This is a genomic window from Pseudomonas sp. 6D_7.1_Bac1 (assembly GCF_025465945.1).
Classification (GTDB): Bacteria; Pseudomonadota; Gammaproteobacteria; order Pseudomonadales; family Pseudomonadaceae; genus Aquipseudomonas.
This window is the reverse complement of the sequence record NZ_JANLNW010000052.1, coordinates 114,071-171,741: the sequence shown is the minus strand read 5'-3', so window position 1 is coordinate 171,741 and position 57,671 is coordinate 114,071. Positions and strand designations below refer to the sequence as shown.

Sequence of the window (57,671 nt, the reverse complement as noted above, 5' to 3'; positions counted from 1 at the left end):
AAAATGTCCCAATCCCGCCGCGGATCGCCGATATGTATTTCAATCAGCCGGTCCAGCGGCAACGAGCCCAAGTAGTCGTTCAGGTCGTAACCCAGGGTTCTGGCAGTCGTGATCGCGCTATCGAGGTCCAGCAGAAAGCCCGCGCCGCTTCGCTCCACCACACGGGAGATGAACTCGCCTTCGGATTGCTCGTGTGCGTCGTGCAACGAAAACAACCGCGGTGCGTTTTCCAGCACCAGCAGCGTTGCCGTGAGTTCACGCAGTTCAATGGCATTGGCCACCACGGTGTCAGCCACCTCTTGGGCCAGTGTCGGCAGAATGAAATGCTGAGTGTCGCCACCGTGGAACCGCGACCAGGAAATATGCTCGGCCAGCCAGGGCGAGCGGGTTTTTTCGCACAAACGCCGAGTCATGTGCAAAAACTCGCGGTCCATCGCGATACCCACGCTGCCCAGGGACAAACTGGAAGAATGCAGCAAGCTGGGTACTCGGGCAGCGAGTTCAAGTAGACGCGGCTCCAGAATGCAGTGCGTCGGCTGAAACTCGACGTAATCGAAGTACGGCAAACCCTCAGCGAGAATTCTTTCGAGGGTCTGGTCGACTCCATCCCCAGACGGGTCATCTATAGGACAGTGCCGTGGCAAATGGTATTCCAGCCCTACTCCTGCCTCTGGAAATTGCGAAGCATCAAACATCGTCATGTTCGCCTCCCTGGCATCAAGCGGTCAGGCCCAGCAAGCGTTCGGACCCAGCCGCGGTCCCCGATATCGCCAACAACCCGGCGTGTTGACTTTCCAGGGCCCTGACCTCTTTGGCCAGGTTTTCCATAAGCTGGCGTCCTTGAGGGGTGAAATCAGCGCTGGCTTCGAAATCCGGCAACGCCTTGATCAAGCCTTGCAGAATGAACACCAGACGGTTTTGTGCCCGTTGCAGTTCATGGGACGAGCGCGAGCGAATCCTCCCCAGGTATTTGACCAACGCGACGTACACGAAAAACGCATGGAAATAGCCATAGAAATCACGCTTCTGCCCCGACCACGGCAAGGTGAACAACGCCTCGCGCGAGGCCTCTTCCTTGACGACCGGGCACACTTCGACAATGTTATAGAGCAACTGATGAGTGGCCTCATGCACCAGCGACTCTTCCAGATCGAGTATCGAATCATCCCGGTTCGATATGAGGATGATCCCGGTGAAGCGCGAAGCCGAGCAGCTTCGAAATGAACCGTCGGGCAAATAACAAATAGACTTGACCAGTTTTCTAAACTGTTCGCGGCAGGCGGGCCACGTGTGCTCTATCCGCAACAAGGCAATATTCACCACATCGCAAAAGAAATGCACGGAATGACCGTTACGTTCCAATTGTTTGCGGGTCGCTTCATCTTTCGGAAACTCATAACTAGGCGGTGCCACTATCGCTACCAGCGGATCGACATCAAACCGATAGACAGGGGGACAATAATCGTTCGTGCGAGCACTGTCGGTTGTTTTCACGCGTATCAACATTTGAGGAAACTCGATCAGCATTTTTTCTAACGCATCCGTATCTGCCGTTTTTTTCGTTATGACCAGATTGGCATAATGAGCGGCCAATACACTCCACACTTGAAACACCGGATCATTCATAATCAAACGCTGCTCGCGGGTCGGCGGCACGATAAGATTAAACGCCTGTTCGAAAAACTCCGCCAAATGCGGAGCTTGAGGAAACAGTTGAAAAAGTTCGGTGTACAGCGCAACAAAGCCCGTGTAGCGATTTCGACTGACTCGCTCCAGCAACACTTCAAATCGTGAAATCTCCGCATCCGGCAAGAATGTCGTGCCCTGAAATAAATCGTCGACGGATAGCTCACGCAGACAACTGTTTCCGATGTCCATTTTTCAACCTTCCCTTAGGCAGGCGGCAACGGCTTCGCCATCGTCAGACTGGCAATGCCATAACCTGATTCTTCATAAAGACGACGCGCCGCACCGTTGCGACCAAAGACATGCAGTCGCACTTCCTCGCATCCCACCTGGCGAGCCCATGATTCAAGGGCCTGCAGTGACTGTTTTGCATAACCCAGGCGGCGCTCTCCGGGGGCAATGTAAATATCCAGAATGAAAGCGATCTTGCCGACACCGGCGTGTCGTTCGGCGATCCACAACTCGCCAATACGACGCCCTTGAGCCTTGATCACCCAGAGTTGGTTTTTTTCAGTCAATCGCCCTTGCGGCAACAATTGCTCGAAGACATTTCGTGCCTTTTGCAACGCTTCTTCCTGAGCCCATTCGCCCGCCGCGACCATGCCATCGCCATATTCAGCAACGGCTCTTTCGGCGAACGTAACAAAGTCCGCGTTATCCATTGGAGCCAAGGTGACAGGCATGAGTCATTCACTCCGCGCTCGACCGCTTTGCCTCATGACATTTCATAAAGCCATTCGGCGTACCACCGTAAAAGACCCACCTTTCGGGGCACGCCAAATGGCATCACCGACCTTTAATCCATTCGCGCCTGCTGTTGCTGGGTATCAAATACGGCACGTGTACCCAGATTGCTTCGGATACCGGCAGAAGCGGCCGTCAGATTTGCAACATTAATGCTTTTAACCGCCGCAATTTCATCAGCACTTAGATGCACACCGACATTTTTAGCTGCCGTGGCAGGATCATTTTGGAGTGCATCGGCAAAACCCGGATCCAGCACGGCACGTCCAACAACCGAGGCTAAGGTCTGCTGATTGACTTTATTACTCATCGTATTTCTCCTTGTTATTTCGGCATGACGAAAAATGCACCCCTGACGAAGCATGAAACGTTCCTTTGCCCGCCCGAGGACTTTGAATATAGCAAGGCCTACTCTCTTTTCCAGCCACACCACTCTATTCCCTTAAACCATTTCACGATAATCGATAACACCAATTCTTAAGTTTAACTGGCGATTATCGATAGTCGTTTAATGACAGTAACAACTGTAAGAAACCGCTTACAACCAAAGTAATAAACACTTCTATTTAACACCCTCCAAAGAACACCAGCGCCATTAATAGAACGCAACGCCGAACACCCATTACTTACCCGGACAACTACGGGATTTTATTAAGAATGCTTCATATCGGCAGCGACCGGCGGCATTGATTAGTGTTCGTTAATCGCCCAAAACCCCTTCCGCCCAATTGAATCCCGCCATCGATCCCCCGCACCATGCCCGCACCTACCAAAACCAATAACAACAGGTTCGACACCATGACTACGCACCCCGCCCGCTCCAGCTAATTGCGCCGACCACGCCCTTTGTGAATTCATTTTTTTGACTGCAACCCCAAAGTTGCGGCTGCGCCCTGCTTCATCCCTAACAATTAGAGAAACCCAGCACATGAAGCCATTCACTCTGACAACCGCCCTTATTCTGCCGAGCCTGCTGACCGCGACTCTGCCCGTCATGGCTCAGGAATCGGGTTTTCTCGAAGACGCCAGCGCCAACCTGAACCTGCGCAACTTCTACTTCAACCGCAACTTCACCAACCCGACCCATGCGCAACACACGGCGGCAGAGTGGACGCAAAGCTTCATCCTCGATGCCAAATCCGGGTTCACCCAGGGCACCGTCGGTTTCGGCATGGACGTATTGGGCTTGTACTCGTTGAAACTCGATGGCGGACGCGGCACCGGGGGCACGCAGTTGCTGCCGCTGGACCACGACGGCCGCCCCGCCGATGACTTCGGGCGTCTGGGTGTGGCCTTCAAGGCGAAGCTGTCCCAGACCGAGTTGAAAGTGGGTGAGTGGATGCCGGTGCTGCCGATCCTGCGTTCGGACGATGGACGTTCATTGCCACAGACCTTTCGCGGCGGCCAGATCACCTCGAAGGAAATCGACGGCCTGACGCTCTACGGCGGTCAAATGCGCGGCAACAGCCCGCGTGACGACAGCAGCATGAGCGACATGTCGATGACCGGTAATCCGGCAGTCACCTCCGACCGTTTCAACTTCGAGGGCGGCGAGTACAGCTTCAACGACAAGCGCACGCAAATCGGGGTGTGGAATGCCCAACTCAAGGACATCTACAGTCAACAATTCCTCAACCTGGTCCACACCCAGCCATTGGGTGACTGGACCCTCGGTGCCAACCTGGGCTTCTTCTATGGCAAGGAAGATGGCAGCGCACGGGCCGGCGACCTCGATAACAAAACCTGGTCCGGGCTGTTCTCGGCCAGATATGGCGGCAGTACCTTCTATGTCGGCTTGCAGAAACTCACCGGCGACAGCGCCTGGATGCGGGTCAACGGCACCAGTGGCGGGACACTGGCCAACGACAGCTACAACTCAAGCTACGACAACGCCAAAGAAAAGTCCTGGCAACTGCGCCACGACTACAACTTCGCCGCCGCAGGCATTCCCGGCCTGACCCTGATGAACCGCTACATCAGCGGCGACAACGTGCACACCGGGACCGTCACCAACGGCAAGGAATGGGGCCGCGAGACCGAAGTCGGCTACACCGTGCAAAGTGGCAGCCTGAAAAGCCTCAACGTCAGGTGGCGCAACTCGAGCATGCGTCGCGATTACAGCAACAACGAGTTCGACGAAAACCGCCTGATCATCAGCTACCCGATCAGCCTGCTCTGACCCGATAATAAATTCCGCGCGCACACGAACCGTTCACACCCGCTATGTTCCTATGGATACCTCCATAGGAACGACGGTCTTGCGCGCGGTGAATCACTGCTCGTCGATGGCCTGTGTTCATCCTGATTTGTCGCGGACCACGCCAACAACATGAAATTGATCGCCACTGTTTTATTAGCCCTTGTCGTGACGGTCGGCCTCAGCGGCTGTATCGGCCCGCCGATCGAGCTGACCCCGCAGACCGCTCAGCTTTTGCGTTCGTCCCCGCCGATCCGTTTTCTGCTGACCTTCGACGACGGTCCAAGCGCGTCCGGTTTCTTCAATCCAACCACTGCCATTCTCGACGTGCTGGCCAACAACCCGATTGAGCCGGGCATCAAGGCTGTGTTCTTCGTACAGACACAAGCACCCCGGGCCGGTGGCAGCGAACTGGGCCGCAAAATCATGCAGCGTGAACATGCTGAGGGCCATATCCTGGGCTTCCACACCGCTACGCCGTGGCATACCAATCACCGCTCGCTCTCCCCGGAAGAACTCGAACGGTCGCTCACCCAAGGCTCTGCGGACATAGCTTCGATCACCGGCAGCCCGCCGATGCTGTTGCGCCCACCGTTCTGGAATTACGACAAACGCACATTTGCCGCCTATCAACAACACAGCTTGCAGGTGTTGCTGACTGATCTGAGCGCCAATGACGGCAAGATCTGGGGGTTCAATGGCAGCCCACGCCGGCGTGCCAACCTCCTCAAGCAAATGTCCGAGGTGCGCGAACGGATAGCGGCCGGAGAACTGCCGACGGTTGATGGCGTCATTCCGGTGGTGGTGACGTTTCACGACCTCAATCGCTACACGTCCTGGCATATGGAGGAGTATCTACAGATATTGCTCGACAGCGCCCGCGAGACCGGCGTGACCACCGCCACCAAACCTTTTTACGACGAACATATAGCCTTGCGAGATGCGGCTCTGGCCCGCACGGTTCGCGATGCCAACCAACCGGTGCATTTGCCTGGCGTGTGGGGTTGGTTCTGGAACAGCAACTCCGATTGAGAACGCCCCCTAGGGTCATTACTCGCGTGATTCAACACCCAACTCGTCCCACACCGACTCGGCCAGGTGGAAAGTCGCATTGGCCGCCGGGATGCCGCAATAGATCGCGCTCTGCATCAACACTTCCTTGATCTCGGCGCGGCTGACGCCGTTGTTCGCCGCGCAACGCAGGTGCATTTTCAGTTCTTCGTTGCGGTTCATGCCGATCAGCATGGCGATGGTGATCAGGCTGCGGGTGTGACGTGGCAGACCCGGACGGGTCCAGATGTCACCCCAGGCGTGGCGGGTGATCATTTCCTGAAATTCCGCGTTGAACTCGGTCAGGGTTGCCAGGCTGCGATCGACATGGGCATCGCCGAGTACGGCGCGACGCACGTGCATGCCATCGTCATAACGTTGTTTCTCGTCCACAAATCGCTCCTCAGATAGACTTTTCAGCCAACAGAAAACTCAGCACCCGATCACTAAACGCACTGCCTGCCTGAACGTTGGACAGGTGCGCGGCATAGAACTCAGCGTACTCGGCGCCTCTCACCTGCTCTTGAATAAAGTGCCCGCCGGAAGGTGGCGTGACCGCATCTTCAGTGCCGGCGATAACCAGGGTCGGCACTGTGATCGACGCCAGTTGCTCACGGAAATCGGCATCGCGTACCGCTGCGCAATTGGCCGCATAACCCTGTGGTGAGGTGGCGGCGAGCATGTCGGTGATCTGTTTCGCCACGGCCGGATTGGCCTCGGCGAAGTCCGGGGTAAACCAACGGGCAATCGACGCATCGCGCAGTGCGACCATCGCCGCCGGACCGTCGCGCAGTACGGTTTCGATACGCGGGTTCCAGCCGGAAGGATCACCAATTTTCGCTGCAGTGTTGCACACCACCAGTTTGCGCAGACGCTCACCGGCGTTGATCCCCAACCACTGACCGATCAGCCCGCCCATGGACAGACCGCAAAAGTGTGCGCGTTCGATGTGCAAGGCATCCAGCAGCGCCAGCACGTCACGGCCCAACTGTTCGATGCTGTACGGCCCCGGCGTCACCAGCGAACGACCATGGCCACGAGTGTCGAAACGCAGCACGCGAAAGTGCTCGGTGAGCGCTGGAATCTGCACGTCCCACATGTGCAGGTCTGTGCCCAGCGAGTTGGACAGCACCAGCACCGGGGCATGTTCAGGGCCGTCGAGTTGATAGTTCAGTTCGCCGTCGGCGAGTTGTACGAATCCCACGGAAATTCTCCTTCAGGCAGTCAGGGCGAAATGTTCGGCCAGCGCACGCTCAACCCAGGTTTGAGCCTGGCCGAGGTAATGCGCAGGGTTCATCAATTGATCGAGTTCAGTACTCGAAAGCTCGGCGGTCACCTGCGGTTCATCGCCGAGAACCGCACGCAAATGTCGATGCTCGGCCACCGCTCGCTTACAGCAAAGCTCCAGCAGATGGTGCGCGCTGTCGCGACCGATCCGTTGGGCAAGTACGATACTGACCGCTTCGGCCAACACCAGACCTTGAGTCAAATCGAGATTCCTGGCCATGCGCTCGGCGTCGACCTCCAGCCCTTGCGCCACCAACAGCGCTTGCTGCAGGGCACCGGAGACCAGGCAGCAGATTTCCGGCAGGGTTTCCCACTCGGCATGCCACAACCCCAGGCTGCGTTCGTGCTCTTGAGGCATGGCGCTGAACAGTGTCGACAGCAAACCGGGAACACGGGTCGCGGCACCGATCAGCACGGCCGCACCCACCGGGTTGCGTTTGTGCGGCATGGTCGAGGAGCCGCCCTTGCCCGGTGCCGAGGGTTCGAAGACTTCCGCCGCCTCGGTCTGCATCAACAGACTCACGTCACGGCCCAGTTTGCCGAGGCTGCCGGCGATCAGTCCAAGCACTGCGCCGAACTCCACCAGTCGGTCGCGTTGGGTGTGCCAGGGTTGTTCCGGCAGCGTGAGTTGCAGCTCCTGCGCCAATGCTTCGGCAATCGGTATGGCCTGCTCGCCAAGGGCCGCGAGGGTCCCGCTGGCGCCACCAAATTGCAGCACCAACAGGCGCGGCTTGAGTGCTTGCAGACGTTGCCGACTGCGGGTCACCGCCCCCAGCCAACCGGCGATTTTCATCCCCAGCGTGACCGGCGTCGCATGTTGCAGCCAAGTGCGTCCGGCCAGAGGCGTGAGCGCATGGCGCCGGGCCTGGATCGCCAGAGCATCACCAAGTCGCGCCAGATCGGTGTCGATCAAATGCAGTGCCTGGCGCAGTTGCAGCACCAGGCCGGTGTCCATCACATCCTGACTGGTCGCGCCCAGATGCACGTAACGCTCGGCGTCCTGGTCATGGGCAGCGATCTGCTTGCCCAGTGCCTTGACCAACGGGATCGCCGAGTTACCGGCAATCGCTATCGCCTCGCCGAGGGCAGAAAAGTCGTAGTGCTCGGCTTGGCAGGCCGCCTCGATCGGTGCAACAGCGGACGCCGGAATCAGCCCGACCCGCGCTTCGGCCCGGGCCAGTGCGGCTTCGAAATCGAGCATGGCCTGAACCCGGCCCTGATCGCAAAACACCTCGCGCATATTTCGAGCAGTGAAATAGGCATCGAACAATTGATTGCTCGGTCGTTGCATAGGGATTCCTTACGCGGCGCGCACCCGATTCAGGCGCGCGCCGACAATTCAAAGATCGTTTTCCAGATACGCTGCCCGTTTCGGCAAACGCAGGCTGAATAGGAAAGCGACCGCCATCATCACCGTCACGTACCAGTAGAAATAGTTCTCCACACCGACCGACTTCAGGCTCAAGGCCACGTACTCCGCCGAACCACCGAAGATCGCGTTCGCCACCGCGTAGGCCAGGCCCACCCCCAGCGCACGGACTTGCGGCGGGAACATTTCGGCTTTCACCAGACCGCTGATCGAGGTGTAGAAACTCACGATCGCCAATGCCACGGTGATCAGCCCAAATGCCAGGAACGGACTGGTCACCGACTTCAAGGTCAGCAGGATCGGCACGGTGAACAGCGTCCCCAGGGCACCGAACCAAAGCATCGAGTGACGTCGGCCGATCTTGTCCGCCAGCATGCCGAACAACGGCTGCATGCACATATAAAGGAACAATACGCCGGTCATGATGTAACTGGCGGTCTTGGCGGGCATCCCGGCGGTGTTCACCAGGTACTTCTGCATATACGTGGTGAAGGTGTAGAAAATCAGCGAGCCACCGGCGGTGAAACCGAGCACGGTAATAAAGGCAGCGGCGTGGTTCTTGAACAACGCGGCGATGCTGCCGGCGTCCTTGTCTGCGCGCATTTCCTTGCTGGTGGTCTCTTTCAGCGAACGACGCAGGAACAGCGAAATCAATGCCGCGACAGCACCGACCACAAACGGAATCCGCCAGCCCCAGGCGCGCAGGTCGTCCTCAGTCAGAAACTGTTGCAGGATCACCACCAACAACACTGCCAGCAATTGCCCGCCAATCAGGGTCACGTACTGGAACGAGGCGTAGAAACCGCGCTGGCCCTTGAGCCCGACCTCACTCATGTAGGTCGCAGTGGTGCCGTATTCACCACCCACCGACACGCCCTGGATCAGGCGGGCCACCAGCAGCAGGATCGGCGCCCAGACGCCGATGTCCTTGTAGGTCGGCAAGCAGGCAATCAGCAATGAACCGGCGCACATCATCAGCACCGAAATCATCATCGAATTTTTGCGCCCGTGCTTGTCGGCCACCCGACCGAACAGCCAGCCACCGATGGGACGCATCAAAAACCCGGCGGCGAACACCCCGGCGGTGTTAACCAGTTGCACCGTAGGGTTGTCGGAAGGAAAAAACGCCGGGGCAAAATAGATCGCGCAGAAGGCGTAAACGTAGAAATCGAACCATTCGACCAGGTTGCCGGAAGACGCCCCGACAATCGCTAAGATCCTTTTTCCACGCTCTTCAGCGGTGTAGAGACTGGTTATTGTTGTCATGTTTTTTCACTCGATGGGGACAGTGAGAGTCTAGACATACTTTGCAACAGCCCCGTTTCACAGATGCACATCCCTGTGGTGAGGGGGCAAACCCTAATGCCGGTAAATTAAGCCGCTACGGGGAATGTGCCGAACCTGAAACCCCTTCACTCAACGGCATTAGGGTTTGCTCCCTCACCACAACAGCACGGTGAACTCAATAATCGAAAAACACCGTCTCGGCATCGGTGCCCTGCAGGATCACGTTCCACTGCAACGCGCCCGTCCCATTGGCCTTGGCCAGCAAGGTCGTGCGGCGCTCCTCGGGAACGCAGGCCAGCAGCGGGTCACTGGCGTTGGCCGGCTCACCCTCGAAGTAGATTCGCGTCAGCAAGTGCTTCACCAGGCCACGGGCAAAAACCAGCACCACCAGGTGCGGTGCCTGTGTGCTGCCCTTGAGCCCCGGCACCGTCCCAGGTTTGATGGTGGTGAAACGGAATCGCCCTTCTGCGTCCACCGGCACCCGGCCAAACCCTTCGAAGTTCGGGTCCAGCGGTTTGTCCTGTTCATCTTCCGGATGGTCATACTTGCCGGCGGCATTGGCCTGCCAGACTTCCAGCATCGCGTCGTTGACGAAATCGCCGTTGCCATCGACCACCTGCCCGGTGATCGTCACGCGCTCGCCAAGGGTCTCTTCAATGGTCAAATTCTCACGGTTCAGCCAGGTCAGACCGATGTGGTAATACGGCCCGACTGTGTGGGACGTAGTCGCGTTCAGCGTCATCTTATTTCTCCATCGGCGTGGCATCGCGGCCGCGCAAAACGATGTCCCAGCGATAACCGAGGGCGTAGGACGGGATGGTTTTTTCCAGGTCGAAACGGGCGATCAAGCGTTCTTTGGCGCTGGTATCGGGCACGCAGTTGTAAATCGGGTCGTAGGCCAGCAACGGATCACCGGGGAAGTACATCTGCGTGACCAGGCGCGTCAGAATGCTCGGCCCGAACAGTGAGAAATGGATATGCGCCGGGCGCCAGGCATTGTGGTGGTTGCCCCACGGGTAGGCGCCGGGCTTGATGGTCTGGAACTGGTACCCGCCATCGGCATCGGTGACGGTGCGCCCGGTGCCGGTGAAGTTCGGGTCCAGCGGCGCGTCATGCAGGTCACGGTCATGGTTGTAGCGACCGGCGGCGTTGGCCTGCCAGATCTCCAGCAGAATCCCGGGCACCGGCAACCCGTTCTCATCCAGCACACGGCCGTGAATGATGATCCGCTCACCCAATGGCTCGCCCGGATGCTGGGCCGTCAGGTCGTTGTCCTGATCTTGCAGGTACTCCGCGCCGATAGTCGGGCCGGTAATTTCCGACAATGAGTGAGGCAAAAACACCAATGGCTTGGACGGCGAACGACGGTTGGTCGATTGATAGGCTGGGTGCAAATATTCCGGCTGAGTGCCCGCTTGCGGGCGACGGTAACCAGGCTTGTCAGTCATGAAACTGTCCTCTTTTCTTGTTCGGTAGCGCGGGTGCGCGTCAGACCCGTTCGATTGCCAGTGCCAGACCTTGGCCAACGCCAACGCACATGGTCGCCAGCGCTTTCTTGCCGCCGGTCTTCTCCAACTGATGCAGCGCCGTCAGCACCAGCCGCGCGCCGCTCATGCCCAGTGGATGGCCCAAAGCGATGGCGCCACCGTTCGGGTTGACCTGCGCCGCGTCGTCGGCCAGACCGAGTTCACGCAACACCGCCAGGCCCTGGCTGGCAAAGGCTTCATTGAGTTCGATCACATCGAAATCACTGACCGCCACGCCCAGGCGCTCGGTCAACTTGCGTACCGCCGGCACCGGGCCGATGCCCATCACCCGTGGCGCGACGCCAGCGCTGGCCATGCCCAGCACCCGGGCGCGGGCGGTCAGGCCGTGTTTTTTTACCGCTTCGGCGGACGCGAGAATCAGTGCCGCCGCACCGTCGTTCACACCCGAGGCGTTGCCAGCGGTGACGGTCTTATCCGGGCCATTGACCGGCTTGAGTTTGCTCAGGGTTTCCAGGGTCGTGTCAGCGCGAGGATGCTCGTCCTGCTCGACCACGCTTTCCCCCTTCTTGTGGGCAATGCGCACCGGAACAATTTCTTCGGCGAAATAGCCTGCCGCTTGCGCGGCCGCCGTCCGTTGCTGACTGCGCAGAGCGAAAGCATCCTGATCAGCGCGGGAAATTGCGTAATCGTCAGCCACGTTGTCGGCCGTCTGCGGCATCGCATCGACCCCGTACTGGGCTTTCATCAACGGGTTGATGAAGCGCCAGCCGATGGTGGTGTCTTCCAGTTTCATGGTGCGCGAAAACGCCGCATCGGCCTTGCCCATCACGAACGGTGCGCGGGACATCGACTCGACACCGCCGGCAATCGCCAGCTCCATCTCGCCGCTGGCAATCGCCCGGAACGCGGTGCCAATGGCGTCCATGCCCGAAGCACACAGACGATTGAGGGTCACGCCGGGAATGCTTTCCGGCAGCCCGGCCAGCAGCAATGCCATGCGCGCCACATTGCGGTTGTCTTCACCGGCCTGGTTGGCGCAACCGAGGAACACCTCGTCCACCGAGCTCCAGTCGACACTCGGGTTGCGCTCCATCAGTGCCTTGATCGGCACGGCGGCCAGATCGTCAGCGCGGACCGTCGACAGACCACCGCCAAAACGGCCGATGGGGGTGCGAATCGCGTCGCAGATATAAACCTCGCGCATCAGGCTTCTCCCGGTGCTTGGCCGTGAGCGGCAGCGGTACGCGCTTCAAGATCGCGCAACGCGGCCAACTCGATGTCGGTCGGTTCGGCGGTGTGCTCCACCTGCTCGGCGAAGCGGATCGCCCAACCGGTGGCGGCGATCACTTGCTCACGGGTTACACCCGGGTGCAGTGCAGTGACCACGAATTCGTTGCTGCCAGCTTCCGGCTCCATGATGCACAGGTCCGTGATGATCCCCACGGGACCGGCGCCCGGCAGTCCTAGACGCTTGCGCGAATCGCCGCCTTCGCCATGACCGACCGAGGTAATGAAGTCGAGTTTGTCGACAAACGAACGGGCCGATTGCTTGAGGATAATCAACACGCTTTTCGCCGAGCCGGCGATCTCTGGCGCACCGCCGGCACCTGGCAGACGGACTTTCGGCTGATGGTAATCGCCGACCACCGTGGTGTTGATGTTGCCAAAACGGTCGACTTGAGCGGCACCGAGAAAACCGACATCAATGCGCCCGCCTTGCAGCCAGTAGCGAAAAATCTCACCGGTCGGGACCACGGTGTCAGCGGTTTCCGCCAGCTCACCGTCACCGATCGACAGCGGCAATACTGTCGGCTTGGCACCGATCGGACCCGATTCGTAGATCAGGACGACATCCGGTGAAGACGTCAGGCGTGCCAGGTTGGCCGCTTTCGACGGCAGGCCAATGCCGACGAAGCACACCGAGCCATTTTTCAGGCGGCGGGCGGCGGCGACGGTCATCATTTCATTGGTGGAGTACGTCATTACTTTGCCTCCGAGGCGCGAGCCAACTTGGCCTGGAATTCACTGAAGTCAGCGCAACCGTGGATGTATTCGTTGATCCACGCGGTGAAGGTTTCACGGTCGCGGGCAATCGGGTCCCAGGCTTGATAGAAGCGGTTGTCGCGTTCGGTGTAACCGTGGGCGTAGGACGGATGCGCGCCGCCTGGAACATGGCAAACCGCACTCAAGGCCCAGGTCGGCAATACACAGGCATTCATCGGCGCCTTCAGGTCATCGACGATTTCTTCGACCGTGACGATGCAGCGCTTGGCTGCCAATGCCGCTTCCTTCTGCACACCGAGGATGCCCCAGAGCAAGACGTTGCCCTTGCGATCGGCCTTCTGCGCGTGGATCACCGTGACGTCCGGGCGCACCGATGGCACCGCCGCCAGCACTTCGCCGGTGAACGGGCAGGTCACGCTTTTGATCAGCGGGTTGACCTTCGGCAAGTCGGAACCGGCGTAGGCCCGCAGCACGGCGAACGGCAGGCCAGAGGCGCCAGCAACGTAGGCATTGGCCAGGTCGGCGTGGCTGTGTTCTTCGATTTCCAGCGCATGGGGCCACTGTTTCTCGACGGCATCGCGCAGACGGTGCAACGAACCCACGCCCGGGTTACCGCCCCAGGAGAAAATCAGCTTGCGAGCGCAACCGGCACCGATCAATTGGTCGTAGACCAGATCGGGGGTCATGCGCACCAGCGTCAGGTCTTTCTTGCCTTGACGAATGATTTCATGACCCGCTGCGGTCGGAATCAGGTGAGTGAAGCCTTCAAGTGCGACGGTATCGCCGTCGTTGACGAACTGCTTCACCGCGTCGTGCAGCGAAAGGATTTCAGCCATGGGGTTGGACTCCCGATTCTCAGTAAACCGATGTGGAGGACAAGACGCGATGGGCAGCGCCGGAATGACTGAAGATTAAGCCGCCGAAAAAGCCCAAACAATCCGATAATCGACTAAGTGTTCGTTTATCGAACAGATTGTTGTCTGGCTATCGGTTCTGTAGAGGCCCAAAAGATCGCAGCCTCCGACAGCTCCTACGTCGCATCCGCATGGCTGACCATGCCTTTGATCACCACCGCCGTGGTGGCCAACGCAGCCGGAATCACCAATGCCGTCAGCACCTGTTCGAAATTCCAGCCCAGGCCCAGCAACGTCGCCCCCATCCAGGCGCCGAGAATTGCGCCGAAACGGCCAATCCCGAGCATCCACGACACGCCAGTAGCCCGGCCTTGAGTCGGATAGAAGCGTGCCGCCAGCGACGGCATCGCCGATTGCGCGCCGTTGACGCACATCCCGGCGACCAGCACCAACGTCGCCAACAACGTGATGTTGCCCAGGCTCTGCCCTACAGCGTAGGCAAACACCCCAGCCAACAAGTAGAAAATGCCGATCACCTTGTGCGGATTGAACCGATCCATCGCCCAACCCACCGCCACCGCACTCAACACGCCACCAAACTGAAACAGCGCACCAATGAACGCCGCCTGCTCCATGCTCGCGCCGCTGTCACGCATCAGAGTCGGCAGCCAACTGGTCAACAGGTAGACGATGACCAGCCCCATGAAATAGGTCAGCCACAGCAACAGCGTGCCGGTGCTGTAGGTACCAGAGAAAATCACCGCGAACACGTTGCGGGCTTTTACGGTTTTCTGTTCAGGCACACTGAAACTCGAGGCCTGAGCGACAACCGTCGGATCAATCGGCGCCAGCGCCTTGCGCACCTTGTCGGTTCCGCGATTGCGCACCACCAGGTAGCGCGCCGACTCGGGCAACCACAGCAACAGCACCACCGCCAGAATCAACGGCAGAATCCCGCCAATCAGCAACAAGCTGTGCCAACCGAATGCCGGGATCAGCTTGGCGGAGATGAAACCGCCGCCGGCCATGCCAAGGTTGAAGCCGCAGAACATACTGGTCACCAACAGGGATTTTTTGCGCTCCGGGGTGTATTCCGAGAGTAGCGTGGTGGCGTTCGGCATACCGGCACCCAGGCCGAGCCCGGTGAGAAAACGCAGTACCAGTAGCTGCTCGACGTTAGTGCTGTAAGCCGAGGCCAGACTGAAGGCGCCGAACAACAGCACCGCACCGACCAGTACGACTTTTCGTCCAAAACGGTCTGCCAGCGGTCCAGAGCCCAGTGCGCCGAAGACCATGCCGATCAGCGCCGCACTCATCACCGGGCCGAGGCTGGCGCGGTCGATCCCCCAGTCCTGGGACAGCGCCGGTGCGATAAAACCCATGGCCGCAGTATCCAGGCCATCGAGAAACACAATCAGGAAACACAGGATCACCACCCGCCATTGATAGCGCGACAGCGGTTGGGCATTGATAAAGGACTGCACATCGAGGCAATTCCCGACAGCGGATTGAGGCTGGTTCATTATTTTTATTCCACGCAAGAAACGCAGGCGAACAGGCGCTAGCAATTGCCTCTTCATTATTATCAGGTCGTCGTCCGGCGCCTGGCGCAGTGGCCAGCAGCAGCGGATAACGCTGCCGCGACATTAATGAGGCAAGGGAAACAGCGTCAATTCGCCAAACGCGACTCTGTGCGTTTATCGAACAGCTTACGCAAACAACTGGGCACTCAATTCACGACTGGCGCTCAACAATCCGGGCAAAAAACGCTGCTCCAGTTCGTTGCGGCTGACGCGCCCGGCGTGAGTGCTGACATTCAGCGCAGCCAGCACCTGGCCGGATGCGTCGTACACCGGAACGGCAATCGAGCGCAGGCCTTGCTCGAGTTCCTGATCGACAATGCACCAGCCTTGCTGCCGAACTTCCTGAAGGCATTCGAGCAACGACTCGCGCGTATGCAGGGTGCGGCTGGTCTTGGCCTGCAACTCGGCATGTTCGAGGTAGTCGTGCAACGACGCATCGTCCAGCGCCGCCAGAAGGATCCGACCCATGGAGGTGCAATAAGCCGGCAAACGCCCACCCACCGACAGGTCGACGGAGATCAGACGCTGGGTCGTTGCCGAACGGGCGATATACAAGATGTCATCACCTTCCAGCGTGGCCATGTTGCAGGCCTCGTGCAGCTGCTCGCTCATGCGGTCCAGATACGGCTGGGCCGATACCGCCAGCGGCGTCGAGGATAGATAGGCATGGCCGAGGGTCAGGACTTTGGGCAACAGCGAATAGGTTCGACCGTCGGTGGTCGCGTAGCCGAGCTTGATCAGCGTATGCAGGCAACGGCGTACGGCGGCGCGGGGAATTTCCGTGCGATGGCTGATCTGCGCGATAGTCAGATGCCGCTTGCGCTCCTGGAAGGCTTGCACCACCGCCAAGCCACGAGCCAGGGAAGTCATGAAGTCCGGATCACCGGTGAACGCCTGAATCCGCTTGGCTGGCGAGGCAACGATCGGTGGCGCCACTGAAGCGAAGGAGTTACGCAATTGATCGTTCATTTCAGCTCATTCCCCAGAGTTCGACAGCTATTACAAGCTGCTCCGGATCGCAAGCACAAGCATGGGCAGCCAAGGTTGGGCGATTATCGAACCATTAATCGATAATCGCAATCAACTGACTGTGTGGCTATATGGCATGAGGCCTGCGGATGACCCCGGGTACGTTTTCCCATAAGACCCGGAAGCTTTCATTACAGGTTTTCACACTTTTGCTGACAATGAATAACAGCCGACTTCTAATCCACTCAACTTGTACGACTTAATGGCGCCAGGAAATGAGCCTGTAAAGACATTGCCAAAAAGTGCACTTGCGCACAAAACTTGCAGCTAACAAAAACAATTTCACAGGACGAAGCACTTTTAAATTATTCGAGATAGTGTTCTGCTGATCGGCCGCTATAATGTACTTCAGTGATGACCGCGCTTTTTTGTAACTACGGGATCCAATCACTCAGGCAGTGCGAGGTTTCAACCCCGCTTCCTGCTGGCAAACGCTTGACGCTCATTTCGAATGCCCGGCCAATGCGTTTGCAAAAAACAAGAAATCTGATGCTACGTCAGTGGTTCTGCTCTGGTGCCGTGGCCGCCTGCAAGAAGGAAGCTGTCAAGCACAACGCAGTCAGAATGGGGGTCTTCCCGGACACTCTGTTCGAGACGCTTGTGACCGACACAACGACTGCAGTGCGTATCACCAGAATTTATCTCAACTCAATTAGGTAACACTGTGACGAAAGACGAACTGCGCGCGGAACTTGAGCGCCAGGAACAACGTTACAAGGAAGTTTACGGCGGGGAAGTCACCACCTACGCCGCTCAGCCCGACCCGGAACGCAAACCTTGGCGTAAACGCGCCAGCATCCTCGATCAGGCCTTTACCCAGGAACTGCAAAAGATGGAAAAAGAACTCAAAGCCGAAGAGCCATAATCGCTCCGGCTTGAGTCCTTCAGGGCCAGCGTCGCCTTCAGCCACACGCTGAATGGAATGGCGTTCCATATCGCGCCCGCTAAAAGCGGGCGGTTGCTGCCTTTATCCCACCGGATGAGGTAAATGGCACTTGGCTGGCCTGCCTTACAGATATTTCACACACCCATTTCAGCTTCCCATCGGAGCAACTGAAATGCTGGCATTCGCCCTGACCACCAATGAAATCAATGACTTGAAAAACCTACGATAACGCTGGGGCTTAGGGCCTTGTTACAAACTAAATCATTGAAGAATGTTACCGATGAGCAGCAAGTGCATTGATTTGCAGGGTTTTCTGGCATAATCGCGCCCCCTTACGACCGGGTCAGAAAACCTTCATGATCGATTTATTCAGCGGACTGGATGCTTGGGTGCTTGTGAGCCTCTTGCTCGCCCTGGCCTTTGTCCTCGCCTTCGAGTTCATCAACGGCTTTCATGACACCGCTAACGCGGTTGCCACTGTTATCTACACCAAAGCCATGCCGCCTCATCTGGCAGTGTTCTTTTCGGGTGTGTTCAATTTCCTCGGCGTGTTGCTGGGCGGTGTTGGCGTGGCGTACGCCATCGTCCACCTGCTGCCGGTAGAGTTGCTGATCAATGTGAATACCGGCCACGGGCTGGCGATGGTGTTCTCGTTGCTCGCCGCGGCCATTACCTGGAACCTGGGGACCTGGTACTTCGGTATCCCGGCCTCCAGCTCTCATACCCTGATCGGTTCGATCCTGGGTGTGGGTCTGGCGAACGCCCTGATCAACGACATTCCATTGGCTGACGGCGTGAACTGGCAGAAAGCGATCGATATCGGCGCATCCCTGGTGTTCTCGCCAATAGCCGGTTTCCTGGTGGCCGCGCTGGTGCTGATTGGCCTTAAATGGTGGCGTCCACTGTCGAAGATGCACAAGACTCCGGACCAGCGCCGCAAGCTTGATGACAAGAAACACCCACCGTTCTGGAACCGTCTGGTCCTGGTGATCTCGGCGATGGCGGTGAGCTTCGTGCACGGTTCCAACGATGGCCAGAAAGGCATCGGCCTGATCATGCTGGTATTGATCGGTATCGTGCCGGCGCAGTTCGTACTCGACCTGAGCAGCAGCACCTACCAGATCGAACGGACTCGCGATGCGACCCTGCACCTGAGCCAGTTCTATAAGCGCAATGGCGATACGCTGGGTGAGTTCCTGGCCTTGGGCAAAAGCCTGGATGGCGATTTGCCGGAGAAATTCCGCTGCAACCCGCAACAGACCGAACCGACCATTTCAGCCCTGCTCGGCACCCTCAAAGGTGTAGCGGACTACCACTCGCTGTCGCAGGAAAGCCGCATCGAAGTGCGTCGCTACCTGCTCTGCCTGGACGATACGGCGAAGAAAGTCGGCAAATTGCCTGGTCTCGATGCCCGCGAAAAAGCTGACCTGGACAAACTGCGTAAAGACCTGACCACCACCACTGAATACGCCCCGTTCTGGGTCATTCTGGCAGTCGCCCTGGCCCTCGGCCTGGGCACCATGGTGGGCTGGAAACGCGTGGTACTGACTATCGGCGAGAAGATTGGCAAGCAAGGCATGTCCTACGCCCAGGGCATGTCGGCGCAGATCACCACCGCCGGCATGATCGGTCTGGCGAACATCTTCAGCCTGCCGGTATCGACCACCCACGTACTGTCTTCGGGTGTGGCCGGGACCATGATCGCCAACAAAAGCGGCCTGCAAGGCGGCACCGTGAGAACCATCCTGCTGGCCTGGGTCCTGACCCTTCCGGCATCGATGGCCTTGTCGGCTGGCCTGTTCTGGCTGGCATCAAAGGCACTCGGCAGCTGATTCACCGCCGAACAAAAAGGCGCGCCCTCCTGGAGGTCGCGCCTTTTTTATGGCCTGTGAAAAGTGAAGATCGTTCACTCTGCGTGGGAACGATCAATATAAAAGTCAGGCAAAAAAAAAGGCGACCGAAGTCGCCCAAAATGCCTTGCGTGCTCGTGCTTCCAGAAAGACCTAAGGCTTTTTGCGCTTATGTGCGTCTTTCCAGATAAAGAATCCAAACCCGGCAAAAAACAGAACCATGAGGCCGACTGTCAGCACTCCGGCGATCACCACATTATCGAAAAACATGACTGGCCTCCTGCACTTGCCCTGTTGCGATGGGGCTAAGTTAACCAATCAGGCACGAGAGAAAATTGACCGGGATCAATGCTGCCCAAGACTGGGCATAAAGGAGGGGAAATAACTGACCTGCATCAACAGATGCAGGGGGGGGGATCAACGCTTTTTCGGTTTGTTTTTCGGCTTTTTCTTCGCTTTACCCAAAGGCATGGCCTGCTCGAAAGCCTGACGCACTTCATTCAGGCGCTTTTCATTGAGGTCATGCACGCGCTTGGCACGCTCGGTATTGAGGTCGATCAGCTTGTCGTCTTGGCTCATGGCGTGGCTTACATCTTCAAGGTCAATACAGGCGTAGCACAGCGACAACTGTCACCCTGCCCGCTCAAGGTTTGCCAATAATGCGGCCAATGGGCGGCGCTGACCAGCCGCCAGCCGCATCGGAGCACAACAAAAAATGTGCAAACGTCAGACCTCGATATCGACCCACAACCCCTGACGCGGCTGATCTTCCATCAGAGGGACCACAGGCACCGTGTTGTCGGCGTTCAATTCGTCACCGGGTACCGCCAGGTGTTCTTCAGGATCCTCTTCGGCTTCGCGGCGACGCCGGTCGCGCGCTTGCTGGCGCCGCTGCTCTTCGCGCAACAGCAGGGCCGACTCTTCGGCATGGCGCTTGTGCAGGTCGATCGTACTTTCGCTGGAGCTCGCCTCCACCGGCACCACCGGCGGAATATCCGGCCGCTGGCGGATCGGATCCTGCTGGGAAGTGATCGGCACGGCACTCAAGGGGAGCATCGGTGGCAGCATATTATTAGTCTCCTGTGTGCAGGCTGTCGGCTGCCGAGGGGGTGACTTGAGCCATCGGTCGCAAACTGGTGACCCATTGACATGCCCAAATGCCTGACTGCCCGACTGCCCGACAAACGCCTCGCTACGCTACCTTTCAAGCTTAGTAGTTTTTGTCAGAGTCCTTTGGCTCTGAAGGCACTGATCCGTTAACATAGTCGGCTTTTTCAAGGCGGGAGTCAGGCAGCATGGCGCAGCAGTATCAACCGGGGCAACGCTGGATTAGTGACAGCGAAGCCGAGCTAGGTTTAGGCACCGTTCTGGCACAGGACGGTCGCTTGCTGACCGTGCTCTATCCGGCCACTGGCGACACACGCCAGTACGCGCTACGGAATGCGCCCCTCACTCGCGTGAGGTTTTCGCCGGGTGACACCATCACTCACTTCGAAGGCTGGAAGATGACCGTGCGCGAAGTCGACGACGTCGATGGCCTGCTGGTCTACCACGGGCTCAACGCGCAGAACGACGTGGTGACCCTGCCTGAGACCCAACTCTCGAACTTCATCCAGTTCCGTCTGGCCAGCGACCGTCTGTTCGCCGGGCAGATCGACCCATTGGCCTGGTTCTCCCTGCGTTACCACACTCTGGAACACACCAGCCGCCAGTTGCAGTCTTCGCTGTGGGGCCTGGGTGGCGTGCGTGCGCAACCGATCGCTCACCAGTTGCACATCGCCCGTGAAGTCGCTGACCGTATCGCGCCGCGGGTTCTGCTGGCGGACGAAGTCGGTCTGGGTAAAACCATCGAAGCAGGTCTGGTGATCCATCGCCAATTGCTCTCGGGTCGCGCCAACCGCGTGTTGATCCTGGTGCCGGAAAACCTCCAGCACCAGTGGCTGGTGGAGATGCGTCGTCGTTTCAACCTGCAGGTCGCGCTGTTCGACGAAGAACGCTTCATCGAAAGTGATGCCGGCAACCCGTTCGAAGACACCCAGCTCGCGCTGGTCGCTCTGGAATGGCTGGTAGAAGACGAAAAGGCCCAGGACGCGCTGTTCGCGGCCGGCTGGGACTTGCTGGTGGTCGACGAAGCTCACCACCTGGTGTGGCACGAAGATCAGGTCAGCCCTGAGTACTCGCTGGTCGAGCAACTCGCAGAAACCATTCCTGGTGTACTGCTGCTGACCGCGACCCCAGAGCAACTGGGTCAGGACAGCCACTTCGCACGCTTGCGCCTGCTCGATCCAAACCGTTTCCACGACCTGCACGCGTTCCGCGCCGAAAGCGACAACTATCGTCCGGTGGCCGAAGCCGTTCAAGAACTGATGGACCAGGGGCGCTTGTCTCCAGCCGCGCACAAAACCATCCACGGTTTCCTCGGTGACGAAGGCGAAGCGCTGCTGACCGCCGTCAACGAAGGCGACGCTGAAGCCAGCGCCCGTCTGGTGCGCGAACTGCTGGACCGCCACGGTACCGGTCGCGTGCTGTTCCGTAACACCCGCGCCGCGGTGCAAGGCTTCCCGGAACGCAAACTGCACCCGTACCCGCTGCCGTGCCCGGACGAATACCTCGAACTGCCGCTGGGCGAACACGCCGAGTTGTACCCGGAAGTCAGCTTCCAGGCTCAACCGGATATAGATGAAGAACAACGCTGGTGGCGCTTCGACCCACGGGTCGAGTGGCTGATCGATCAGCTGAAAATGCTCAAGCGCACCAAAGTGCTGGTGATCTGCGCCCACGCCGAAACCGCGATGGACCTGGAAGACGCCCTGCGCGTGCGCTCCGGCATCCCGGCCACGGTGTTCCACGAAGGCATGAACATCCTCGAACGTGACCGCGCAGCCGCCTACTTCGCCGACGAAGAGTTCGGCGCGCAAGTGCTGATCTGCTCGGAAATCGGCAGTGAAGGTCGTAACTTCCAGTTCTCCCACCACCTGGTGCTGTTCGACCTGCCATCGCACCCGGACCTGCTGGAACAGCGCATCGGTCGTCTCGACCGGATCGGTCAGAAGCACATCATCGAACTGCACGTGCCGTACCTGGAAACCAGCCCGCAAGAGCGCCTGTTCCAGTGGTATCACGAAGCGCTGAACGCGTTCCTCAACACGTGCCCGACCGGCAACGCCTTGCAGCACCAGTTCGGCCCTCGCCTGCTGCCGCTGCTGGAAAATGCCGATGACGGCGAGTGGCAAGCGCTGATCGACGAAGCACGTAGTACCCGCGAAAGCCTGGAAGCCGAGTTGCACAGCGGCCGTGACCGTCTGCTGGAACTCAACTCCGGCGGCACGGGCGAAGGTGACGCGCTGGTCGAGGCGATCCTTGAGCAGGACGATCAGTTCGCCCTGCCGATCTACATGGAAACCCTGTTCGACGCGTTCGGCATCGACAGTGAAGACCATTCGGAAAACGCGCTGATCCTCAAGCCGAGTGAGAAAATGCTCGACGCCAGCTTCCCGCTGGGCGACGACGAAGGCGTGACCATCACTTACGACCGCAACCAGGCACTGTCTCGCGAAGACATGCAATTCATTACCTGGGAACACCCGATGGTTCAGGGCGGCATGGACCTGGTGCTGTCCGGCTCGATGGGCAACACCGCCGTCGCGCTGATCAAGAACAAGGCGCTCAAGCCTGGCACTGTGTTGCTGGAACTGCTCTACGTCAGCGAAGTGGTTGCCCCGCGCTCGCTGCAACTGGGCCGTTACCTGCCGCCGGCCGCCCTGCGCTGCCTGCTGGACGCCAACGGCAACGACCTGTCGGGCCGAGTGTCGTTCGAAACCCTCAACGATCAGCTCGAAAGCGTGCCGCGTGCCAGCGCCAACAAGTTTGTTCAGGCTCAGCGTGATCAACTGACACCGCGCATCAACGCCGGCGAAGAGAAGATCACCCCGCGCCACGCCGAACGTGTCGCCGAAGCGCAACGCCGTCTGGCCGCTGACACCGAAGAAGAGCTCGCGCGCCTGACCGCCCTGCAAGCGGTCAACCCGACAGTACGCGACAGCGAACTGGTTGCCCTGCGTCAGCAGCGCGAGCAAGGCTTGGCCATGCTCGACAAAGCGGCACTGCGACTGGAAGCGATCCGGGTGCTGGTGGCGGGTTAAGCCCTCCTCTATACCCCCGCTAAAACAAAAAGGCCCGCAGCGATGCGGGCCTTTTTGTTTGCCCGATTTTTGTGGCGTTTACGATTGCCCCATCGCGAGCAGGCTCGCTCCCACAATGATCGCCAGCGTATGCGAGATCAGTGTTCGACCACGATCCCCTGTGGGAGCGGGCTTGCTCGCGAAGGCGATCAGGCCGTCGCCACAGCAATCCCAGGCTCAACCACAGCAACCAATCCCTCCTTCATCCGCTTGGCATCCCTCACAAAACACCGCGAAGCCAGGAACAGAAACACCATGGTGGAAAACAACGCCACCGGAATCAAATACATCGCGTCATGCAGCCCCACAGCCTTGAACGCCTCGCTCATCTGCTCCGCCCCCGCCGCCAGCATTGCCGTATGGGCGAAGTGATCGGACAAACCGCCCACCACCACCGGCCCCAAACCACCGCCCAACAAGTAGAGCCCGGCGAAGAACAACGCCATCGCCGTGGCGCGCAAACGCGGTTCGACCACGTCCTGAATGGCCGTGTAAACGCAGGTATAAAAGTTGTAGGCAAACAACCAACCAACGCTGAACACCGCAACGAACACACCGATTTCAATCCGTCCGGCGTGCAGCGCCCAAGCCGTGCACAGGGTCGAAATGATCAGGCTGAACGCGGCAAACAGCAGCCGACCGTTGGCCACCCGCAGGTGAATCTTGTCCGCCACCCAACCGCCCAGCGTCAGGCCGAACAACCCGGTCACACCGACGATCACCCCGGTCGCCACCGCGGCTTCCTGCAACGCCATCTGAAAGTAGCGCTGCAACATCGGCACCAGAAACGAGTTACACGCATAGGTGGCGAAGTTGAAGCACAATCCCGCCATCACCAGCCAGAGGAAGGTCGGAATCGCCAGCACCCGGCGAATCGGCCGGTCCACCCGTTCCTGGGACACTTGCACGGTTTCCGCCGCACCGCGCCTGGGCTCTTTAATGAAGAACATGAACATCGCCAGAATCAGACCCGGCACGGCCGCGATGAAGAATGGCGCGCGCCAGCTGTCGAACGCCTTGACCATCGCGCCGATGGTGAAGAACGCCAACAGCAGGCCCAGCGGCAGCCCCAGCATGAAGATACCCATGGCCCGCGCCCGACGATGCGCCGGGAACAAATCACCGATCAGTGAATTGGCGGCCGGTGCATAGCTGGCCTCACCAATGCCGATCCCCATGCGCACAATCAAAAAACTCCAGAAGCTCCCCACCAGACCGTTGACCGCGGTCAGCCCGCTCCACACCGCCAACCCCCAGCCCATCAACTTGCTACGCAAACCGGTGTCGGCCATTCGCCCTAGCGGCAGACCGGCAACGGCATAAACGATGGTGAACGCAGTCCCGATAATTCCCAGTTGAAAATCGCTAAGGTGCCATTCCATACGGATTGGCTCGATGATGATCGCCGGGATCGTGCGGTCGAAAAAGTTGAACAGGTTGGCCAGAAACAGCAGGAACAGAATGCGCCAGGCATTCGCCGCTTGGGTCGAGTTCTGCATGGGTCCGTCTCTTTTATTGTTATGAGGGCTTTACTGCCGACAGCATTCGAGCCCGGAACCAGCAATCTAGTCAGCGCCATGGCCGCTGTCTGTCATTATTCGCAAGGCTGATACCCGTCCATGGCGACCGGCAATTTATTTCCAAACGCTCTTGGGCTCATTACAAAATCGTCAGAGTCAATGTGCCACTACCGCTTGCACTCTGCGCACGGCCTCTATACTCCAAGCATTCGCCAGCGTTCATGGCGCCGGTGCAGGATGACTCAGAGACGGGGCACGCTATGGAGTGGCTTGGTTTGCATTTCATTACCGAGCTGCCAGAGAGCAGCGGGCAAGTAGTACTCAGTTGCAGTCATAACCCCTTTCTGGTGCTGTTGGCCTACCTGGTCGCCTGCGCGGCCAGCTTTGCCACGCTGGACATCGCCGAACGCGTCGGTCACGCCGAGAACCTTGCCTCTCAACGGCTCTGGCGCTGGGTCGGTGCCGGCTGCCTGTCGGGCGGTATCTGGGCCATGCACTTCATCGGCATGCTGGCGTTCCAGGCGCCCATCGACATCCATTACGACTTGCCGACCACCTTCCTTTCCCTGCTGATCGCCTTTATTGCAGCCTTTTGGGCGATGAACAGCCTGAGCAATGCACAACTGAGCGTCTGGCAATATGTGCAAACCTCGATCTGCATCGGCTTGGGCATCTGCACCATGCATTACGTGGGCATGGCCGCCATGCGCTCAAACGCCGAGGCCCACTACCAGCCAACGTTGTTCGGCGTGTCGATCCTGATCGCCATCGGCGCCAGTGCAATTGCCTTGCTACTGTCGCACGTTCTGCGCAACGGCAGCGGCATCGCCCATCAGATGCTCAAATACACCGCCAGCCTGGTGCTGGGTGCCGGCATCGTGAGCATGCACTTCACCGGTATGCAGGCCATGAGCCTGGTGTTACCTGCCGGAGTCTCTGTGCAACTGCCGGTCGACAACGACCACCTGCAACTGGGGCTGATGATTGCCGTGATTGCGCTGCTGGTCATCGGCAGTAGCATCAGCGCGGCCCTGGCCGACAAGAAGCTGCAACACAAGGAGCACGACCTGCGCCGGGTCAACGCCCTGCTCAGCCAACTGGATCAGGCACGCATGTCGCTGCAACAAGTGGCGCACTATGACGCCCTGACCAACCTGATCAACCGCCGCGGCTTCAACCAGATCTTCGCCGAGAAGCTCATTGAGAAGAGCGCCAGCAATGGCATGCTGGCGGTGATGTTTCTGGACATCGATCATTTCAAGCGCATCAACGACAGCCTGGGCCATGACGCCGGTGACGAACTGCTGAAAGTCCTCGCCGACCACATCAAAAGCTCGACCCGCAGCCACGACGATGTGGTCGCACGGTTTGGCGGCGATGAATTCTGCATTCTCATCAGCCTGCGTGATCGTGACGAAGCGCGGCACATGGCGCAGCGCATCATGCATAAAATGAAGGAGCCGATCGAGCTGGCCGGCCGACGCATGGTCATGACCACCAGCATCGGTATCAGCGTGTTTCCCGACGACGGCAAGAGCTGCGAAGAGCTGCTGAAAAACGCCGATCTGGCGCTTTACCAGTCCAAGGGCAATGGCCGTAACGGCCTGCACTTTTTCAGCCCCAACCTGAAAACCAAGGCGACGATGGAGCTGCAACTCGAAGAAGAGCTGCGCAATGCCTTACGTGACGAAACCGGGTTGATGCTCTATTACCAGCCTATTTACGACCTCAAAAGTGGCCAGGTAACCAAACTCGAAGCACTGGTTCGCTGGCAACACCCAGTGCACGGTTTACTCGCGCCTGACCGTTTCATCGCGATTGCCGAAGCCAATGGTTTGATCGCTGAACTCGACAACTGGGTGCTGCGCAAAGCGTGTGAAGACCTGAGCGAACTGTCCAGGAACGGCTGCGAGTCATTGAACATTGCCGTCAACTGCTCACCGCTCAACCTCGCTCGCGAAGAGCTCGCCGAAGAAGTCGAACATGCGCTGCTTTCAGCCGGTGTCGCACCGCAAAGGCTGGAGCTGGAGGTCACGGAAAATGCGCTGATGGGCAACATCGCCAATACGCTGGTACTGTTGCGCAAAATTCGGGCGCTGGGTGTTTCGCTGTCGATCGACGACTTCGGCACCGGTTACTCGTCCCTGGCCTACCTCAAGCGTTTGCCCCTGAACACCTTGAAAATCGACCGTTCGTTTATCCAGGACATTCCCAAGGCCACTCAGGACATGGAGATCGTCCAGGCCATTATCGTCATGGCCCATACCCTGCATTTGCAGGTGGTCACCGAAGGTGTCGAAACCCTGGAGCAGTACCAGTTCCTCGAACGCTTCGGTTGCGACTTTGTTCAGGGTTATCTGTTGAGCCGCCCGGTGCCGCTGACTGAGTTGCGCCCGGTCCTGAACGAAATCAACCAGCGTAATCACTCACACGCTGTCAATCCTTTGAGCCTGGCTCGCGGTATAGATGGATCAATGTCGAGGGATCTTTTTCAAGATACCCCTGGCCACCATGCAGGCGCATCAACTGTGCAGCCAGCCCACTGATCGGCGTCGCCGAGCCCTGCTCGCGGGAAAACTTCACTGCGCCGTCGAGATCCTTGAGCAACGTTCGAACATGCCATTTCACCGGTTCGAAACGGCTCTCGGCCATTTGCGGGGCGAGCATCTGCAAGGGTTTCGAATCGGCAAACCCACCGCTCAACGCCTCCGCCAGCAGGCTCGCATCCACGCCCGAACGCTCGGCCAGCGCCACCACTTCAGCGATGACCAAGGCATTGCAGGCAACGATCATCTGATTACAGGCCTTGGTCACCTGCCCTGCGCCGACCGCGCCCATGTGCGTGACCCGTTGGCCGAGGCTCAACAACACCGGGCGCACCCGTTCGACATCGGCTGACTCACCGCCGACCATGATCGCCAGGCTAGCGGCTTCGGCACCCGCGACCCCACCGGATACCGGCGCATCCAGCCAGCCCATGCCGGTACGACTGGCCAGCTCGGCGGCCATTTCCCGCGTCGCCGTGGGTTCCAGACTGGAAAAGTCCACCAGCAACTGACCGGTTTTCGCACCGAGCGCAACGCCTGCCACGCCGAACACGACTTCGCGCACCACTTCGGTATTAGCCAGACACAACATCAGCAGATCGGCGTGCTGACACAGCTCGGCAGGTGTGGCCACTTGTCGCGCCCCGGCCTCGACCAAGGGCACGCATTTGTCAGGGTTGCGGTTCCAGACGGTCAGTGGATAGCCCGCGGCCAACAAGCGCCGGCACATCGGCAAACCCATCAAGCCGATTCCAGCGAACGCGAGTGAAGGTAGCGTTGCCATCAATTTGCCTCTGTTCGATTAAAGATCGCCAAATATTGGCCGATTCATCATGAATCAGGAAAGGATTCCCCCTAGCGACACTCAGGTAAAGCCCTATCGCTGGGGACACTATCGCGCTGTAAAGTCGCGAGCTCTATATTCGTGATGGCTTGATGATATCTCGCCGCCGAACCAACCCGTCCAGGCACATGGCGCACAATGACTTCTAAAAATAATCCTGCCCCTGCGGTATCCGAACTGACGCTCACCGCCGCCACGGATAAACCCTCAGTCCCGAAGCCATTGACCAGCTCGCGCCCGCTTGCGACTCAGCAGTACTTGTATTTCACCGAGACCAACACCGATCGCATCCTCGACAACCTCGATGGCCTGCGGGATCTGGTGTTCCCGAAGCCCCCGCACCTGGAAGATGCCCACGAACTGCATCAGCAGGAATTCCCCTCCGTGTGCCTGATCGGTCTGGGTCGCTGCGGCTCTAACATTGCGCTGGACGTCGCGGAGCTGGTGTACAACGCCCGCAAGTTCTACCTCAACGAGTTCAACAACGAAGACAAACCCTATGCTGAAAAGGGCTACAGCCCTGCGCAATGGATTCGCAACAACCTGAAGCTGGGTGCCGGCAAGGCCAGCAAACCAGTATTCCTCGTCGAGCCGCTGGTGATGCTCGGCGACCTGGACAAAGACATCGCCGGACGTATCCGCTTTTCGCGCAAAGGCGAAAAAAGCGGCTTCCTGCGCGACTACAGCAAAATGAAGATCATGGACCTCTCGGAAGTCCACGCCGGTGGCGCCGGTAACGCGCCAATCCTCGGCCAGTACCTGGCGAAGATCATCCTGAACAAGGACACCCAGCGTTTCTCCAGCCCCGACTGGAAGATGATCCATTCGTACCTGATCGACAGCTGCGGCATCAAGGCCAACCAGTCGCGCCTGTACTTCTCGATCTTCAGCGCCGGTGGCGGTACCGGTTCGGGCATGGCCTCGGAGTTCGGCCTGGCCCAGCAGCACTCGTACATGAACAAGACGTTCGACACCAAACCTGTGGACGAGCACGACAGCAAGAGCGGCCACTCCTTCGTGTTCGAGCCGATCTTCACCAGCGGTATTTGCGTACTGCCGAACATTTCCGATCACCGCAGCGAAATGTCTGAAGCACTGCATATCAACGCCGGTCGCCTGCTGTGCAAGTACCTGTCGGAAGAATGGGATTTCTCGTACAACTTCGCCAACGAAGACAGCAGCGAAGCCAGCGTCATGGGCCGCATCCGTCCATGGAACGCGATGATGCTCATTTCCAACGACATCATGCGTTACGCCGAAGAGAACGATGACGGCAATATCCAGAACATTGATGTCAATGCCATGGAAAAGCACGCCAACCAATACATCTCGCAGCAGATCTTCAACATTCTGACAGCCCAGGCGGTCACCACCGACTACGACCAGAACTACTTCCGTCGTGCCGGTATCGACATCGGCGAAACAATTCGCCTGGATGCCAACGACCTGTTCATGAGTCTGGCCGGGCCAGTGGCGATTGCCTACGCCGAGTCGGTGGTACCAGAACAACCGGCACCGAGCGGTGACAAATTCAAGGTGTTCGACAAAGAGCCGCAACGCCTGAACATCGACGACCTGTTCTTCCGCTCCATCGACCTGCCGCACTTCAACAAGGTGACCCAGGCCATCGAAGGCATCAGCCTGTTGCCGATCGAGTCCAAGCGCTATCGCGCGTCGCTGGAGCAATACAAGAACTCGGGTTACGACGCTGCCGCCCTGCATGACCTGCACTTCTTCAAGAACTGCTCGTCGGTGGTCTCGATCGTGTCCTTACCCAAGGATTACAAGCTGTCCTACATGGACCTGAACCGGTTGAAGACCCACCTCAACAGCCTGTTCCCCAACACCACGCTCAAGCGTTATGCACTGGTGATCGGAGCCTCGGCCAACCTGTCGCTGACCACCCTGATCGCCAAGAGCCCGTGCCTGTCGGACGATTTCCTGACCTTGATTGTGGCCTTCATCAAACGTTGCTTTGCACGCAACCCGTATCGTTTCGACGAAACGCTGGACAACTCGATCCTCGACTTCATCATTCATGAAGACTTCGACGAGGCCAGGATCGACGAGCTGCTCAACGAATTCGAAAACCCGGCGAAGATCCTCGACACCAACTGGTACGCGATCAAGCCGATGTACGAGAAGAAGTACCGTGAGCTGATCAACGACAAAGACAAGTTTGTCTCGATCAACGACATCCGCCTGTCGCGCGATTGCGTGAAAAAGGCCATCAAGTACCTGCGCGAGATCTACCGCCACCGCATCGGCAAGACCAAGGTCATTTCGCTGAATAACCATACCGGCAAGACGGCCTGACCGCGTCACGGCCAATCGCGAGCAGGCTCGCTCCCACAGTGATCGGTGTCGAACACAAACTCTGTGAACGCCACTAAATCCTGTGGGAGCGAGCCTGCTCGCGATGGCGTCCTCACTTCCAGCACATCTCCAACATCCAGAAACAATTAAGCAGCCATTTGGCTGCTTAATAAACTGTTCCCGTTACGTTTACGTAACCTTCCCCCCCTGCCCGCCTGTAGCATTTCTCTACGGCAACCTGCCATCACGCTACTCGGCTACACACTTTTGCATGAGCCCCATCAGCACCAAATCGGTGCAACCCTTCAGGCCTGCGTCCTTTCCTGGATCAGAATCCACGGCGAAACCACCACCGCCCAGAGCTGCGGATCGCGCTCGACCAGATCCAGCGCCCCCGTTGCAGACACCTGCGCAACCTTCCCGGCAGCCAGCCAGGCAGCCACTTTCTCGCGCTGATCCTCGGCCATGGCTTCGGCGGCTTCGATCAAATCCAGATCGGCCTCGACCCACAATAGGGCACCCTTGGCGAAGAACGGTTCGAGTTCCTTCCAGGTAATAGATGCGGTTTCACCAAGCAGCTTGGCATAGAGGGTGCTAGGTTCTTGAGTCATGGGCCCTGTCCGGAAAAGAAATCGGCGCAATCATAACGTCGGCGCTCTGGCAGAAAAACCCGGATGCAATAGAGTCATTGATCGAGAACTGCAGGAAAGCCAGGGATAGCCGCTGAATCAGGCCACTACCCAGCCAAAATCCCGCCGCAATTCTGTCTTTTTCTTTCAAAAATGCGACACCCTCAGGCTTTGCCCCTGAGCGCCAGCTTTCCAAGCGAACAACCGGCGCTCTACACTGTACCGGTACAGTTGCCGGGGGCATTTCCGGAGGATATCCAAGATATCGATCCGGTTCTGTGGTTCAGGCCGCCAGGACTATAAAAATTACAACAGTAAGAGTGGAGCACTATGAATAAGGCTACTAAGCAGATTTCCAAACTGTTTGCCGCTATGGTTCTGGCCGGGGTTGCCAGCCATTCGTTCGCAGCTGACACCATCAAGATCGGCATCGCCGGCCCTAAAACCGGTCCAGTGACCCAGTACGGCGACATGCAGTTCAACGGCGCGAAAATGGCCATCGAGCAGATCAACGCCAAGGGCGGTGTCAACGGCAAGATGCTCGAAGCCAAGGAATACGATGACGCCTGCGACCCTAAACAGGCCGTTGCCGTTGCCAACAAAGTGGTCAACGACGGCGTCAAGTTCGTGGTCGGTCACCTCTGCTCCAGCTCCACTCAGCCAGCGTCCGACATCTACGAAGACGAAGGCGTGATCATGATCACCCCGGCTGCCACCAGCCCGGACATCACCAACCGTGGCTACAAAATGGTGTTCCGCACCATCGGCCTGGACAGCGCCCAGGGTCCTGCCGCCGGTAACTACATTGCCGATCACGTAAAACCGAAAATCGTTGCAGTGCTGCACGACAAGCAGCAATACGGTGAAGGCATCGCCACCGCCGTGAAGAAAACCCTCGAAGCCAAAGGCGTCAAGGTTGCCGTGTTCGAAGGCCTCAATGCCGGTGACAAGGACTTCTCCTCGATCATCCAGAAACTCAAGCAAGCCAACGTCGACTTCGTCTACTACGGCGGCTACCACCCGGAACTGGGCCTGATCCTGCGTCAGTCCAAGGAAAAAGGCCTGAACGCCAAGTTCATGGGCCCGGAAGGCGTCGGCAACGAATCCATCTCGCAGATTGCCCAGGACGCTTCCGAAGGCCTGCTGGTGACCTTGCCGAAGTCTTTCGACCAGGACCCGTCCAACAAGGCTCTGGTTGAAGCGTTCGCCGCCAAGAAGGAGGACCCGACCGGTCCGTTCGTGTTCCCGGCCTACTCGGCTGTTGAAGTCATCGCCGGCGGCATCACCGCGGCCAAAAGCGAAGACACTGCCAAAGTGGCCGCGGCGATCCGTTCTGGCACCTTCAAGACCCCGACCGGCGACCTGTCGTTCGACGAGAAGGGCGACCTGAAGAACTTCAAGTTCGTGGTCTACCAGTGGCACTTCGGCAAACCTAAAACCGAAGCTTCGCCTCAGTAAGGCGCTGCCTGACTGACTGCCAATAAAGCCCACGGCGTGCCGTGGGCTTTGTTTTACGAGGTAATGGGCCGTGCCTCCGTGATCCGGAAGCCTCCCCACCTGAAAATCTCAAAACCGTCATCAGCGGTTCGCTGGCAAACCTCACGTCCGAAGTGGATGCAGATCCTCGGGGCCTGAGCGGGAAAATGACTCCACCAGTGAAATGCGTATCAGGTTTTTAGGAGCGCTGTAATGCCTGAGATCTATCACTTTTTCCAACAGCTGGTTAATGGTCTGACCATTGGCAGCACGTATGCCCTGATCGCCATCGGCTATACGATGGTTTACGGCATCATTGGAATGATTAACTTCGCCCACGGCGAGGTCTACATGATCGGTTCCTACGTGGCCTTCATCGTCCTTGCCGGACTGGCCATGCTGGGTATCCATTCTCTACCGTTATTGATGACCGCCGCATTCCTGGCGACCATCGTTGTCACCAGTGCCTACGGCTACAGTATCGAACGGATCGCCTACCGCCCTCTGCGGGGCAGTAACCGCCTGATCCCGCTGATCTCGGCCATCGGTATGTCGATCTTCCTGCAAAACACCGTACTGCTCTCGCAGGATTCCAAGGACAAATCGATCCCCAACCTGATTCCGGGCAGCTTCAGCTTCGGTCCGGGCGGCGCACAGGAAGTGCTGATCTCCTACATGCAGGTCCTGGTGTTCGTGGTGACCCTGGTGGTGATGCTCTGCCTCACCCAATTCATCTCGCGTTCACGTCTGGGACGTGCCTGCCGGGCCTGTGCCGAAGACATCAAGATGGCCAACCTGCTGGGCATCAACACCAACAACATCATCGCCCTGACTTTCGTCATCGGTGCCGCCCTGGCGGCCGTGGCGGCTGTACTGCTCAGCATGCAGTACGGCGTGATCAACCCGAACGCCGGATTCCTGGTGGGCCTCAAGGCCTTTACCGCGGCGGTTCTGGGCGGCATCGGCAGCATCCCGGGCGCCATGCTCGGTGGTCTGGTGCTGGGGGTGGCCGAAGCCTTCGGCGCCGATGTATTCGGTGACCAGTACAAGGACGTGGTGGCTTTCGGCCTTCTGGTTCTGGTGTTGTTATTCCGGCCAACCGGCCTGTTGGGCCGTCCGGAGGTTGAGAAAGTATGATCAGGAATCTTAAACAGGCGCTTTTCAGCGCGCTATTGGTTTGGGCTGTGGCGTACCCGGTACTCGGTCTGAAACTGTCCATCGCCGGCATCAACCTCGAAGTGCTGGGTGCCACGACCTCCACGCTGATCATCATCGCCGCCTGCTCGGTGCTGATGTTCCTGCGCGTGCTATTCGACCAACAATACACGGCCGCCATGCGCTCCGTGCCCAGAGGTAAATTGATCCCGGCTAGCGCGAGCCACTTCCTGACCCTGCCCAGCACCCAGCGCTGGGTCATCATGGGATTGATCGTCGTCGCTCTGGTCTGGCCGTTCTTCGGTTCGCGCGGTGCGGTGGATATCGCCACGCTGATTCTGATCTATGTGCTGCTCGGTCTGGGCCTGAACATCGTGGTCGGTCTGGCGGGTCTGCTCGACCTGGGCTACGTCGGTTTCTACGCAGTGGGCGCCTACAGCTATGCGCTGCTGTCGCACTACTACGGCCTGAGCTTCTGGATCTGCCTGCCAATCGCCGGGATGATGTCGGCAACCTTCGGCTTCCTGCTCGGTTTCCCGGTGCTGCGTCTGCGCGGTGACTATCTGGCGATCGTGACCTTGGGCTTCGGTGAGATCATCCGTCTGTTCCTGCGTAACCTGACCGGCCTCACGGGCGGACCGAACGGCATCAGCAACATTCCCAAACCGACGCTGTTCGGCCTGAGCTTCGATAGAACGGCCGCCGAAGGCATGCAGACCTTCCACGAGTTCTTCGGCCTGACTTACAACCCGGTCAGCAAGGTGGTTTTCCTCTACCTGGTTGCGCTGTTGCTGGCGCTGTTCGCGCTGTTCGTGATCAACCGCCTGCTGCGCATGCCGATCGGCCGTGCCTGGGAAGCCTTGCGCGAAGACGAAATCGCCTGCCGTGCACTGGGCCTGAATCCGACCGTGATCAAGCTGTCGGCCTTCACCCTGGGTGCCTGCTTCGCCGGTTTCGCCGGCAGCTTCTTCGCCGCGCGTCAGGGGCTGGTCACGCCGGAGTCGTTCACCTTCATCGAGTCGGCCACCATCCTCGCCATCGTGGTATTGGGCGGCATGGGCTCACAGTTGGGCGTGGTCCTCGCGGCTGTCGTGATGATCCTGTTACCCGAGCTGATGCGTGACTTCAGCGAATACCGCATGTTGATGTTCGGCGCCCTGATGGTGCTGATGATGATCTGGCGTCCACAAGGTCTGCTGCCCATGCAACGTCCTCACATGGAGCTGCGTAAATGAGCAGAGAGATTCTGAAAGTAGATGGCCTGAGCATGCGCTTTGGCGGCTTGCTGGCGGTCAATAACGTCGCCCTGAGCGTGAAAGAGAAACAAGTGGTGTCGATGATCGGCCCTAACGGCGCCGGCAAGACCACCGTGTTCAACTGCCTGACCGGGTTCTACCAGCCTACTGCCGGTACCATCCAGCTCAACGGTGAAGCGATCGAAGGCCTGCCTGGCCACAAGATCGCCGGCAAAGGCGTGGTGCGGACCTTCCAGAACGTGCGGTTGTTCAAGGAAATGACCGCCGTGGAAAACCTGCTGATCGCCCAGCACCGCCACCTGAACACCAACTTCCTGGCCGGTCTGTTCAAGACCCCGGCATTTCGCCGCAGCGAACGCGAGGCCATGGAATACGCCGAGTTCTGGCTCGACAAGGTCAACCTCAAGGAGTTCGCCAACCGTCCGGCCGGCACCCTGGCCTATGGTCAGCAGCGCCGCCTGGAAATCGCCCGCTGCATGATGACCCGTCCAAGCATCCTCATGCTCGACGAGCCGGCCGCCGGCCTCAACCCGCGGGAAACCGACGACCTCAAGGCGCTGATCGGCACCCTGCGTGAAGAGCATGACGTGACCGTGCTGCTGATCGAACACGACATGAAACTGGTCATGAGCATCTCCGACCACATCTTCGTGATCAACCAGGGCACGCCTCTGGCCAACGGCACACCGGAGCAGATCCGGGATAACCCTGAAGTAATCAAAGCCTACCTGGGGGAAGCGTAAATGCTGCAGTTCGAAAACGTTTCCACTTTCTACGGCAAGATCCAGGCCCTGCACAGCGTCAACGTCGAAGTCCGTCAGGGCGAAATCGTGACCTTGATCGGTGCCAACGGTGCCGGCAAGTCCACTCTGCTGATGACTCTTTGCGGTTCGCCGCAAGCCCATAGCGGCAGCATTCGCTACATGGGCGAGGAACTGGTTGGCCAGGAATCTGCGCAGATCATGCGTAAGAGCATCGCCGTGGTCCCGGAAGGTCGTCGGGTGTTTGCCCGTCTGACCGTGGAAGAAAACCTCGCCATGGGCGGGTTCTTCACCGACAAGGGCGATTACCAGGAGCAAATGGACAAGGTCCTGGGGCTGTTCCCGCGACTCAAGGAGCGCTTCAATCAACGCGGCGGCACCATGTCGGGCGGCGAGCAGCAAATGCTCGCCATCGGCCGGGCGCTGATGAGCAAACCCAAGCTGCTGCTGCTCGACGAGCCGTCGCTGGGTCTGGCACCGATCATCATCCAGCAGATCTTCGACATCATCGAACAGCTGCGCAAGGATGGTGTGACGGTGTTCCTGGTAGAGCAGAACGCCAACCAGGCGTTGAAAGTCGCCGACCGCGCCTACGTGCTGGAAAACGGCCGGGTGGTGATGCAAGGCACCGGTGAAGCCCTGCTGACCGATCCCAAAGTACGCGACGCGTATCTGGGCGGTTAAGCACTGCTGCAGTAAAAAGCGGCCTGTGTGGGAGCGAGCTTGCTCGCGATATCGGACTGTCAGGCAACGTCAATGTTGACTGTCAGGCCCTCATCGCGAGCAAGCTCGCTCCCACATTTTTTTGTGCGAACCAATTATTTTTTGCCGCGCTGTAACGAACCCGAATGACCTTTCTCTACTAGGGTAAGTAAGCACAAACGCTTTCTTGACCAAGCCCACCACTGGAGAAACATCATGACTGCTACCACTCGCACCCTGTCCGCCGCCGCCCTCGCCCTGGCCCTGGGTTCTGCCTTGAGCATCGCGGCTGTGCCGACCACCGCCCATGCCGCAGCCGCCGACATGGAAAAATGCTTTGGCGTCGCCATGAAAGGCAAGAACGATTGCGCCGCAGGCGCTGGCACCACCTGTGCCGGCACCTCAAAAGTCGACTACGAGAGCAACCACTTCAAGCTGGTACCTAAAGGCACTTGCGAGAAGACTGCCAGCCCAACCTCACCGACCGGCTTCGGTCAACTGGCCGCCTACAAAGCCAAGTCGTAATCCCCCCTCTGCCTGAGTGTTGATGATGTCCACTTCATCGCTGCACAACGTACATCCTCACACTCAGGCGTTGGCGTCCGAGCTCCCGCCCCGCGCGGGGCTGGGGCTCAAGACCGAGCACTTTGGCGAAGTACTTGGTACTCACCCGGACATCGGCTTCTTCGAAGTCCACGCCGAAAACTACATGGTGGCCGGCGGCCCGTTTCATCACTACCTGGGATTGATCCGCGAGCAGTACCCGCTGTCGCTGCATGGCGTCGGCCTGTCCATCGGCGCCGAAGGCCCGTTGAATACCGCACACCTGGCCCGGCTCGCCAAGCTGATCGAACGCTATCAACCCCAATCCTTTTCCGAACACCTGGCCTGGTCGAGCCACGGCCCGGTGTTTCTCAATGACCTGCTGCCACTGGCCTATGACGAACCGACACTGCAGCGTGTTTGCGAACATGTCGACCAGGTCCAGCAGTATCTGAAACGTCCCATGCTGCTGGAAAATCCAGCGACTTATCTGCAATTCCAGCGCTCCAGCATGGAAGAAGCCAGCTTCATCTGCGAAGTCATCCGCCGCACCGGCTGCGGCTTGCTGCTGGATGTGAACAACGTCTACGTCTCCTGCATCAATCACCAGCGCGATCCATTGGCCTACATCGACGCACTGCCGCTGCACGCAGTGGGCGAGATTCATCTGGCCGGGTTTGCCGAAGACGCCGACAGCCTCGGCGATCGCCTGCTGATCGACGATCATGGCGCCCCCATCGATAACGCGGTGTGGGCCCTGTACGCGCGCGTTCTGGAACGCATCGGCCCGATGGCCACGCTGATTGAACGCGACAATCAGCTACCGGCGTTTTCCGTGCTGCACGCCGAGGCCCGTCAGGCCGATGAGCTGCTGGGTTACACCGAGGTTCACCGATGAGCGCTCAAGCCGATTTCGCCGCCGCCCTGCTTGATCCTCAACGGCCCTGCCCTAACGGGTTGTTCAGCGCCAATGGGGCTGATCCGGCCAGCCGCTTCGCGGTGTATCGCAATAACGTGCAGAGCTCGTTGATCAACGCTTTGGCCGACAGTTATCCGGTGGTTTCGCAGTTGGTCGGCGAGGAGTTTTTTCGGGCCATGGCCCAGCTCTACGTACAGGCATTTGCACCCACCAGCCCACTGATCAACGATTACGGCAGCGACTTTTCAGGCTTCATCGAGCACTTTTCGCCAGCCGCTTCAGTGCCGTATCTGGCGGATGTCGCACGCCTGGAACGCTTGCGAGTGATGGCCTATCACGCAACGGATGCCAACGCCGTCGACCCTGCACAGATTGCTGCGGCGTTGGGCGCCCCCGAAGCCCTCGCACAGCTACGTATTCATCTGCATCCCTCAACTTTCACCCTGAACTCGGCGTACGCCGTGGTTGCACTGTGGGCAGCCCATCAGGCTGACGCCCCTCCCGAGAACCTTGAGCCGTATCACCCGCAAAGCGCGCTGGTGCTGCGCAACGGCCTGGAGGTCGAGGTCTTTGCCGTCGATGTCGGCACAACGACCTTCATCCACAGCCTGCAAAACAACCGTCCGCTGGGACAGGCCGTGACCGATGCCCTGAACGTTGCACCGGCGTTTGACCTGAGCCAGTGCCTGGCGCTGTTGATTGGCCACAACGCCATCATCCACTTACAACACGACAAGGTATCGCCATGAACACCCGCACAGAACACCCGAATGCCATCGCCCGCCTGATTGAACGGATCATCGAACTGTTCGAGTTGATCCCTCACAGCCTGATTGCCTTCGTTGCTCGCTTCTCCATTGCGGCGGTGTTCTGGAAGTCCGGCCAGACCAAGGTCGAGGGTTTTGCCGTGGACCTGATTTCCGGAACCTTCGAGTTGGGGATCCCGCGTCTGGCAGACTCGACCATTCCGTTGTTCCAGAGCGAATACCACGTTCCATTACTCTCCCCGGAGCTGGCGGCGCACATGGCGGCCTTCGCCGAGCACTTCTTCCCGATCCTGATTCTGGTGGGCTTCGCCACACGCTTCTCGGCCCTGGCGCTGCTGGGCATGACCCTGACCATTCAAACCTTTGTCTACCCGGACGCCTACCCGACACACGGCACCTGGGCTGCGATTCTGCTGTACTTGATGGCCAGGGGGCCGGGCGTGCTGTCGGTCGATCAACTGATCGCCAAGCGTTATCGTTGAAGCCGATCCAGCGCTTCGCCGCTGCGCTTGAACCACCCCATCAGGTAGTCGGCCAACACTTGCGTGCGCTTGGGCAGGCCGCCCTGATACGGGTGCACCAGATACATCGGCATGCTGCGAGTCTGATAATCGCGCAGCAGCCAGCGCAAACGGCCATCGGCCAGTTCCGTCTGTAGCAAGTAAGACGGCAGGCGTGCGATACCCGCATGCGCAAGTGCGGCCTTTTTCAACAGGTTGTAATGATTGCTGGCGAACGGCCCCGAAACCCGCACCCGCAACAGTTCATGTTGCTGGTGATACAGCCATTCCTCACGGCCGCTGTAATGGCTGTTGAGCAGGCAACGATGATTGATCAGGTCCGCAGGTGTCTGTGGCTCACCAAACTGCTCAAGATAAGCCGGGCTGGCGCAAGTCATCTCGTGCCAGGCCAACAGCGGCCTGGCCACCAATCGCTCGTCGTTGGCCACTTCTGAACGAATCGCCAGATCGAAACCATCCCGTGACAAGTCGCGGTAGCTGTTATTGAGCTCAAGTTCGATCTGCACCTCGGGATACTCCCGGGAAAACTCCAGCAGCAGCCCATCGAAAAAAGTCTCTCCCAACGACACCGGCACCGTCATTCGCACGAGCCCCGTCATATCGTCCTTCAGACGGGCCAGCGCCTGACGCGCCCGCTCAACCTGAATCACCAGCGCCTGAGCTTGCGGCAATAACGCCGCGCCGGCCGCTGTCAGGCTCAAGCGCCGTGTTGTCCGCTGCAACAGGACCACGCTGAAACGTGCTTCCAGCAAGCTGATGCGCTTGGACAGCTGCCCCTTGCTACACCCCAATTGCTGCGCTGCCAAAGTGAAACTACCGGCCTCTATCAACACGGCGAACGCCGCCAGATCATCCATTTCGCTCATGGATTGTTTCCATTTGAAAACCAAAAGTTGCCCATTAGCACGCTTATCAATCAAAAAAACCACACTAGACTGAAACCACATTCACCCACCTAAGGAACAGCACGATGAAAATTCTTCTGATTGGCGCCTCTGGAACTGTCGGCTCGGCCATTGACCGAGAACTGTCCCAGCGCCACAAAATCATCCGTATCGGCCGCAAGAGCGGTGATTTCCAGGTCGACATCAGTGACAGCACTTCGATCCGCAAACTGTTCGAACAGACCGGTAACTTCGATGCGCTGATTTGCGCCGCCGGTAGCGTCAACTTCGTGCCACTGGCCAACATGACCGAAAAAGACTTCGAGCTTGGCTTGCGGGACAAGCTGATGGGCCAGGTCAATCTGCTGCTGATCGGCCGAGAATTCGCCAATGACGGTGCGTCGTTCACCTTCACCACCGGCATCCTCAGCCACGACCCGATTCGTACCGGCAGCTCGGCATCGATGGTTAACGGCGCCCTGGACAGCTTCGTCCGTGCGGCGGCAATCGAATTGCCGCGCGGTCTGCGGATCAACTCGGTCAGCCCGAACGTATTGGTTGAAGCCATGGGCAGTTACGCGCCGTACTTCCGCGGATTCAAACCGGTTCCGGCCGCCGATGTGGCGTTGGCCTACGCGAAAAGTGTCGAAGGATTGCAGACCGGCCAGACCTACAACGTCGGCTGATCGCCTTGGCGTTGAGGTGCCTTAACGGGCCATCTCAGCGCCAACCTGACGTTCACGCCACTGCGTGCGCAGCCATCGCTGCATCGGTCGTTCGAACCAGCGATGGCACACCAGACTGGCAGTCATCAACACCGCAAAAAACAGCAGCAAGGTCCACGGCTGATAAAACACGCTGCGGCCTGGGAAAAACTTGTCCGCCAACAACGCCGCGCAGATCTGCAAGGGAAAGTGCAGCAAGTACGAGGCGTAACTGATGTCGCCCAACCACGCCAGACGCCGCGCCACGGGTTCCAGAACCTGATGACACGCCGCCACGGCCATGATCGTCAGCGGAAACAGCAGCGCGAATTTGAGCAATAGCGGATGGGCTACCGCAGGATCGTAAGCCCACCAAGCCGCACCACACCCCATCACCAGCGCCGCTCCCACCACCCGAATCGGGAGTTTTTCGAGCAGCCAGGTCAATGCCCGATACGCCAACCCACCGCAAAAAAAGCTCAACACACCCAAGGTGATTTTGTACTGATCGGGAAACACGTAACCGGCAATCGCGATCAGGACAGCACTCAGCACCAAGGGGTATCGCGAGTATCGAAACAGCAGAAAGAACGCCGCGTAGAGCAGCACTTCAACCGAAATAGACCAGGCCGGACCGTTGAACGACCAGCCCTTCTCAAACCCCCAGGCCGGAGCCAGAAACAGGTTCAGCAGCGCGTGATAAGCATCGTTGAAGGGATAAACGAATGAGTTCCCGGTGTAACGCGAATACACCCACTGAAACACCGCCACCAGCCCGAAGGTCGCCAGGTGCAAGGGGTAAAGTCGGCTGAAACGCTCCCAGAAAAACTGCCCGCCGCCAAGTTCCCGAGACGCCACGGCCCGACTGAACAGCCAGAAGAAAATGAACCCGGACAAGCTGAAGAATAACGCGACCGCGTCACCTCCATACCGATAGAACAACGCAAACTGATTGTAAAAAGGCTGCTGTTCGACCTGTAAGGGCCCAGGCACAGCGCCTTGAAAAAAGAAGTGCTGCCAATGCCAGAACACCACCGCCAACGCCGCCACACCTCGCAGTGCATCCAATGCATAGAGCCGTTCAGGCAGGCGTAACCGTTGAGTATTCATGGCGAAGGTCAGGGATCGCAGAATGGGCCGTCACTATGCGATGAGCGGCTGCGCGACTCAATCCCCTTCACCGCTCTCGCTGCACGCAAACCTTGTGATCACCCGCGCGGCTGAGTAACGTGACGGCACTTGTCTGGAGACCCAACGATGCGCGCTGCCCGTTCCCTGATGTTTGTCGCCCTGCTTCCTGTATTCGCCGGTTGCCAGCTGCTGCAGAGCCAGCCTGAAAAACCGTCCACCGCAGGCCTGACTCGCCTGCAGGGCGAACTGAGCATGGCCGACGGCAAGCTGGTGTTTCAGCCATGCCAGGAAAACAAGCTGTATGTGGTCAATGACGCCGGCAGCACCAGCATCCTGCAGGAAGCCGCAACGCTGGCGGGCCCGCAGCACAAGGTTTTCGCCGATCTGCGTGGTCGGGTTGCCGCTGGCAAATCTTCCGATGCTGGCGCCCAGCTTGACGTGCAGCAGCTATACCGCGTCGAACGCTCGGCCAAGGCCTGCGAAGACCCCAACTTCCAGCGGCTGATCCTGCGTGCCAGCGGCAATACACCCGACTGGAACGTCAAGGTCAACACCAAGGGCATGGTGGTCGAGCGCGCCGGTCAGCCAGCGCTGGCCTTGCCGTTTCTGGAAGAACAACTCGGTGACGGGCGCTTCAGCCTCAGCAGCGAAGCCAATAACCAACACGTTGAACTCTGGATCGCACCACAGCGCTGCGTCGACAGCACCCGCGGCAGCGTTCAGTTCATGAGCGCCGAGCTGCGAGTCAACGGCCAGGTACAACGTGGCTGTGCGTATTTTGGTGGCTCGCGCAACGACTGATTCGACGAGCTGCTGTTTTAGCCTCACTGGAAGTGGCCTTTGAGGCTTATAATCACCGGTTTGTGAAACGCCTTTGGCGCAGTTGTGCGCCCTCGCGAACCGGATCCCGTCATGTTACGAATCACCGAACTCAAGTTGCCGATCGACCATCCCGAAGAAGACCTGCGCCCTGCCATTGTGCAGCGCCTGGGCATCGCCAGTGATGACCTGCTCGATTTCACCTTGTTCAAGCGCAGCTACGACGCGCGCAAAAAGTCTTCCGAACTGTGCTTCATCTACACCATCGACCTCAACGCGCGCGATGAGGCGAAGTTGCTGCTCAAGTTCGCCGACGACCGTAACGTCAATGCCGCGCCGGATGTCAGCTACAAAGTCGTTGGCCTGGCCCCGCAGGATCTGAGCGCACGGCCGATCGTGGTCGGTTTCGGCCCGTGCGGAATTTTCGCCGGACTGCTGCTGGCGCAAATGGGCTTCAAGCCGATCATCCTTGAGCGCGGCACAGAAGTGCGCCAGCGCACCAAAGACACCTGGGGCCTGTGGCGCAAAAGCGTGCTCAACCCTGAGTCCAACGTGCAATTCGGTGAAGGCGGCGCGGGGACATTCTCGGACGGCAAGCTGTACAGTCAGATCAAGGATCCCAAGCACCACGGCCGCAAAGTCCTGCACGAATTCGTCAAGGCCGGCGCGCCGGAAGAGATCCTCTACGTCAGCAAACCGCACATCGGTACGTTCCGTCTGACCGGTGTTGTCGAAAACATGCGTGAGCAGATTCGTGCGCTGGGCGGTGAAGTGCGGTTCCAGCAACGTGTCACCGACGTGCTGATCGAAGACGGCCAGTTGACCGGCATCGAGCTCGCCAGCGGCGAGCAGATCCACTCGAAACACGTGATCCTCGCCCTCGGCCACAGTGCCCGCGACACGTTCCGCATGCTCCACGGCCGTGGCGTGTTCATGGAAGCCAAGCCGTTCTCGGTAGGCTTTCGCATCGAACACCCGCAATCGCTGATCGACAGCGCGCGCCTGGGCAAATACGCCGGTCACCCGAAACTCGGCGCCGCCGACTACAAACTGGTGCACCACGCCAAGAACGGCCGTTCGGTCTACAGCTTCTGCATGTGCCCGGGCGGTACTGTAGTGGCGGCGACTTCCGAGCCGAACCGTGTGGTCACCAACGGCATGAGCCAGTACTCGCGTAACGAACGTAACGCGAACTCCGGGATTGTTGTAGGCATCACCCCGGAAGTCGACTATCCGGGCGGCCCGCTGGCCGGGATCGAGTTGCAGGAGCGTCTGGAGTCCCACGCCTTTGTTCTCGGTGGCAGCAACTACGAAGCACCGGCGCAACTGGTCGGTGATTTTATTGCGGGCAAACCATCGACCTCCCTGGGCAGTGTCGAACCGTCCTACAAACCCGGGGTTGCTCTGGGCGATCTGGCGCTGGCCTTGCCGGCCTTCGCCATCGATGCCATTCGTGAAGCCTTGCCAGCCTTCGAGAAGCAGATTCGAGGCTACTCGCTGCACGACGCGGTGCTGACCGGGATCGAGACCCGTACGTCTTCACCGCTGCGGATCACCCGTAACGAATCGATGCAGAGCCTGAACGTCAAAGGCCTGTTCCCGGCCGGTGAAGGCGCCGGTTATGCCGGTGGGATTCTGTCGGCAGGCGTGGACGGAATTCGTATTGCCGAAGCTGTAGCGCGGGATATCCTTGGCATCGAGGCCTGACACACAACACAAAAACCTGTGGGAGCGAGCCTGCTCGCGATAGCGGTGGACGAGTCAACATTGATGTTGGATGCCGTACCGTCATCGCGAGCAGGCTCGCTCCCACAGGAGTGTTCCGCGCCTGAGCGATCTCAGATGTTTGCGCGCAACACGCTGGCCGGCAACGGCTCGCCGCGTTCGACACTGGCCGCAACAGCCTCGATCAGACCACTCAACTCGAACCCCTGAGCCTTCAGCCAGTTCTGATCGTAATAGGTGGTCGCGTAGCGTTCACCGCCATCGCATAAAATCGCCACGATCGAGCCACTCTCCCCCGCCGTCACCATCTCCTGAGCAGCCATCAAGGCACCGATCAGGTTAGTCCCGCTGGAACCACCCACCCGCCGACCCAAGCGCTGCGCCAGATAGTGCATGGCCGCCAGCGACAGCGCGTCCGGCACCTTGACCATTGCATCGATAACTTTCGGCAAGAACGACGCCTCGACCCGTGGCCGTCCAATACCTTCGATCCGCGAACCGCAATCCAGGCGCAGGCTCGCATCGCCCGTCTGGTAATACTCGAAGAACACCGAACGTTCGGCATCGGCGCACAGCACGCGGGTGCAATGCTGGCGATAACGCACGTAGCGCCCCAAGGTCGCGGTAGTGCCGCCCGTGCCAGGGCTGGAAATCAGCCAGCTCGGTTCAGGATGACGTTCGAAACGCATCTGCTGAAAGATCGACTCGGCAATGTTGTTGTTGGCTCGCCAGTCAGTGGCGCGTTCGGCATAGGTGAACTGGTCGATGAAATGGCCGTCGTGCTCCCGCGCCAAACGTTCAGACTCTGCGTAGATCTGCGTCGGATCCTGCACCAGATGGCTTTTGCCGCCGTAGAACTCGATTTGCGCAATTTTTTCCCGGGAGGTCGTGGCCGGCATCACGGCAATGAACGGCAAGCCGAGCAAACGTGCGAAATACGCCTCGGAGATGGCCGTCGAACCGCTGGATGCCTCGATCACCGACGCCCCCGACTTGAGCCAACCGTTACACAACGCATAGAGGAACAACGAACGCGCCAGTCGATGCTTGAGGCTGCCGGTAGGGTGACTGGACTCATCCTTGAAGTACAACTCGATGCCCGGCAATCCCGGCAGTGGCAAAGGGATCAGGTGCGTATCGGCGCTACGCTGGAAGTCGGCTTCGATGATCCGGATGGCTTCGCGGGCCCACTGACGGTTGTCGCTCATGGTCTTTTTTCTCGTTGAATCGATTAGGCGTAGGGAAACCTGACGGTGACAACAGGCAACGGATTGACCTTGTCGAAAGGCTCAATCAGTAAGCTTAGGAAAAAACCTACATAACGCACAGGTACAGCTGAGGTTCAATACGCCAGCCAACTGCTAGGCTCAGTCCGCCGGCCTTTGTAACGACATATAACAAAAAAGAATATAACTTTTGTTTTAACAACTAACCGTACGGGTTAGGGTGGTTCACCTTTTGAATCGATAAATGGAGAGCGACCTTGCCTCTGCGTAGCACTTTCACGCGTTTCTTTCAGTTGGAAGCTGCCAGCGGTCTGTTATTGATTGCCGCCGCAGCTCTTGCCCTGATCATCAACAACTCACCACTGTCCTGGCTCTACAACGGCCTGCTGGACACTCCCGTGGTCGCCCAGATCGGCGCCCTGAAAATCGCCAAGCCCCTGTTGTTATGGATCAACGATGGCCTGATGGCGATGTTTTTCCTGCTGATCGGCCTTGAGGTCAAACGCGAAATCCTTGAAGGCCATCTGTCCAAACCCTCGCAGATCGTCTTGCCTGGCGCGGCGGCCATCGGCGGCATGGTCGTGCCGGCGCTGATCTACTGGTTCCTCAACAAGGACAACCCGCCCGCCCTGAGCGGCTGGGCCATCCCGATGGCCACCGACATTGCCTTTGCCCTTGGCGTGCTCGCCCTGCTCGGCAAGCGTGTACCGGTGTCGCTGAAGCTGTTCCTGATGACCCTGGCGATCATCGATGACCTGGGTGCAATCATCGTCATTGCGATCTTCTACTCGGGCGAACTGTCGACCCTGTCGTTGATGCTGGCCGCAGCCTGCATTGTTGCGCTGGTGGCGATGAACCGCCTCGGCGTGGTCAAGCTCGGGCCGTACATGATCATCGGCCTGATCCTCTGGGTCTGCGTGCTCAAGAGCGGTGTCCATGCGACGCTGGCCGGTGTGACCCTGGCCTTCTGCATCCCGTTGCGAACGAAAAACGCCGAGACATCGCCGCTGCTGAGCCTGGAACATGCCCTGCACCCGTGGGTGGCCTTCGGTATCCTGCCGCTGTTCGCTTTCGCCAATGCCGGCGTCTCACTGGCGGGTGTCAACCTTGAGAGCTTCACCCACCACGTACCGATGGGTATTACTGCGGGTCTGCTGCTGGGCAAGACTGTCGGGGTGTTCGGCCTGACCTGGCTGGCCGTCAAGATCGGCATTGCTGGCCTGCCCGCTGGTGCCAATTGGGCTCAGGTACTCGGCGTGGCGATTCTCTGCGGTATCGGCTTCACCATGAGCCTGTTTGTCGGTTCTCTGGCCTTTGTACCCGGCAGCAGCGAATACGCCGGCATGGACCGCATGGGCATCCTCACTGGCTCGATCCTTGCCGCGTTGATCGGCTACGCCTTGATGGCCGGGGCCAGTCGCAAGAACGCGGTGCTTAGTTCTTAAGCAACCACTGCTTTAAGGGCCAAAAACACAAAACCCCGACCAGTCACCTGATCGGGGTTTTGTTTTAACCGCGTAAAACTTAGTGCGAAACGCGGCTGGTGCCACCGACGGTGGAGATACGCACACGTTCGCCAACACGGAACACTTCGTTTGGCTGAACTTCCTGGACGTAGGCGCGCATGCTGCCGTCGTCTTCGCGAACGGTGATTTCCACGCCCTGGGTACGGGTCACGCCTTCTTCGATGGCAGAACCTGCCAGACCGCCAGCCACTGCGCCGATCACCGCAGCGACGATGCTGCCTTTGCCACCGCCAACGGAACTGCCGGCGACGCCGCCAACGACTGCACCGGCTGCGCCGCCAATCGGGGTTTTGGTGCCTTCGATTTTCACCGGACGCAGGGACTCGATGGTACCCATGCGAATCGTCTGCACCCGACGTGCTTCGTCACGGGAGTAGGAGTCACCGCTCAGGCTCGATTGGCAACCGGTAAGTAACATCGCCATCGTAGAAAAAGAAGCAACCAACAAAACAGACTTACGCATAGCATCAACTCCATAGGACAGGTATTCATTAAACTCCGCAGCCTGACGCCTGTCACGGCACCGCCCGGATAAAATTGGTTTCATTCAGGTGCAGTACAGTCGCACTTGAGAATTCATCACACAGTAGCGCCAAAATACAGAATCTGCGCCACTGCCCCAAGGATTTCGATGGATTACTTCATCATTGTCGTCACCACCGTTGCCGGACTGTACTTCCATGGGTGGCTGTACGTACGGATCAAACGCTGGATGGACCGCGATCTGGCGCTGGCACTTGCCGGCAAAGACGAGCAGAAAAGGGCTTTCATGCTGCAACAACTGAGCAGTGCCCGACAGCAGAGAATCAAGCGCCGGGACCTGCCACAGTGGCTAGAGGCAGCCGCAGCCACCTACCTCGCCAGGTAACCGGTTTACGGTGCCAGGCGCTCGCGACGCCAGTTAGCGTCTTGCAGGCGATAGTTCAGACGGTCATGCAAACGGCTTGCTCGACCTTGCCAGAACTCGATACGTTCCGGCAACAAACGATAGCCGCCCCAGTGTTCCGGGCAATCCGGCTGGCTATCGCTGAAACGCTGCTCAGTGGCTTTGAGCAACCCTTCCAGCTCGGCACGATCGGCAATCACCTGGCTCTGCGGTGACGCCCAGGCTCCCAAGCGACTGCCCAGCGGGCGCACCTGGAAATAGGCATCCGATTCCTGCGGCGTGACCTTCACCACCCGCCCCTCGATGCGCACCTGGCGCTCCAGGGTTGGCCAGAAGAAGGTCATGGCAGCAAACGGATTGGCCGCCAGCTGCTGACCTTTGGCGCTCTCGTAGTTGGTGAAGAAGGTAAAGCCCTGCTCATCAAGCCCCTTGAGCAACAGGATCCGGCAATGCGGGCGACCGTCCTGATCGACAGTGGCCAGGGTCATGGCATTGGCCTCGACCGGCGGTTGTTCGGTATTCACCGCCTCAGCGAACCACTGATGAAACAGCGCGAACGGCTCGGCCGGGGCGTGAGCCTCGGTCAAACCATCGCGAGTGTAGTCACGACGCATATCAGCCAGAGTCCGGGGCATAGCGTTTTCCTTGTGCTTGATCAGTCAGTTCCTGGCCTGATTACTGGCCGCTGGTGCTTTTTGCCGCGGTATCCGCTTTGTCTGCAGCAGGCTTCTTGGCCGGATGTTTTTTGGCCGGAGCTTTCTTCGCCGGTGCCTTTTTCGAGGCAGCGCCTTTTTTCTTCGACGTCGCTTTTTTCTCGGCCACGGCTGGCGCTGCAGGCGTCGCGGTCTGCGCTGCAACCATTTCCACTGCCGGTGGAGTCGGCTGGCTGTACTTGTTCAGCAACGCCAGCATGGTGGTGCGCGGGGTCAGCATGATTTCCACGCGACGGTTCAAGGCACGGCCCTGGGCGCTGTCATTGGCGGCGCGCGGCATCAAGTCACCCATACCACGCAACATCAGACGATCTTGCTTCAAGCCACTGAGACTGAAGATCGACGCAACGGAAGTCGCACGGTCCTTGCTCAGCTGTTTAGTCTCTTCATGCGTCCCCGTGTTGTCACCGTGGCCCAGTACCAGCACGGAAGTCTTGGTATCACCTTCAACCAGCTTGGACACCTTGGTGAACTCACCAAGGGCCGAAGGCAGCAACATGGTCGGACGTTTCGGGTTGAAGGCGTCATCCACCGGGACCACCACGACCAACACGCTCTCGCGACGCTCTACTTGCAGGCGGCTGCCCTGAACGGCAGCACGCAGACGTGGTTCGTAGTCGTCCAGCCAGGCCTGGGTGATTTTCGGATCAGGCATTGGCACATCTTTGATATCGGCCTTGGTTATGGCCTTTGGCTGGTCGCCAAACGGCCACCACCATTTGCTTTCGCTATCGGCTTTGGCAGCTGCGGCAGCCGAGGTGCCTGGCACTGCGGCCAAAGTGGCCGGCGCAGCAGCACTTACGGTCGATTTGGCCTTGGCGGCGGCAGCGGCTTCAGCCGCCTTGGCGTCCGGTTTAACGTCCGGCTTGGTAGCGTCTTTGTTCGCGACCTTGTCCGAATCGGAACCGAATGACCACCAGTGGCCACCGTCTGCATCATTTTGTGGGGTCTGTGCGCAACCAGTAATGCTGAGACACAGTGCCAAGGCTAGAGATTTGTTCGGTGACATGGGGGATATCCACAAAATGAGATAGAAAGCTGTGGGTCGCAACGACCCGTATAAACAGACACTTTGAAACTATAGAAGCCACAGGGTTTCGCCCCGCGACCTTTGGGCAATTTTTTTTCAAAAAAATGCCTTGCAGCCACCCTTTACAGACAAGCGGCCAAAACCCGCACAAGCTTCTGCGCACGCGGGTCCATCAACACGTATGGCCCAAGGGTATTGGTCACAAAACCGAAGGCCACATCGTGTTCCGGGTCAGCGAAACCGATGGAGCCGCCAGCACCCGGATGACCAAACGCCCGAGGGCCGAGGCCGAAGGTTGCGTTGGGTACGTCCGGTTGATCGAGCATGCAACCCAGACCGAAACGGGTCCGGGTCAGTAAAGTCTTGTCTTCGCCCAGGCTGTGCTCGCGGGTCAACTCCTGGAGCATCTCGCTTTCCAGCAGGCTGCCATCAAGCAGACCGCTGTAGAACCCGGCGAGGCTGCGGGCATTGCCGTGGCCATTGGCCGCTGGTTGCTGCATACGACGCCATTCCGGCTTATTAGTGCTGGTCATGATCGACGGCGGGTTGGTGAAGGCCCGGGTGGTCATGGCCGTCGGCTCCCGCAGGGTCACTTGCAGCAAGCGCTGAGCCGCCGCATCACCAACATTGCCTTTACTGCGTGAGATGTGCGCCACGCGATGAAACTCTTCATCGGCCAGGCCGACATGGAAATCCAGCCCCAGCGGTCGCGCAACACGCGCCACGATCGATTCGCCCGGACCACGGCCATCAGCGCGGCGCAGCAACTCCCCGACCAGCCAGCCATAGGTGATCGCCGCATAACCATGGCCTTCACCCGGCGTCCACCAAGGGGCTTCGGCGGCGAGCGCGTCAACCATGGTTTGCCAGTTGTAGAGCGCTTCTGGCGGCAGTAACTCGCGCAGGGCCGGCAGACCGGCCTGATGGCAGAGCAACTGGCGCAACGTGACCGCTTCCTTGCCCGCAGCGGCGAACTCCGGCCAGTACCTGGCGACCGGCGCGTCGAGCTGCAACTTGCCTTCGGCGACCAGTTGCAGGGCGGCAACAGCGGTAAACGTCTTGGTGCAGGAGAACAGATTGGCGATGGTGTCGCTGTGCCAGGCATCGCTACCGTCCTTGTCGGCGGTACCGGCCCAGAGGTCGACAACGGTTTCGCCACCGATTTGAATGCACAACGCCGCGCCACGTTCCTGGGGATCGTCGAAGAGTGCCGCGAAAGCTTCGCGCACCGCTTCGAATTTAAGCTCGTAATGACCCTGAATCTGCACCCGCAACTCCCCCAGACGAACGTCTCGACACAATGACCGCATTGTTCCAGCCCTTGAAGGATTTGGGAACAGAATTGGGCCAAGCGGTTGTATTACCGAGAATTATTCAGAAATATCCGACACTTGCCAGAGCCTCTTCGCAGGTAAGAGCCGAGCACCTGCGAAAAGTATGGCACCGTTAATCCGCGATCAGTGGCCATTACCCGAATGTCCACCGGCATGCCCGCCCTGCTCGACGCCGTTGTTGTCGTGGCCTTTTTTTCCGCTCTCACCTTCATGGCCAACACTTTCGGCTTTATCGGCTTCGGCCTTGGCCTTCTCGGCTGCTTTGCCGAGCTGATCAACGGCCTGCAAGTTGGCCTTGCGCACGCTCTCGACAAAGCCCTGAAACGGCAGGTCGGTGATCCCGACCAAACCGAAATGACCGTTTTCACCGTCCAGCAGACGGCCGGTTACCGGTTGATCGAGGTACTGGAACCAATGCACGCCGACAATCGACGGTTCGCTCACCGCTTGTTTGACGAAATTGGCGTAGGCCGGCCCGCGATCCTCTTCCTTCGCCAACTGAGTCACACCGCCCCAGAATGGACCGCGATCACGCGAACCAAAGTTGAATTCGGTGATCAGCACCGGTTTGTCCAGCGCCTGCAGCCTGGCAAAGTCATAGCCGTCCTGAGGTTTGAGCGTGTACATATTGAAGCTCAGAACGTCGCAATACTGCGCACAGGACTCGACGGCCTCAGGGGTGCTGATGGCAAACCGGCCACCGAGCAGCAGGTGGTTGGGAGCGTGCCACTTAAGCGAATCGGCAATGGTCTTGAAGTAGGTGTCGGCATAGACTTTCTGGAAATATTTGAAGTCGGCTTCGATTTCCGGGTGCTCCGGACTCGGCAACGGCGGCACGAAACCCGGGTCTTCCATCAATTCCCAAGCGGGCAGATCAATGCCCCAGGCTTTCGACAGCCCCGCCTGGTTACGGTACTTATCGCGCAGTTGCTTGAGAAACGCCCGTTTGGCCGGCACGTCGGTGGTCATTTTCAAGGTGCCGTATGCCAAGGCATAACGGGCCTTCGGGTCATCGCCGGGACCGGCCCAGGCCAGTTCGTTATCGGCGAAGTAACCGATCAGCCACGGGTCGTCGCGATGATCGCGTGCAGCAATGGCCACAGCACGCTCGGTGGCCATGGCGAAACGCGGGTCGAACGGGTCGGGCATACCGCCCCACCAGTCGGTACCGGTGCTGATGCTGGCGTAATCACCGACGATGGACAGCGGCAAGGTGTACGGCACACGGTCATTCAGACCCAGCGCCGGAGCGCTCCAGTCACCTATGGTATTGAAACCCCAGGCTTGCAAGCGGTCGAGGGTATGACCGGTCCAGCGCTTTTCGTCGAATACATGGGATGCACACGGCGTTGCGGTGGTGTCGGCCTTGGCTTCGTCTGCCTTGGCTTCACTCACCTGCGCACACGGTTGGCCATATGTGCGCTGCAGGTTGGCACCGTAAAAATCATACCAGCGACCGGCATTGAACCCCCGGCCGTGATCGGCACCGTTGCCACTGCGGTTGTCGCCTTCACCGTAGTGGCTGGCCAATGACTCGTCGTGAGCGGGCAACGACTCGAACATGGCTTCGCGCCCGGCGACATAGGTCTGGCTGGTGTCGGCGGTGACCGTATTGACCCCTAGGGAATAGAACGGGTGGCCTTGCGGCGTCACCAGATACCAGCGACCGTCACGCTTTTCCGTGCGGAAAAAGCCGCTGGCCTTGAAGCCCGGGCCTTTACTCCAGCCGCCGAACTTGTCCAGGGATGAGCGCTCGCGCTCGGCCAGCCAGTTTTTCAGTTGCTGTTGCTCTTTATTCGCCGCGGCTTTGAGCTGCTCGTCGCTGCCGACTTTTTCCGGCCATTTCGCCCGAGTGGACTGACCATAAGCGTCCACCAACGAACCGTAGGCAGCTTTGAACACCGCTTCGCCGTCCTGCACACCGAAGCGCTCAAGCATGATGCTCTGAGCGACTTTTGGCTGATCCATCGACAACGTCACCGACACCACCTGACTGCGATCCAGCTCACCTGCGCTGCTGGCCAGCAAAACGCGCTGGCCTTCAACGGTGATCGGCATCGGCGGCCCGGCTTTCATGCCCTGGCTCAGCGGTGAACTTGGTGTCAGGGGAACCAGCAAGGTTTGCGCAGGCCCGGCTGGCAGATCGATGCGGCTGACCAGAGTCTTGCCGTCATTGCTCTGGATTTTCACGTAGAGCGTCACGGCCCAGTTCATCGCGCTCTGGATGCGCAAACTCATGACACCGGACTGCGACCAGTCCCAGGCGCCGGTTTGCGGGGTCAGGCGCAGATTCGGTTGCGCTGCCGGGTTGAAGGTCACCCGGCGCAGCACTTCACCTTCGGCCGTTTGCTCCGCATTGGACTGCGGCAGGCTGGCGTCCTGGGTTGCCACCTGGACCACATCGGCAGGCCGGACAAAGTTGAACAGCGTCTGTTGTCCGGCAGGAGCCGCCAACAGGGGCGCAGCAAATACCAGGGCAAAAACAGCGGGTAACGAACGGCGAATCATATGAACCAGGTTCTCCCTAACGACCAGTGAACGGCCTGTGTGGAATCGGTGACGGGGGATAGACAACGAAGCGGGCGATTTCGCCCACCGTGTCTCAAGATATTTCGCGGCGAAACGGCGGCAGCGCATTGAGGATCGCTTTGCCATAGCGTTGCGTGACCAGTCGCCGGTCAAGCAAGGTGATGGTGCCGCGGTCCTCTTCGGTACGCAGCAGGCGCCCGCAGGCCTGAACCAGCTTGAGCGAAGCGTCCGGCACGGAGATTTCCATGAACGGATTGCCGCCGCGGGCTTCGATCCATTCAGCCAATGCGGCTTCAACCGGATCGTCCGGGACCGAAAACGGAATCTTGGCGATCACCACGTGCTCGCAGTAAGCGCCCGGCAAGTCGACACCCTCGGCGAAACTCGCCAGGCCGAACAGCACGCTGGAATCACCGCCATCGACCCGCGCCTTGTGCTTGTTCAGGGTTTCCTGCTTCGACAGGTTGCCTTGAATGAACACCTGCTTACGCCAATCACGGTCCAGGCCATCGAACACGTCCTGCATCTGTTTGCGCGAAGAAAACAGCACCAGCGTGCCGCGCGAACCTTCGACCAGTTCTGGCAGGTCGCGGATGATCGCCGCGGTGTGGGCCGCCGCGTCCCGTGGGTCGGCGCGCAAGTCCGGGACCCGCAGCACGCCGGCGTCGGCATGATGGAACGGGCTCGGCACCACGGCCGTCACGGCTTTTTTCGGCAGACCGGCACGCATGCGGAAACGGTCGAAGGTGCCAAGTGCGGTCAAGGTGGCCGAGGTGACCAGTGCGCCGTAAGCCACATTCCACAAATTGCGTCGGAGCATTTCCGCCGCCAGGATCGGGCTGGCGTTGACCTCGATGTCGAACAGCGAACCGCTTTCGGCCAGGGTCAGCCAGCGCGCCATCGGCGGGTTGTCTTCCGGGTCTTCGGTGGTGAATGCCGTCCACAGCTCCCAGTTGCCCTGAGAACGGGACAACAGGCTGCCGAACAGCGGATACCATTCTTCGGCCTGATTGCTGGCGATGCCGATGTTGACCTCGCCATCCATACCTTCCTTGAGCAGTTCGGTGAGCCTGGTAAAGACGTCGGTCAGGCGTGAAAAGCCTTTCTTCAGTTCGATGCCCATCTCACGCATATGCTCGGGAATCACTCCGCCAACGAAGCGATGACGCGGCCGCTCACGACCCTCGACGTCTTCGCCGGGCTTGAACTCGGCGACCTGCTCGCAGGCGGTGAACATGAACTGTTGCTGGGTCTTGATCTCGCGGGCCAGCTCCGGCACTTGCTCGATCAGCTTGCCCAGATCGCCGGGCAGCGGGTGCTGGGCCAGCAATTTGGTGAGGTTCTTGGCGGTCGCTTCCAGCCAGTCGGCGGTGGAGCGCAAACGGGTGTAATGGGCGAAGTGGCCGATCGCCTTGTCAGGCAGGTGATGGCCTTCGTCGAACACGTAGATGGTGTCTCGCGGGTCCGGCAGGACGGCACCGCCACCCAGGGCCAGGTCGGCCAGGACCATGTCGTGGTTGGTGACGATCACGTCGACCTTGCCCATGCCTTCGCGGGCCTTGTAGAAGGCGCACTGACCGAAGTTGGGGCAATGACGGTTGGTGCACTGGCTGTGATCGGTGGTCAGGCGCGCCCAGTCCGCATCTTCGAGGGCCGTGGACCAACTGTCGCGGTCGCCGTCCCACTTATTGCCGGCAAGTTTTTCGATCATGCTGGTAAACAGCTTCTGACTGGCTTCATCGACCTCGATCTTGAAGCCTTCTTCTTCGAACAGCTGCGCAGTAGCGGTTTGTGCGTGGCCTTCCTGCAACAGCATGTCGAGCTTGGACAGGCACATGTAGCGGCCACGGCCCTTGGCCAGCGCGAAGCTGAAATTCAGCCCGCTGTTGCGCATCAGGTCCGGCAGGTCCTTGTAGACAATCTGTTCTTGCAGGGCGACGGTGGCGGTGGCGATCACCAGACGCTTGCCAGCAGCCTTGGCGGTTGGAATGGCCGCCAGGCTGTAGGCCACGGTTTTCCCGGTACCGGTGCCGGCTTCCACCGCGACAATCGCGGGGTCGCCACTGCGCCGGCCTTCGTCGTCGGTGTCGATGTCACCGAGGACCTTGGCAATTTCGGCGATCATCAGGCGTTGGCCGTAACGCGGCTTGAGGCTCTTGGCTTCGAGAAAACGCGAGTAGGCGCCCTGGATCGTGGTTTTAAGTTCGGTGCTGATCATGGATTGTCGGGCGCAAAAAACGCTGGGTAAATTTTCAGTGGTTAAGGGGGCGTTCTCAATTAGTTTCCCCGCCGCGTTGTCGCCTTAAAGCGGGCCAGGCAAGGCGCAGGCCGCTGGGAATGGTTGCTCCCTTTCCAAGGCCTGCAACGCAGCCTGGCCCGCTTTAAGGCACAACCCGAAGGGCCGGGCCTGCTGCTGTGCAGGGCTGCGTTGCTCGAAGCTTATTTGGAATGACCAAACCACGCTTCTCGCGCCTTGCCCTGCACAGCAGCAGACTCGGCGCGGTGTGGAAACTAATTGAGAACGCCCCCTAGATCGACCGCTATCATACCCCGCTAATTAATCCCGCGCAGAACGGAGTACCCCGATGACACCTTTCGCCCTCATTTACACCCTGCATGTACTGGCCGCCCTGATCTGGGTCGGCGGCATGTTTTTCGCCTGGATGGTCCTGCGCCCCGCGGCGATGAAGGCACTTGAAGGGCCTGCGCGACTCAGGCTGTGGGTAGAAGTGTTTCAACGTTTTTTTGTCTGGGTCTGGATCGCCGTGGTGATCTTGCCGATCAGTGGCGTCGGACTGATTCATCTGCGCTTCAGCGGTTTTGAAACCGCGCCGCGTTATGTGCAGATCATGATGGGGCTGTATCTGGTGATGACTGCGCTGTTTATCCGCATTCAGGCGTTGAAGCTGCCGCAGTTGCGTAACGCGGTGCTGGCCGAGGACTGGCCGACGGGTGCGGCGACCCTGGGCACGATTCGGCGCCTGGTAGGCATCAATCTGCTGCTGGGGTTGTTGCTGGTGGCAGTGGCTTCAGCTCGGCCGATGTTCTAGGGATAACTCTGTTCCGGAGGGCTTTTGTGGCGAGGGGGCTTGCCCCCGTTGGGTTGCGAAGCGACCCTGATATCAGTCGCCACGAATATTCAGGTGGAGCGCGTTTGCCGGATTACGACCGCTTCGCGGCCGAGCGGGAGCAAGCTCCCTCGCCACAGGGTTACTCGCCAGTCTTTACAACCGCTGCACCGTCACCGCACCTGCCGCTCCGGCAGGGCCTGGCTGACCTTGTGCACCCGCTCGACCGCTTTTGCCGCCGTCGGTACTGTAAACAAAACAGCCCTTGGCCTTGCCGCCCGCACCCGGCTTGCCACCGGCACCGGCCACGCCACCGGCGCCACCGTCGACCAACACCTTGATCTGCTGCGCCGGGTAATCACGCGGCAATTGCACACGCACCTGCGCACCCGGTGCCCCGGCATGACCATCGCCACCATTATCGCCATCAGACCCACGCCCGGCCTGGCCCCAGGTGCAGCCCGGTTCCTCACCGTTAGCCCCATCGAGCCCCACGTAACCCGGCGCACCAGCTCCACCGCGTGCATCTACCGACAACTCGGGAGCGTTCAGCGAAGCAATCCGCACGTTCAGGTTTCGCCCGGCGCGAGCAGCCTTGAGGTAGGTCCCCGGTGCGCCTCGAGAGGTGATCTGACTGCCGCTGGAAA

At 59.2% G+C, this 57,671-nt stretch carries 53 protein-coding genes (2 of these 53 running past the window's edge); 22 read left to right on the top strand and 31 right to left on the bottom strand.

The genetic code is table 11. The annotated features are described in order from the left end of the window. The 4 genes from NTD87_RS13835 to NTD87_RS13820 all read right to left on the bottom strand — a co-directional run. Positions 1-701 carry the 5' end (the start) of a DUF692 family multinuclear iron-containing protein gene (locus NTD87_RS13835; RefSeq protein ID WP_262114504.1) on the bottom strand. It extends 1,273 nt beyond the left edge of the window, so only the first 701 of its 1,974 coding nucleotides appear in the window; it begins with the start codon at positions 699-701; its stop codon lies off the left edge, out of view. 16 nt (positions 702-717) lie between these two features. Next, positions 718-1,878 carry an aKG-HExxH-type peptide beta-hydroxylase gene (locus tag NTD87_RS13830; protein ID WP_262114503.1) on the bottom strand — a complete coding sequence of 387 codons (1,161 nt, stop codon included), beginning with the start codon at positions 1,876-1,878 and terminating at the stop codon, positions 718-720. Positions 1,879-1,892: 14 nt separating this feature from the next. Beyond that, the gene (locus tag NTD87_RS13825; protein WP_262114502.1) at positions 1,893-2,369 is read right to left on the bottom strand and encodes a GNAT family N-acetyltransferase; all 477 of its coding nucleotides are present in this window, start codon (positions 2,367-2,369) and stop codon (positions 1,893-1,895) included. A gap of 113 nt (positions 2,370-2,482) precedes the next feature. Beyond that, complete coding sequence (locus NTD87_RS13820) at positions 2,483-2,740, bottom strand: Os1348 family RiPP precursor (protein ID WP_262114501.1); 258 nt, start codon at positions 2,738-2,740, stop codon at positions 2,483-2,485. A gap of 618 nt (positions 2,741-3,358) precedes the next feature. Between NTD87_RS13820 and NTD87_RS13815 the strand changes: the two genes are divergently transcribed. Next, positions 3,359-4,609 carry an OprD family porin gene (locus NTD87_RS13815; RefSeq protein ID WP_262114500.1) on the top strand — a complete coding sequence of 417 codons (1,251 nt, stop codon included), beginning with the start codon at positions 3,359-3,361 and terminating at the stop codon, positions 4,607-4,609. Between the two features lie 150 nt (positions 4,610-4,759). Then, entirely contained in the window at positions 4,760-5,659 is a 900-nt protein-coding gene (locus NTD87_RS13810; RefSeq protein WP_262114499.1) for a polysaccharide deacetylase family protein, read from the top strand. Positions 5,660-5,677: 18 nt separating this feature from the next. On the opposite strand, the gene pcaC is transcribed toward NTD87_RS13810, so the two are convergent. From pcaC to pcaR, 11 genes are all read right to left on the bottom strand, one after another. Beyond that, a complete protein-coding gene (pcaC, locus tag NTD87_RS13805; protein ID WP_262114498.1) occupies positions 5,678-6,070 on the bottom strand; it encodes a 4-carboxymuconolactone decarboxylase in 393 nt (130 codons plus the stop codon). 10 nt (positions 6,071-6,080) lie between these two features. Beyond that, positions 6,081-6,881 (bottom strand): 3-oxoadipate enol-lactonase, encoded by an 801-nt coding sequence (pcaD, locus tag NTD87_RS13800; RefSeq protein ID WP_262114497.1) that lies wholly within the window; start codon positions 6,879-6,881, stop codon positions 6,081-6,083. A 12-nt stretch (positions 6,882-6,893) separates the two neighbouring features. Next, entirely contained in the window at positions 6,894-8,255 is a 1,362-nt protein-coding gene (locus tag NTD87_RS13795; protein ID WP_262114496.1) for a 3-carboxy-cis,cis-muconate cycloisomerase, read from the bottom strand. A gap of 48 nt (positions 8,256-8,303) precedes the next feature. Beyond that, positions 8,304-9,599 carry an MFS family transporter gene (locus NTD87_RS13790; RefSeq protein ID WP_262114495.1) on the bottom strand — a complete coding sequence of 432 codons (1,296 nt, stop codon included), beginning with the start codon at positions 9,597-9,599 and terminating at the stop codon, positions 8,304-8,306. Positions 9,600-9,795: 196 nt separating this feature from the next. Next, positions 9,796-10,362 carry a protocatechuate 3,4-dioxygenase subunit alpha gene (gene pcaG, locus NTD87_RS13785; RefSeq protein WP_262114494.1) on the bottom strand — a complete coding sequence of 189 codons (567 nt, stop codon included), beginning with the start codon at positions 10,360-10,362 and terminating at the stop codon, positions 9,796-9,798. Position 10,363: 1 nt separating this feature from the next. Beyond that, positions 10,364-11,068: a protocatechuate 3,4-dioxygenase subunit beta gene (gene pcaH / locus NTD87_RS13780; protein WP_262114493.1), complete on the bottom strand. Its 705-nt coding sequence runs from the start codon at positions 11,066-11,068 to the stop codon at positions 10,364-10,366. Between the two features lie 40 nt (positions 11,069-11,108). Beyond that, on the bottom strand, positions 11,109-12,314 hold the full coding sequence (gene pcaF / locus NTD87_RS13775) for a 3-oxoadipyl-CoA thiolase (RefSeq protein ID WP_262114688.1): 1,206 nt from the start codon (positions 12,312-12,314) through the stop codon (positions 11,109-11,111). Further along, positions 12,311-13,090, bottom strand: a complete 780-nt coding sequence (locus tag NTD87_RS13770) for a CoA-transferase subunit beta (RefSeq protein WP_262114492.1) — start codon at positions 13,088-13,090, stop codon at positions 12,311-12,313. Before NTD87_RS13770 ends, pcaF begins: the two co-directional genes overlap by 4 nt. Then, positions 13,090-13,947: a CoA transferase subunit A gene (locus NTD87_RS13765; RefSeq protein WP_262114491.1), complete on the bottom strand. Its 858-nt coding sequence runs from the start codon at positions 13,945-13,947 to the stop codon at positions 13,090-13,092. Before NTD87_RS13765 ends, NTD87_RS13770 begins: the two co-directional genes overlap by 1 nt. 194 nt (positions 13,948-14,141) lie before the next feature. Then, entirely contained in the window at positions 14,142-15,488 is a 1,347-nt protein-coding gene (locus NTD87_RS13760) for an MFS transporter (protein ID WP_262114490.1), read from the bottom strand. Positions 15,489-15,674: 186 nt separating this feature from the next. Further along, positions 15,675-16,517: a pca regulon transcriptional regulator PcaR gene (gene pcaR, locus NTD87_RS13755; RefSeq protein ID WP_054596029.1), complete on the bottom strand. Its 843-nt coding sequence runs from the start codon at positions 16,515-16,517 to the stop codon at positions 15,675-15,677. A 724-nt stretch (positions 16,518-17,241) separates the two neighbouring features. Here pcaR and NTD87_RS13750 point away from each other — a divergent pair. Beyond that, positions 17,242-17,442 (top strand): hypothetical protein, encoded by a 201-nt coding sequence (locus NTD87_RS13750; protein WP_071551521.1) that lies wholly within the window; start codon positions 17,242-17,244, stop codon positions 17,440-17,442. A 377-nt stretch (positions 17,443-17,819) separates the two neighbouring features. Then, entirely contained in the window at positions 17,820-19,295 is a 1,476-nt protein-coding gene (locus tag NTD87_RS13745) for an inorganic phosphate transporter (RefSeq protein ID WP_262114489.1), read from the top strand. A 171-nt stretch (positions 19,296-19,466) separates the two neighbouring features. On the opposite strand, the gene ccoM is transcribed toward NTD87_RS13745, so the two are convergent. From ccoM to NTD87_RS13735, 3 genes are all read right to left on the bottom strand, one after another. Further along, complete coding sequence (gene ccoM / locus NTD87_RS27875) at positions 19,467-19,583, bottom strand: cytochrome c oxidase subunit CcoM (RefSeq protein WP_007926603.1); 117 nt, start codon at positions 19,581-19,583, stop codon at positions 19,467-19,469. 147 nt (positions 19,584-19,730) lie between these two features. Beyond that, positions 19,731-19,892, bottom strand: coding sequence for a hypothetical protein (locus NTD87_RS13740; protein ID WP_007906621.1), 162 nt, complete (start codon positions 19,890-19,892; stop codon positions 19,731-19,733). 147 nt (positions 19,893-20,039) lie between these two features. Then, entirely contained in the window at positions 20,040-20,381 is a 342-nt protein-coding gene (locus NTD87_RS13735; RefSeq protein ID WP_262114488.1) for an aspartate-semialdehyde dehydrogenase, read from the bottom strand. Between the two features lie 227 nt (positions 20,382-20,608). Here NTD87_RS13735 and rapA point away from each other — a divergent pair, with 227 nt between their 5' ends. Then, positions 20,609-23,455: an RNA polymerase-associated protein RapA gene (gene rapA, locus NTD87_RS13730; protein ID WP_262114487.1), complete on the top strand. Its 2,847-nt coding sequence runs from the start codon at positions 20,609-20,611 to the stop codon at positions 23,453-23,455. Between the two features lie 188 nt (positions 23,456-23,643). Here rapA and NTD87_RS13725 read toward each other — a convergent pair whose 3' ends face one another. Then, positions 23,644-24,993, bottom strand: coding sequence for a spinster family MFS transporter (locus tag NTD87_RS13725; protein WP_262114486.1), 1,350 nt, complete (start codon positions 24,991-24,993; stop codon positions 23,644-23,646). Between the two features lie 281 nt (positions 24,994-25,274). Here NTD87_RS13725 and NTD87_RS13720 point away from each other — a divergent pair, with 281 nt between their 5' ends. Continuing rightward, entirely contained in the window at positions 25,275-27,560 is a 2,286-nt protein-coding gene (locus NTD87_RS13720) for a putative bifunctional diguanylate cyclase/phosphodiesterase (protein WP_262114485.1), read from the top strand. Here the strand turns inward: NTD87_RS13720 and NTD87_RS13715 are convergent. Continuing rightward, positions 27,451-28,347 carry an NAD(P)-dependent oxidoreductase gene (locus NTD87_RS13715; RefSeq protein ID WP_262114483.1) on the bottom strand — a complete coding sequence of 299 codons (897 nt, stop codon included), beginning with the start codon at positions 28,345-28,347 and terminating at the stop codon, positions 27,451-27,453. The two genes, NTD87_RS13720 and NTD87_RS13715, sit on opposite strands and share 110 nt — an antisense overlap. A gap of 195 nt (positions 28,348-28,542) precedes the next feature. On the opposite strand from NTD87_RS13715, the gene NTD87_RS13710 reads away from it, so the two are divergent. Next, complete coding sequence (locus tag NTD87_RS13710) at positions 28,543-30,720, top strand: hypothetical protein (protein ID WP_262114481.1); 2,178 nt, start codon at positions 28,543-28,545, stop codon at positions 30,718-30,720. A 305-nt stretch (positions 30,721-31,025) separates the two neighbouring features. On the opposite strand, the gene NTD87_RS13705 is transcribed toward NTD87_RS13710, so the two are convergent. Then, the gene (locus tag NTD87_RS13705) at positions 31,026-31,331 is read right to left on the bottom strand and encodes a DUF2288 domain-containing protein (RefSeq protein ID WP_262114480.1); all 306 of its coding nucleotides are present in this window, start codon (positions 31,329-31,331) and stop codon (positions 31,026-31,028) included. A 348-nt stretch (positions 31,332-31,679) separates the two neighbouring features. Between NTD87_RS13705 and NTD87_RS13700 the strand changes: the two genes are divergently transcribed. From NTD87_RS13700 to NTD87_RS13660, 9 genes are all read left to right on the top strand, one after another. After that, complete coding sequence (locus NTD87_RS13700; protein ID WP_262114479.1) at positions 31,680-32,807, top strand: branched-chain amino acid ABC transporter substrate-binding protein; 1,128 nt, start codon at positions 31,680-31,682, stop codon at positions 32,805-32,807. Between the two features lie 231 nt (positions 32,808-33,038). After that, the gene (gene livH, locus NTD87_RS13695; protein ID WP_262114478.1) at positions 33,039-33,962 is read left to right on the top strand and encodes a high-affinity branched-chain amino acid ABC transporter permease LivH; all 924 of its coding nucleotides are present in this window, start codon (positions 33,039-33,041) and stop codon (positions 33,960-33,962) included. Further along, complete coding sequence (locus NTD87_RS13690) at positions 33,959-35,215, top strand: high-affinity branched-chain amino acid ABC transporter permease LivM (RefSeq protein ID WP_262114477.1); 1,257 nt, start codon at positions 33,959-33,961, stop codon at positions 35,213-35,215. The genes livH and NTD87_RS13690 overlap by 4 nt, the downstream gene beginning before the upstream one ends. Continuing rightward, positions 35,212-35,979, top strand: coding sequence for a high-affinity branched-chain amino acid ABC transporter ATP-binding protein LivG (livG, locus tag NTD87_RS13685; RefSeq protein WP_262114476.1), 768 nt, complete (start codon positions 35,212-35,214; stop codon positions 35,977-35,979). Before NTD87_RS13690 ends, livG begins: the two co-directional genes overlap by 4 nt. Next, complete coding sequence (locus NTD87_RS13680; RefSeq protein ID WP_262114475.1) at positions 35,980-36,681, top strand: ABC transporter ATP-binding protein; 702 nt, start codon at positions 35,980-35,982, stop codon at positions 36,679-36,681. Positions 36,682-36,915: 234 nt separating this feature from the next. After that, a complete protein-coding gene (locus NTD87_RS13675; RefSeq protein ID WP_262114474.1) occupies positions 36,916-37,224 on the top strand; it encodes a DUF2282 domain-containing protein in 309 nt (102 codons plus the stop codon). Positions 37,225-37,246: 22 nt separating this feature from the next. Next, a complete protein-coding gene (locus NTD87_RS13670; RefSeq protein ID WP_262114472.1) occupies positions 37,247-38,140 on the top strand; it encodes a DUF692 domain-containing protein in 894 nt (297 codons plus the stop codon). Further along, entirely contained in the window at positions 38,137-38,910 is a 774-nt protein-coding gene (locus tag NTD87_RS13665; RefSeq protein ID WP_262114471.1) for a DUF2063 domain-containing protein, read from the top strand. The genes NTD87_RS13670 and NTD87_RS13665 overlap by 4 nt, the downstream gene beginning before the upstream one ends. Further along, the gene (locus NTD87_RS13660; RefSeq protein WP_262114470.1) at positions 38,907-39,410 is read left to right on the top strand and encodes a DoxX family protein; all 504 of its coding nucleotides are present in this window, start codon (positions 38,907-38,909) and stop codon (positions 39,408-39,410) included. Before NTD87_RS13665 ends, NTD87_RS13660 begins: the two co-directional genes overlap by 4 nt. Here NTD87_RS13660 and NTD87_RS13655 read toward each other — a convergent pair. Further along, the gene (locus NTD87_RS13655; protein ID WP_262114468.1) at positions 39,401-40,315 is read right to left on the bottom strand and encodes a LysR family transcriptional regulator; all 915 of its coding nucleotides are present in this window, start codon (positions 40,313-40,315) and stop codon (positions 39,401-39,403) included. The genes NTD87_RS13660 and NTD87_RS13655 overlap by 10 nt on opposite strands. A gap of 104 nt (positions 40,316-40,419) precedes the next feature. Here NTD87_RS13655 and NTD87_RS13650 point away from each other — a divergent pair, with 104 nt between their 5' ends. Continuing rightward, the gene (locus NTD87_RS13650) at positions 40,420-41,019 is read left to right on the top strand and encodes a short chain dehydrogenase (RefSeq protein ID WP_262114467.1); all 600 of its coding nucleotides are present in this window, start codon (positions 40,420-40,422) and stop codon (positions 41,017-41,019) included. A gap of 21 nt (positions 41,020-41,040) precedes the next feature. Here NTD87_RS13650 and NTD87_RS13645 read toward each other — a convergent pair whose 3' ends face one another. Then, positions 41,041-42,147 carry an acyltransferase family protein gene (locus NTD87_RS13645; protein ID WP_262114466.1) on the bottom strand — a complete coding sequence of 369 codons (1,107 nt, stop codon included), beginning with the start codon at positions 42,145-42,147 and terminating at the stop codon, positions 41,041-41,043. Between the two features lie 147 nt (positions 42,148-42,294). Here NTD87_RS13645 and NTD87_RS13640 point away from each other — a divergent pair, with 147 nt between their 5' ends. Continuing rightward, positions 42,295-42,969, top strand: a complete 675-nt coding sequence (locus NTD87_RS13640; protein ID WP_262114465.1) for a COG3650 family protein — start codon at positions 42,295-42,297, stop codon at positions 42,967-42,969. A 111-nt stretch (positions 42,970-43,080) separates the two neighbouring features. Then, complete coding sequence (locus NTD87_RS13635; RefSeq protein ID WP_262114464.1) at positions 43,081-44,694, top strand: NAD(P)/FAD-dependent oxidoreductase; 1,614 nt, start codon at positions 43,081-43,083, stop codon at positions 44,692-44,694. A gap of 131 nt (positions 44,695-44,825) precedes the next feature. Here the strand turns inward: NTD87_RS13635 and NTD87_RS13630 are convergent, their stop codons facing one another. Continuing rightward, positions 44,826-45,920 carry a PLP-dependent cysteine synthase family protein gene (locus NTD87_RS13630; RefSeq protein WP_262114462.1) on the bottom strand — a complete coding sequence of 365 codons (1,095 nt, stop codon included), beginning with the start codon at positions 45,918-45,920 and terminating at the stop codon, positions 44,826-44,828. A gap of 275 nt (positions 45,921-46,195) precedes the next feature. Here NTD87_RS13630 and nhaA point away from each other — a divergent pair, with 275 nt between their 5' ends. After that, a complete protein-coding gene (gene nhaA / locus NTD87_RS13625; protein ID WP_262114461.1) occupies positions 46,196-47,383 on the top strand; it encodes a Na+/H+ antiporter NhaA in 1,188 nt (395 codons plus the stop codon). Positions 47,384-47,462: 79 nt separating this feature from the next. Here nhaA and NTD87_RS13620 read toward each other — a convergent pair whose 3' ends face one another. Further along, complete coding sequence (locus NTD87_RS13620; RefSeq protein ID WP_262114460.1) at positions 47,463-47,927, bottom strand: glycine zipper 2TM domain-containing protein; 465 nt, start codon at positions 47,925-47,927, stop codon at positions 47,463-47,465. A 168-nt stretch (positions 47,928-48,095) separates the two neighbouring features. Here NTD87_RS13620 and NTD87_RS13615 point away from each other — a divergent pair, with 168 nt between their 5' ends. Beyond that, positions 48,096-48,332: a hypothetical protein gene (locus tag NTD87_RS13615; protein WP_262114459.1), complete on the top strand. Its 237-nt coding sequence runs from the start codon at positions 48,096-48,098 to the stop codon at positions 48,330-48,332. A 5-nt stretch (positions 48,333-48,337) separates the two neighbouring features. On the opposite strand, the gene pdxH is transcribed toward NTD87_RS13615, so the two are convergent. The 5 genes from pdxH to dinG form a co-directional block, all read right to left on the bottom strand. Then, positions 48,338-48,985, bottom strand: a complete 648-nt coding sequence (pdxH, locus tag NTD87_RS13610; RefSeq protein ID WP_262114458.1) for a pyridoxamine 5'-phosphate oxidase — start codon at positions 48,983-48,985, stop codon at positions 48,338-48,340. Between the two features lie 40 nt (positions 48,986-49,025). Next, entirely contained in the window at positions 49,026-50,072 is a 1,047-nt protein-coding gene (locus NTD87_RS13605; RefSeq protein WP_262114457.1) for an OmpA family protein, read from the bottom strand. Positions 50,073-50,215: 143 nt separating this feature from the next. After that, complete coding sequence (locus tag NTD87_RS13600) at positions 50,216-51,361, bottom strand: serine hydrolase domain-containing protein (protein ID WP_262114687.1); 1,146 nt, start codon at positions 51,359-51,361, stop codon at positions 50,216-50,218. 189 nt (positions 51,362-51,550) lie between these two features. Then, positions 51,551-53,935, bottom strand: coding sequence for a beta-galactosidase (locus tag NTD87_RS13595; protein ID WP_262114456.1), 2,385 nt, complete (start codon positions 53,933-53,935; stop codon positions 51,551-51,553). A gap of 94 nt (positions 53,936-54,029) precedes the next feature. Then, the gene (dinG, locus tag NTD87_RS13590) at positions 54,030-56,174 is read right to left on the bottom strand and encodes an ATP-dependent DNA helicase DinG (protein WP_262114455.1); all 2,145 of its coding nucleotides are present in this window, start codon (positions 56,172-56,174) and stop codon (positions 54,030-54,032) included. A gap of 367 nt (positions 56,175-56,541) precedes the next feature. On the opposite strand from dinG, the gene NTD87_RS13585 reads away from it, so the two are divergent. Continuing rightward, a complete protein-coding gene (locus NTD87_RS13585; RefSeq protein ID WP_262114454.1) occupies positions 56,542-57,006 on the top strand; it encodes a CopD family protein in 465 nt (154 codons plus the stop codon). A gap of 174 nt (positions 57,007-57,180) precedes the next feature. Here NTD87_RS13585 and NTD87_RS13580 read toward each other — a convergent pair whose 3' ends face one another. Beyond that, on the bottom strand, positions 57,181-57,671 hold the 3' portion of the coding sequence (locus NTD87_RS13580; protein WP_262114453.1) for a collagen-like protein. It continues 268 nt past the right edge of the window; 491 of the gene's 759 nt are visible here — the last part of the coding sequence; its start codon lies off the right edge, out of view — the gene reads right to left on this strand; the stop codon is at positions 57,181-57,183.

Bases quoted from the DNA above. Each gene is read 5' to 3' on its own strand.
- NTD87_RS13830 (WP_262114503.1), bottom strand. From the start codon at position 1,878: ATGGACATCGGAAACAGTTGTCTGCGTGAGCTATCCGTCGACGATTTA.
- NTD87_RS13825 (WP_262114502.1), bottom strand. From the start codon at position 2,369: ATGCCTGTCACCTTGGCTCCAATGGATAACGCGGACTTTGTTACGTTC.
- NTD87_RS13820 (WP_262114501.1), bottom strand. From the start codon at position 2,740: ATGAGTAATAAAGTCAATCAGCAGACCTTAGCCTCGGTTGTTGGACGT.
- NTD87_RS13815 (WP_262114500.1), top strand. From the start codon at position 3,359: ATGAAGCCATTCACTCTGACAACCGCCCTTATTCTGCCGAGCCTGCTG.
- NTD87_RS13810 (WP_262114499.1), top strand. From the start codon at position 4,760: ATGAAATTGATCGCCACTGTTTTATTAGCCCTTGTCGTGACGGTCGGC.
- NTD87_RS13795 (WP_262114496.1), bottom strand. From the start codon at position 8,255: ATGCAACGACCGAGCAATCAATTGTTCGATGCCTATTTCACTGCTCGA.
- NTD87_RS13790 (WP_262114495.1), bottom strand. From the start codon at position 9,599: ATGACAACAATAACCAGTCTCTACACCGCTGAAGAGCGTGGAAAAAGG.
- pcaG (WP_262114494.1), bottom strand. From the start codon at position 10,362: ATGACGCTGAACGCGACTACGTCCCACACAGTCGGGCCGTATTACCAC.
- pcaH (WP_262114493.1), bottom strand. From the start codon at position 11,068: ATGACTGACAAGCCTGGTTACCGTCGCCCGCAAGCGGGCACTCAGCCG.
- NTD87_RS13770 (WP_262114492.1), bottom strand. From the start codon at position 13,090: ATGACGTACTCCACCAATGAAATGATGACCGTCGCCGCCGCCCGCCGC.
- NTD87_RS13765 (WP_262114491.1), bottom strand. From the start codon at position 13,947: ATGGCTGAAATCCTTTCGCTGCACGACGCGGTGAAGCAGTTCGTCAAC.
- NTD87_RS13760 (WP_262114490.1), bottom strand. From the start codon at position 15,488: ATGAACCAGCCTCAATCCGCTGTCGGGAATTGCCTCGATGTGCAGTCC.
- pcaR (WP_054596029.1), bottom strand. From the start codon at position 16,517: ATGAACGATCAATTGCGTAACTCCTTCGCTTCAGTGGCGCCACCGATC.
- NTD87_RS13745 (WP_262114489.1), top strand. From the start codon at position 17,820: ATGATCGATTTATTCAGCGGACTGGATGCTTGGGTGCTTGTGAGCCTC.
- ccoM (WP_007926603.1), bottom strand. From the start codon at position 19,583: ATGTTTTTCGATAATGTGGTGATCGCCGGAGTGCTGACAGTCGGCCTC.
- NTD87_RS13740 (WP_007906621.1), bottom strand. From the start codon at position 19,892: ATGAGCCAAGACGACAAGCTGATCGACCTCAATACCGAGCGTGCCAAG.
- NTD87_RS13735 (WP_262114488.1), bottom strand. From the start codon at position 20,381: ATGCTGCCACCGATGCTCCCCTTGAGTGCCGTGCCGATCACTTCCCAG.
- rapA (WP_262114487.1), top strand. From the start codon at position 20,609: ATGGCGCAGCAGTATCAACCGGGGCAACGCTGGATTAGTGACAGCGAA.
- NTD87_RS13725 (WP_262114486.1), bottom strand. From the start codon at position 24,993: ATGCAGAACTCGACCCAAGCGGCGAATGCCTGGCGCATTCTGTTCCTG.
- NTD87_RS13720 (WP_262114485.1), top strand. From the start codon at position 25,275: ATGGAGTGGCTTGGTTTGCATTTCATTACCGAGCTGCCAGAGAGCAGC.
- NTD87_RS13710 (WP_262114481.1), top strand. From the start codon at position 28,543: ATGACTTCTAAAAATAATCCTGCCCCTGCGGTATCCGAACTGACGCTC.
- NTD87_RS13705 (WP_262114480.1), bottom strand. From the start codon at position 31,331: ATGACTCAAGAACCTAGCACCCTCTATGCCAAGCTGCTTGGTGAAACC.
- NTD87_RS13700 (WP_262114479.1), top strand. From the start codon at position 31,680: ATGAATAAGGCTACTAAGCAGATTTCCAAACTGTTTGCCGCTATGGTT.
- livH (WP_262114478.1), top strand. From the start codon at position 33,039: ATGCCTGAGATCTATCACTTTTTCCAACAGCTGGTTAATGGTCTGACC.
- NTD87_RS13690 (WP_262114477.1), top strand. From the start codon at position 33,959: ATGATCAGGAATCTTAAACAGGCGCTTTTCAGCGCGCTATTGGTTTGG.
- livG (WP_262114476.1), top strand. From the start codon at position 35,212: ATGAGCAGAGAGATTCTGAAAGTAGATGGCCTGAGCATGCGCTTTGGC.
- NTD87_RS13680 (WP_262114475.1), top strand. From the start codon at position 35,980: ATGCTGCAGTTCGAAAACGTTTCCACTTTCTACGGCAAGATCCAGGCC.
- NTD87_RS13675 (WP_262114474.1), top strand. From the start codon at position 36,916: ATGACTGCTACCACTCGCACCCTGTCCGCCGCCGCCCTCGCCCTGGCC.
- NTD87_RS13670 (WP_262114472.1), top strand. From the start codon at position 37,247: ATGATGTCCACTTCATCGCTGCACAACGTACATCCTCACACTCAGGCG.
- NTD87_RS13665 (WP_262114471.1), top strand. From the start codon at position 38,137: ATGAGCGCTCAAGCCGATTTCGCCGCCGCCCTGCTTGATCCTCAACGG.
- NTD87_RS13660 (WP_262114470.1), top strand. From the start codon at position 38,907: ATGAACACCCGCACAGAACACCCGAATGCCATCGCCCGCCTGATTGAA.
- NTD87_RS13655 (WP_262114468.1), bottom strand. From the start codon at position 40,315: ATGAGCGAAATGGATGATCTGGCGGCGTTCGCCGTGTTGATAGAGGCC.
- NTD87_RS13650 (WP_262114467.1), top strand. From the start codon at position 40,420: ATGAAAATTCTTCTGATTGGCGCCTCTGGAACTGTCGGCTCGGCCATT.
- NTD87_RS13645 (WP_262114466.1), bottom strand. From the start codon at position 42,147: ATGAATACTCAACGGTTACGCCTGCCTGAACGGCTCTATGCATTGGAT.
- NTD87_RS13640 (WP_262114465.1), top strand. From the start codon at position 42,295: ATGCGCGCTGCCCGTTCCCTGATGTTTGTCGCCCTGCTTCCTGTATTC.
- NTD87_RS13635 (WP_262114464.1), top strand. From the start codon at position 43,081: ATGTTACGAATCACCGAACTCAAGTTGCCGATCGACCATCCCGAAGAA.
- NTD87_RS13630 (WP_262114462.1), bottom strand. From the start codon at position 45,920: ATGAGCGACAACCGTCAGTGGGCCCGCGAAGCCATCCGGATCATCGAA.
- NTD87_RS13620 (WP_262114460.1), bottom strand. From the start codon at position 47,927: ATGCGTAAGTCTGTTTTGTTGGTTGCTTCTTTTTCTACGATGGCGATG.
- NTD87_RS13615 (WP_262114459.1), top strand. From the start codon at position 48,096: ATGGATTACTTCATCATTGTCGTCACCACCGTTGCCGGACTGTACTTC.
- pdxH (WP_262114458.1), bottom strand. From the start codon at position 48,985: ATGCCCCGGACTCTGGCTGATATGCGTCGTGACTACACTCGCGATGGT.
- NTD87_RS13605 (WP_262114457.1), bottom strand. From the start codon at position 50,072: ATGTCACCGAACAAATCTCTAGCCTTGGCACTGTGTCTCAGCATTACT.
- NTD87_RS13595 (WP_262114456.1), bottom strand. From the start codon at position 53,935: ATGATTCGCCGTTCGTTACCCGCTGTTTTTGCCCTGGTATTTGCTGCG.
- dinG (WP_262114455.1), bottom strand. From the start codon at position 56,174: ATGATCAGCACCGAACTTAAAACCACGATCCAGGGCGCCTACTCGCGT.
- NTD87_RS13585 (WP_262114454.1), top strand. From the start codon at position 56,542: ATGACACCTTTCGCCCTCATTTACACCCTGCATGTACTGGCCGCCCTG.